The 52582-nt window shown below is 69.2% G+C and carries 41 protein-coding genes, 1 tRNA gene and 1 pseudogene (1 of these 43 running past the window's edge); 26 read left to right on the top strand and 17 right to left on the bottom strand.

Translation table 11 applies throughout. The features are described from left to right. Positions 1-392 precede the first annotated feature (392 nt). A tRNA-Ser gene (locus D473_RS0102540) sits at positions 393-479 on the bottom strand. A gap of 142 nt (positions 480-621) precedes the next feature. Beyond that, positions 622-1149, bottom strand: a complete 528-nt coding sequence (locus tag D473_RS0102535) for a SigE family RNA polymerase sigma factor (RefSeq protein ID WP_017607526.1) — start codon at positions 1147-1149, stop codon at positions 622-624. A gap of 241 nt (positions 1150-1390) precedes the next feature. Between D473_RS0102535 and D473_RS0102530 the strand changes: the two genes are divergently transcribed. Both D473_RS0102530 and D473_RS0102525 read left to right on the top strand, forming a co-directional pair. Then, on the top strand, positions 1391-2362 hold the full coding sequence (locus D473_RS0102530; RefSeq protein WP_033352410.1) for a hypothetical protein: 972 nt from the start codon (positions 1391-1393) through the stop codon (positions 2360-2362). Beyond that, positions 2359-3357, top strand: a complete 999-nt coding sequence (locus tag D473_RS0102525) for a MauE/DoxX family redox-associated membrane protein (RefSeq protein WP_017607524.1) — start codon at positions 2359-2361, stop codon at positions 3355-3357. The genes D473_RS0102530 and D473_RS0102525 overlap by 4 nt, the downstream gene beginning before the upstream one ends. Positions 3358-3488: 131 nt before the next feature. Here D473_RS0102525 and D473_RS0102520 read toward each other — a convergent pair whose 3' ends face one another. Then, positions 3489-4259, bottom strand: coding sequence for a hypothetical protein (locus D473_RS0102520; protein ID WP_017607523.1), 771 nt, complete (start codon positions 4257-4259; stop codon positions 3489-3491). Positions 4260-4363: 104 nt separating this feature from the next. On the opposite strand from D473_RS0102520, the gene hisC reads away from it, so the two are divergent. From hisC to D473_RS0102450, 13 genes are all read left to right on the top strand, one after another. Beyond that, complete coding sequence (gene hisC / locus D473_RS0102515) at positions 4364-5443, top strand: histidinol-phosphate transaminase (RefSeq protein ID WP_017607522.1); 1080 nt, start codon at positions 4364-4366, stop codon at positions 5441-5443. A gap of 384 nt (positions 5444-5827) precedes the next feature. Beyond that, positions 5828-8011 carry a TOMM precursor leader peptide-binding protein gene (locus D473_RS0102505; RefSeq protein WP_017607520.1) on the top strand — a complete coding sequence of 728 codons (2184 nt, stop codon included), beginning with the start codon at positions 5828-5830 and terminating at the stop codon, positions 8009-8011. Beyond that, entirely contained in the window at positions 8008-9990 is a 1983-nt protein-coding gene (locus D473_RS0102500; RefSeq protein ID WP_152436735.1) for a TOMM precursor leader peptide-binding protein, read from the top strand. Before D473_RS0102505 ends, D473_RS0102500 begins: the two co-directional genes overlap by 4 nt. A 46-nt stretch (positions 9991-10036) precedes the next feature. Further along, positions 10037-11605: a SagB family peptide dehydrogenase gene (locus D473_RS0102495; RefSeq protein WP_017607518.1), complete on the top strand. Its 1569-nt coding sequence runs from the start codon at positions 10037-10039 to the stop codon at positions 11603-11605. A gap of 22 nt (positions 11606-11627) precedes the next feature. Continuing rightward, complete coding sequence (locus D473_RS0102490; RefSeq protein ID WP_026126529.1) at positions 11628-14396, top strand: lantibiotic dehydratase; 2769 nt, start codon at positions 11628-11630, stop codon at positions 14394-14396. After that, positions 14393-15472, top strand: a complete 1080-nt coding sequence (locus tag D473_RS24040; protein WP_033352405.1) for a lantibiotic dehydratase C-terminal domain-containing protein — start codon at positions 14393-14395, stop codon at positions 15470-15472. The genes D473_RS0102490 and D473_RS24040 overlap by 4 nt, the downstream gene beginning before the upstream one ends. Continuing rightward, on the top strand, positions 15469-16719 hold the full coding sequence (locus tag D473_RS0102480) for a M50 family metallopeptidase (protein ID WP_017607515.1): 1251 nt from the start codon (positions 15469-15471) through the stop codon (positions 16717-16719). The genes D473_RS24040 and D473_RS0102480 overlap by 4 nt, the downstream gene beginning before the upstream one ends. Further along, the gene (locus tag D473_RS0102475; protein WP_033352403.1) at positions 16716-17636 is read left to right on the top strand and encodes an ABC transporter ATP-binding protein; all 921 of its coding nucleotides are present in this window, start codon (positions 16716-16718) and stop codon (positions 17634-17636) included. Before D473_RS0102480 ends, D473_RS0102475 begins: the two co-directional genes overlap by 4 nt. Next, positions 17633-18385 (top strand): ABC transporter permease, encoded by a 753-nt coding sequence (locus D473_RS0102470; protein ID WP_017607513.1) that lies wholly within the window; start codon positions 17633-17635, stop codon positions 18383-18385. The genes D473_RS0102475 and D473_RS0102470 overlap by 4 nt, the downstream gene beginning before the upstream one ends. A 145-nt stretch (positions 18386-18530) precedes the next feature. Further along, positions 18531-18725: a hypothetical protein gene (locus D473_RS0102465; RefSeq protein WP_017607512.1), complete on the top strand. Its 195-nt coding sequence runs from the start codon at positions 18531-18533 to the stop codon at positions 18723-18725. Positions 18726-18895: 170 nt separating this feature from the next. After that, complete coding sequence (locus tag D473_RS26240) at positions 18896-19066, top strand: thiazolylpeptide-type bacteriocin (RefSeq protein WP_026126528.1); 171 nt, start codon at positions 18896-18898, stop codon at positions 19064-19066. A 37-nt stretch (positions 19067-19103) separates the two neighbouring features. Then, positions 19104-19283 carry a thiazolylpeptide-type bacteriocin gene (locus tag D473_RS0102455; protein WP_017607510.1) on the top strand — a complete coding sequence of 60 codons (180 nt, stop codon included), beginning with the start codon at positions 19104-19106 and terminating at the stop codon, positions 19281-19283. 108 nt (positions 19284-19391) lie between these two features. After that, positions 19392-21323, top strand: a complete 1932-nt coding sequence (locus D473_RS0102450; RefSeq protein WP_152436734.1) for a TOMM precursor leader peptide-binding protein — start codon at positions 19392-19394, stop codon at positions 21321-21323. Between the two features lie 2 nt (positions 21324-21325). Here the strand turns inward: D473_RS0102450 and D473_RS0102445 are convergent, their stop codons facing one another. The 9 genes and pseudogenes from D473_RS0102445 to fbaA form a co-directional block, all read right to left on the bottom strand. Next, entirely contained in the window at positions 21326-21781 is a 456-nt protein-coding gene (locus D473_RS0102445; protein ID WP_051042920.1) for a DUF1707 SHOCT-like domain-containing protein, read from the bottom strand. After that, complete coding sequence (locus tag D473_RS0102440; protein WP_017607507.1) at positions 21778-23673, bottom strand: AfsR/SARP family transcriptional regulator; 1896 nt, start codon at positions 23671-23673, stop codon at positions 21778-21780. Before D473_RS0102440 ends, D473_RS0102445 begins: the two co-directional genes overlap by 4 nt. A 632-nt stretch (positions 23674-24305) precedes the next feature. Next, complete coding sequence (locus tag D473_RS0102435; RefSeq protein ID WP_026126527.1) at positions 24306-25571, bottom strand: hypothetical protein; 1266 nt, start codon at positions 25569-25571, stop codon at positions 24306-24308. 248 nt (positions 25572-25819) lie between these two features. Further along, positions 25820-27121, bottom strand: coding sequence for a UDP-N-acetylglucosamine 1-carboxyvinyltransferase (gene murA / locus D473_RS0102430; protein WP_017607505.1), 1302 nt, complete (start codon positions 27119-27121; stop codon positions 25820-25822). Positions 27122-27491: 370 nt separating this feature from the next. Beyond that, positions 27492-28397 (bottom strand): phosphoribosylaminoimidazolesuccinocarboxamide synthase, encoded by a 906-nt coding sequence (locus tag D473_RS0102425; protein WP_017607504.1) that lies wholly within the window; start codon positions 28395-28397, stop codon positions 27492-27494. Positions 28398-28408: 11 nt separating this feature from the next. Next, a pseudogene (purD, locus tag D473_RS25435) lies at positions 28409-29612 on the bottom strand (phosphoribosylamine--glycine ligase). A gap of 51 nt (positions 29613-29663) precedes the next feature. Next, positions 29664-30947 (bottom strand): adenylosuccinate synthase, encoded by a 1284-nt coding sequence (locus D473_RS0102415; protein WP_017607501.1) that lies wholly within the window; start codon positions 30945-30947, stop codon positions 29664-29666. 194 nt (positions 30948-31141) lie between these two features. Then, the gene (locus D473_RS0102410; protein WP_017607500.1) at positions 31142-31558 is read right to left on the bottom strand and encodes a DUF3151 domain-containing protein; all 417 of its coding nucleotides are present in this window, start codon (positions 31556-31558) and stop codon (positions 31142-31144) included. Between the two features lie 107 nt (positions 31559-31665). Then, complete coding sequence (gene fbaA / locus D473_RS0102405) at positions 31666-32688, bottom strand: class II fructose-bisphosphate aldolase (protein ID WP_017607499.1); 1023 nt, start codon at positions 32686-32688, stop codon at positions 31666-31668. Positions 32689-32979: 291 nt separating this feature from the next. On the opposite strand from fbaA, the gene D473_RS0102400 reads away from it, so the two are divergent. Then, positions 32980-33363 carry a RodZ domain-containing protein gene (locus tag D473_RS0102400; protein ID WP_017607498.1) on the top strand — a complete coding sequence of 128 codons (384 nt, stop codon included), beginning with the start codon at positions 32980-32982 and terminating at the stop codon, positions 33361-33363. 59 nt (positions 33364-33422) lie between these two features. Here D473_RS0102400 and pyrE read toward each other — a convergent pair whose 3' ends face one another. Beyond that, entirely contained in the window at positions 33423-33956 is a 534-nt protein-coding gene (pyrE, locus tag D473_RS0102395) for an orotate phosphoribosyltransferase (RefSeq protein WP_017607497.1), read from the bottom strand. Between the two features lie 136 nt (positions 33957-34092). Here pyrE and cutA point away from each other — a divergent pair, with 136 nt between their 5' ends. Together cutA and D473_RS0102385 are read left to right on the top strand one after the other, a co-directional pair. Next, positions 34093-34434, top strand: coding sequence for a divalent-cation tolerance protein CutA (gene cutA / locus D473_RS0102390; protein ID WP_017607496.1), 342 nt, complete (start codon positions 34093-34095; stop codon positions 34432-34434). Then, positions 34431-35015, top strand: coding sequence for a hypothetical protein (locus D473_RS0102385; protein WP_017607495.1), 585 nt, complete (start codon positions 34431-34433; stop codon positions 35013-35015). The genes cutA and D473_RS0102385 overlap by 4 nt, the downstream gene beginning before the upstream one ends. Positions 35016-35037: 22 nt before the next feature. Here the strand turns inward: D473_RS0102385 and D473_RS0102380 are convergent, their stop codons facing one another. The 3 genes from D473_RS0102380 to D473_RS0102370 form a co-directional block, all read right to left on the bottom strand. After that, on the bottom strand, positions 35038-35505 hold the full coding sequence (locus tag D473_RS0102380) for a hypothetical protein (protein WP_017607494.1): 468 nt from the start codon (positions 35503-35505) through the stop codon (positions 35038-35040). Between the two features lie 190 nt (positions 35506-35695). Next, the gene (locus D473_RS0102375; RefSeq protein ID WP_241474688.1) at positions 35696-35962 is read right to left on the bottom strand and encodes a hypothetical protein; all 267 of its coding nucleotides are present in this window, start codon (positions 35960-35962) and stop codon (positions 35696-35698) included. A gap of 355 nt (positions 35963-36317) precedes the next feature. Further along, a complete protein-coding gene (locus D473_RS0102370) occupies positions 36318-40316 on the bottom strand; it encodes a type VII secretion protein EccC (protein ID WP_017607492.1) in 3999 nt (1332 codons plus the stop codon). 455 nt (positions 40317-40771) lie between these two features. Between D473_RS0102370 and D473_RS0102365 the strand changes: the two genes are divergently transcribed. The 5 genes from D473_RS0102365 (at position 40772) to D473_RS0102345 (ending at position 44842) form a co-directional block, all read left to right on the top strand. Then, on the top strand, positions 40772-41101 hold the full coding sequence (locus D473_RS0102365; RefSeq protein ID WP_017607491.1) for a hypothetical protein: 330 nt from the start codon (positions 40772-40774) through the stop codon (positions 41099-41101). A 70-nt stretch (positions 41102-41171) separates the two neighbouring features. Then, positions 41172-41474 (top strand): pore-forming ESAT-6 family protein, encoded by a 303-nt coding sequence (locus tag D473_RS0102360; protein ID WP_017607490.1) that lies wholly within the window; start codon positions 41172-41174, stop codon positions 41472-41474. Between the two features lie 54 nt (positions 41475-41528). Continuing rightward, the gene (locus tag D473_RS0102355) at positions 41529-42506 is read left to right on the top strand and encodes a TNT domain-containing protein (protein WP_017607489.1); all 978 of its coding nucleotides are present in this window, start codon (positions 41529-41531) and stop codon (positions 42504-42506) included. A 70-nt stretch (positions 42507-42576) separates the two neighbouring features. Further along, positions 42577-43902 (top strand): type VII secretion integral membrane protein EccD, encoded by a 1326-nt coding sequence (eccD, locus tag D473_RS0102350; RefSeq protein ID WP_017607488.1) that lies wholly within the window; start codon positions 42577-42579, stop codon positions 43900-43902. A gap of 13 nt (positions 43903-43915) precedes the next feature. Further along, positions 43916-44842 (top strand): hypothetical protein, encoded by a 927-nt coding sequence (locus D473_RS0102345; protein WP_017607487.1) that lies wholly within the window; start codon positions 43916-43918, stop codon positions 44840-44842. A gap of 1723 nt (positions 44843-46565) precedes the next feature. Here D473_RS0102345 and D473_RS0102335 read toward each other — a convergent pair. After that, positions 46566-47291 (bottom strand): hypothetical protein, encoded by a 726-nt coding sequence (locus tag D473_RS0102335; protein WP_026126524.1) that lies wholly within the window; start codon positions 47289-47291, stop codon positions 46566-46568. 202 nt (positions 47292-47493) lie between these two features. On the opposite strand from D473_RS0102335, the gene D473_RS0102330 reads away from it, so the two are divergent. The 3 genes from D473_RS0102330 to D473_RS0102320 all read left to right on the top strand — a co-directional run. Beyond that, positions 47494-50493 carry a sigma-70 family RNA polymerase sigma factor gene (locus tag D473_RS0102330; protein WP_026126523.1) on the top strand — a complete coding sequence of 1000 codons (3000 nt, stop codon included), beginning with the start codon at positions 47494-47496 and terminating at the stop codon, positions 50491-50493. Between the two features lie 191 nt (positions 50494-50684). Then, entirely contained in the window at positions 50685-52544 is a 1860-nt protein-coding gene (locus D473_RS0102325) for an NYN domain-containing protein (protein WP_026126522.1), read from the top strand. 27 nt (positions 52545-52571) lie between these two features. Continuing rightward, positions 52572-52582, top strand: the 5' end (the start) of a protein-coding gene (locus D473_RS0102320) for a hypothetical protein (protein ID WP_017607485.1). The gene runs 538 nt beyond the window's last position; 11 of the gene's 549 nt are visible here — the first part of the coding sequence; its start codon is at positions 52572-52574; its stop codon lies off the right edge, out of view.

Here is a 52582-nt window from a genome sequence, read left to right as displayed (position 1 = left end):
GTACTACCCTGCCAGCCGGCCCCAGGCCAGCCACGAACAGACTTACAGGTCGGTATGCACCGGCGGCCGCGAGACGTAGGAGCGTGTCGCACAAGTAGGCGGGAGAGAGCGCGCAGGTGTCGAGATCGAGGTCATCAGTAGAACGCTGGGACACGCGAAGCCGAGCTTCACGAGTGATTACTGCGGGAGCGTGCTGCCGCCGATGGAGCGAGAAGCTGCTGAGGTGAGGGCGCGTTACCTCGACGCCGGTGCCGGAGCGCGGCGTGACAGGGCTCCGGAGTCCGTCGACACGAGTGGTGCCGGGGAGGCGTGAGTGCGTGCCCAGTGCGTGCTGAGCCGCCAAAAAAGAAACCTGGGACCTTCCGCAGTGCGGAAAGCCCCAGGTCATGGTGCGGAGGATGAGGGATTCGAACCCTCGAAGGGATTACTCCCTAACCGCATTAGCAGTGCGGCGCCCTAGGCCTCTAGGCGAATCCTCCTGGCTGCGTTCAGCCTACAGGCCACGGGAAGGGCGCGCAAAACGGAATGCCCAGGCAGGACTCGGGTCTGTGGCGCACGCCATGGGTCCGGGGCCTGCCCGGGGCGGGGCGGCGGTCCGGTGCCTTCCCGGTGCGGCGCTGGTCAGGTGGTCGTGCGCTCGATGATGAGGTCGGCGTCCTGGCGGAGCTTCTCCGTGGCCCGTGACAGGGTGCTCTTGACCGTTCCGAGCGTGACCCCGAGGCGTGCGGCGATCTGGACCTCGGTGAGGTCGTCGTAGTAGCGCAGCACCACGGTCGCGCGCTGGCGGTCGGGCAGGCGGTCGATGGCGCGGGCGACCACGTCGGCCAGGTCGCTGCGCCGAGTGGGGTCCTCCACCCGCTGCTCGGGGATCTCGTCGGTGGGGAAGACCTCCAGACGGCTGCGGCGCCACTCGGAGATCTGGGTGTTGACCATCGCCCGCCGCACGTATCCGTCCAGGGCCCGGGGGTTGGTGATGCGGTCCCAGGACAGGAAGGTCTTCACCAGGGCCGCCTGGAGCAGGTCCTCGGCGTCGGCATGGCTGTTGGTGAGGTTGCGGGCCATGCGGAGCAGTGCCGGTCCCCGCTCGGAGACGTATCTGCTGAAGTCGTCGAACTTGGGGCTCTGGGTGGTCCCCGCCACGGCGATCACCGACCCTCTCCGTGACGTGATGTTCCTTCTATCCCTTTTCTCCTTTTCACTGTCACACAGCACCTGCAAAGGCTCGGGAGTATGGACGCCACGTACTCGTAAACCGACATTTCTCCGGGCCACGTGCGCGGCACGCCATGGACACGAACCGGTGCGTACCGGCGTGTAACCGGAGTACGAGGGGCCACGTCGGCAGAATGGGCACAGAGGACGAGTCGGGTGACAAGGGGGCGCTAACGACATGTCAGTGACGACCGAGAGCGGGCGGGACCGGGCACGGTTCACGGCCGCGGTACTCGGACCCGACACGGCACCCGTGCCCACACCGATCGGGATCCGCGTGGCACGCGGTGTGGTGGTCGGCGTGACCTCCTACATGCTGTGCCTGGCCACCGCACGGGGTGAGGAACGGTTCTTGTTCGAACGGGTCACCACGTTCTGGCGAGGCGGCGAGGTCGGGTCCGAGGACCTGCGTGTGGGCGACGACGCGGTCGTCCGCTGTTCCCGCGACGGGCGCCTGGTCGCCGAACGGGTGTGGGTCCAGCTCGCCCGAGCCACGGGTGTGATCGTCGACCGGCAGGGCGATGCGGTCGTCATCGACCCCGGACACGGGCGGCAGCGCCGGTCCGTGGTCCTGCCCTACCGCACCTCCGGGCGGATCGCCGTGCGGCACCCGCGACTGGTTCCGGGGCACGTGTTCGACGCCGTCGGTGTGTGGCGCGACGGTGAGGTCTGGGCGGCCCGGCCCGCGACCACCCAACCGCCCTACCCGCTGCGGGCCGCACCGCACCGGCCACCGGTGCGCACGTACACGAACACACTCAACGGCATCGCGACCTGGTACGACCCGTCGTGGGGCCGGTCCACGCACCTCGACCCGCGGGCCCTGGCCACCGGCGCGGCCTACCCGGCCCTGGACCGGGAGAGCCACACGCCCGGCTGTGACGCCCGCACACCGTGTGTGCCGCTGCCCCAGCTGTCGGTGGGGGCACGGCTGAGCCTGCGCAACGACTGCACACGTGAGACCGGCGTGCTCGACGTTCTCGGCTGTGCCGCGTCCGACAGCTGGCTGTGCGACCTGTGCCCCACGTGCGGCGGTCAGGGCGCCGGACGCGTCGCCTGCCTCACCCTGGCCTCCTTCGTCGCCTTCGGCGGGAGCCCGGAGGAAGGGTGCTTCAACGCCACCGTGACCGTAGCGACCGGGGAGGGATGAGCATGCCCGCGGAGCTGATGCAGACCGTCGAGGCCGCCAGGGAGGTGCAGCTGCCGCTCCTGGCGGCGCTGCTGGCCCTGGGGGCCGTCGCCAAACTCACGCCGCGCAGCTCCGGGAGCGGCCTCGCCGTCCTGGTCCCCGAACGGCTCAGGATCCCGTCCACCGTCGCCGTCGGTCTCTTGGAAGCGGTCCTGGCGGGCGGACTCCTCGTGGCAAGCGGTCTCCTGGGGGAAGGTACCCGTGCCCTGGCCGCGGCGGTCTTCGCCGGGTCGACTGCCGTGCTCCTGCTCGTGCGGCGCCGCGCCCCCGAGGCCGGGTGCGGGTGTTTCGGCGGACTCAGCCGTGAACCCGTCGGGTGGCGCACCCTCACCCGCGCGGGCCTGCTGTCGGCGGCCGCACTGGCCACGCTCGGACTGGCCCCCACCGGGGGGAGCGTGCTCACCTCGTTCACCTGGACCCACGCAGCGGTGCTCGGGACGGAACTGCTCGTCCTGGCCGCGCTCAGCCCCGAGCTGCGCATCCTGGCCACCCGGATCCTGCGGCGGGAACCGTGTGAGCTGCGCCGGCACCCGGCCGGCCGGGCCCGGCGCCGACTGCACCGCAGCGAGGTGTGGCGTACCAACCGGCCCACACTGCTGTCCTCGGAGCCCGAGGACCAGTGGCGGCACGGTTGCTGGCGGTTCCTGCGCCACGACGGGCTTCGGCACGGGCGCAGGGTCGACGTCGTCTTCGCGGTCCGCTCCGGAGGCAACCGCAACACCGCGGTGCGGGCGGTCGTCCTCGACCGGGAGAGCCAGGACGTGCTGGCCTCCTACGGGGTCGTCTCGACCCGGCCTCTGCCCGGGCCGCCCCGCAAGCTACCGGCTCCGCGCCGGGCTGCACGCCAGGAGGCCGGGCTCCGGGCCGGGGCCGAGGCCGAGCGCACACTGCACGAGGCCGTGGAGAACCGTTCCGGCGACCCCTGGAAGGACCCGGAGGCCGGGCGTCCCGTCTGAGCGCGGGCAAGGGAGGTGCGGGCGACGCAACAGCAGACGGTGCCGGCCGGACGCGCAGAGGTGTGTCCGGCGGGCATCGTCCGCCGCGGTGGTCTCCGCCGAACGCGCAGGGCGTGCGCGCCGGGCACGCCCTAGTCCAGCGTCTGGTTCTGCCGGTCGATCGCGGCCTCGGTGAACCCGACCAGCATCTCCTCGTACTCGGCGGGGTCGCCGTCGCCGATGACGGAGGTCGTACCGAGTACGCCGTCGTTGCGGTAGAGGACGCTGATCATGCTGCTGAGCTCGCCGTCGGTCTCCACGTCGATGCTGTGGGCGCGTGACTCCTCACCCATCTCCTGAAGGTCCAGGTCGCCGACGCTGTAGTCGGAGCTGGTGCCGTCCTCGTAGGTGGCGGTGTATTCACTGCAGTCCTCCGGAGGGGTCTCGTGGAGCGCGTCGGAGGCCTCCTCGGGCGGCAGCTGCACCAGCAGGCTGGTGACCGCGCCCTCCTCCCACTCGTAGGTGGCCACGGAGGTGGGAGCGTCCTGGACCGTGTCGAGGTCGCCCCACCGGTTGGTGGCGTCGACGCACTCGGGTTTGTCCAGTTCGGTGCCGTCGCGGATCTCGGCGCTGTACTGGACGGTGGTCAGCTCCGAGTACGTGCCGGACTCACCGCCCTCGGAGACCTGGGTGACGTCCTGGAACTGCAGGAGCTGTGCTTCGTGCAGTCGGTCGGCGCCGCCCTGTACCTCGGCGTCCCCGCCGCTGCACGCGGTCGCGCCCAGCGCCAGGGCCGCGGCCGCCGCCAGGCGGAGCCCGTTCCGGACGGGGACGAGGTGGGAGGATGATGGGAGGCTCGAACGGTTTTCCTTGTGACCAGCGTCGACCCGGTGGGACTGTGGGGGACGATGGCATGAACGCATGGTGTTATCTCCTCGTTTGTGCAATATTGCCGCTGGGAGCGGTGACCGACCCCAGTTGCTCAGTGTGATTCGGGGTTAGCACAAAGTATTGAGGAAGGACGAAGGTGTCGGAGTCGAAACCGCCATATCTACGGTCCGTACTGGAGAGCATCCCGGCCTACAAGCCCGGAAAGAAGGTCGTCGGTCCCGACGGGCGCTCCATCAAACTGTCCTCCAACGAGAGCCCCTACGGGCCGCTCCCGTCGGTGCGTGATGCCATCGCACAGGCCTCCGCCGAGCTCAACCGCTACCCCGACCCCGGGGCCGCCGAGCTCACCGCGGCCCTGGCCGCGCGCTTGGAGGTGCCCGAGGGCCACCTCGCTCTCGGTGCCGGCTCGGTCGGTCTGCTCCAGCAGATCCTGGAGGCCGTCGGTGAACCCGGCGCGGAGCTCGTCCACGCGTGGCGCTCCTTCGAGGCCTACCCGCTTCTCGCCGAGCTGTCGGGTGTGACCTCGGTGCGTGTGCCCCTGCGCGAGGAGACCCACGACCTCGACGCCATGGCCGACGCCATCACCGATCGGACCCGCATGGTCCTGGTCTGCAACCCCAACAACCCCACGGGCACCGCCGTGCGCGAGGAGGAGCTCACCGCTTTCCTCGACCGCGTTCCCGACCACGTCCTGGTCGTACTGGACGAGGCCTACCGCGAGTACGTGCGCGACCGCGACGTGCCCGACGGCCTCTCCCTGTACCGCGACCGTCCCAACGTGGCCGTCCTGCGCACCTTCTCCAAGGCTTACGGCCTGGCCGCGGCCCGCCTGGGCTTCGTCGTCGGCCATCCGCACCTCGCCGGGGCCGTCCGCAAGACCCTCGTGCCGTTCGCGGTCAACCACCTGGCCCAGGCCGCCGGGGTCGCCTCCCTCGCGGCCGAGGAGGAACTCCTGGAGCGGGTGCAGGCCACCGTGGAGGAACGCGCACGCGTACGCGAGGCCCTCCTGGAGGCCGGCTGGACCGTGCCGCCGACCGAGGCCAACTTCGTGTGGCTCCGCCTGGAGGAGGACACCCTCGACCTCGCCGCCGCCTGCGCCGACGCCGGGGTCTCCGTGCGGCCCTTCGACGGCGAGGGTGCCCGCGTCAGCATCGGCACCCCGGAGGAGAACGACGTCTTCCTGTCGGTGGCCACGAAGTACCCCGGCCGCCGCTAGGTGTACTGCCCCGAGAGGCCAGTGACGGGGCCGCACTGATCCACCGGCTTCTCCGAGGGGCACCGGAGCAAGGTCCACAGGACCGGCTCCGGTGCCCCTCTTCTCGTGCGCTCGTGCCTCGCGCTCCGCCCCTGCCTGCCCAGCGCCCCGCCATGCATCGGCAAGCCGCTCCGTCCCGCCGGGCAAGCGGCCCACCAAGGGTGCCGTGCTCGCGCCCGAAGCCCCTGCCATCCAGAAGCAAGCAAAGTGCAAGAGGCCGTCCCGATGCTTGATCACGCGTTCCGCACCGGCGGAGGGACGCGAGACGGCAGTCTCCGTCTCCGCCGCGGCCGGTGCGGCGGCGTATCCGTAGAGACCGATCCTTGCGAGCAGGGGACCACTTCCATGCAGGCAGAGCCCAGGGACACGGAGACCGAGGACGAGCACCACGATGCCGTGTGGTCGGTTCGTCCACGTCTGCGACACGATGTCCTCTTCGCCGACACCGGGTCCGGTGTGCTGCTCAGGCACGCCGAGGCCAGCTTCGTCGTCAAGGGGCGCAGCGCCTACCGCTTCTTCTCGGCCCTGTCCCCTTTCCTCACCGGGCAAGCCACCGTGGAGGAGCTGGCAGAGGTGGTCCCGGAGCAGCAGCATCCGATGTTGCTGGGACTGGTCCGCACCCTGATCGACCGGGGTTTCGCCCGTGACCGGGACCCCGCCCCCGACGGCACTCTCGACGAGCGCGTCCGAAACCGCTTCCGGCGCCAGATCGACTACGTCGAACATTACGTCGACGGGGCCGGGGGCCGCTTCTCCCGATTCCGTGACCTGCGTGTCCTCGTGGCCGGTGAGGGAGAGGTCGCTGAGTGGGCGGTTCTGTCCCTGGTCCGGAACGGTGCGGCCGCCGTACACACCGCGGGCCCCGACCGGGTCGCGGACAGCGTGGCCGAAGAGGTCCGGGCCCTGGAGGAACAGGGATGCGTGGCTCAGGTACGCCTCACAGACCTCGTCCCCGCGGACATGCGCGCCAAGGACCTGACCGGATACGACGTGGTTCTGCTGGCCGACCCTCACACACCCGACCGGGTGTGGCGCCTGTGCGCAGACGAGGATGCCCCTCCCCTCCTGCCCGTCGTGGTACTGGGGGACCACGCGATGCTCGGCCCCTTCCATTCTCCCGAGGCCGACAGTTGCTGGACGTGCGCCCTCCTCAGGTACACCGACGCGGCTCCGGCCGAAGAGGCCGCGCGCGTATGGCGCGGCCTGGCGGTCGATGGGCGCTCCGCGGGGACCAGCAACCTGCCGGCTCCGCAGGCAGCGATGCTCGGCAACGCCTTCGCCTTCGAGGTGTTCCGATGGTCGACAGGCGTTCTGGGAGCCGAGACCGCGGGCGCCGCCCTCTTCCAAGACATCCGTACTCTCGATACTTTCGGTGAGTTCGTCCTCTCGCACCCCAGCTGCCCTCGTTGCCACGGTGGTACGAACACCGCGGACGCGTCCGTTCCCCGTCTGGACGAGGTGGCCCCCGAACCCTCTGACGACACCTCGGTGCAGCGCAGTTACGAGCAGGCCGAGCTCATGGTCGGAGCTCGGGCGGGGCTGGTGACCGAGCACCGCGACCTTGCCCTCCCCCAGTCTCCGCTGAAGGTGGGCAGGGTCGCTCTCGCCGGGCATGGGCGAAGCCCGTCCGAGGTCGCGCGCGCGGACATCCACACCACGTTGCGGGCGCGGCTGCGGACCTTGCGGGCCGCCGCCCTGAAACACGTCGGGCAGAACGCCGTGCTTCTTCCGGTGCCGGGTACCGGGACGCCGGTGCCGCTCGGTGTTTCCGGGATCAGTACCGCCACCGGGGCGTCCGAGACGCACAACGGGGAGGAACGAGCGCACGGGATCGGATTGGTCGACCGCAGCGTCTACGAGGTCCCGGCCGCGGCAGTCCATCCGTTCTCCGTGTTCAACGCGGCCGGAGCGTTCGAACGGACCCGCATGGGCGAGGGCGCCGGGAGCCGGCCGGAGCACGCGGTGCACGAAGCGCTCCTCAGCGCGGGTGCCTTCGATGCCCTGCGGACGGTGCTCGCCGGACACCCCGCCCAGAGGGTGGAAACGGGTACGCCCCCTGAAGGCAGTGAACTGGGCTTCTTGTCGAGTGTTGCCGAAACCATGGGGTTGAGCACGGAGATCTTGCGCCTGCCCGGGCCCGGGGCCGCTGTACTGGTCCGGGACACCGAATCGACGGTATGGGACATCGGTTACGGCACCACACCGGTGGAGGCGGTGACGGCTGCTCTGCGTGACGTGATCGCCCGTGTCCAGTACTCCGAGGCCGGTGTCGGGGCCGACGGAGTGGCCCCCGAGAGGATGGCGGCCCTGGATCCGCGAGCTCTTCCGGTGGGCGAGCCGGCCCCGCAGTGGTGGAAGGAGAACCTTCCTGTCACCGCGGAGCAGATCTGTGCCGGTTTCGCGCGCCAGGGCCGCGAAGCGATCGTGGTTCCCACCGCTACGCCCGATCTGGCCGCCTGCGGTGTGCACACGGTCAAGGTGTTGCTCACAGCAGCACTCGACACCACGAAGGACTCTGCGGCGCGATGAGGCAGACAGTGCAGCACGGAGCACACGCCGCGCAGGTGTGGGAGGAAAGCCCGCTGGAGCGGTTGCGGGCGAACCTGGAAGAGGCCCTGCGGACCGGGCCCGGTCCGGACGGCGCACGGGTCTGGGTCGGGCTCCTGGGCGAGCGTGACCTGTTGTGGGAACCGGATGAGCGCTGGTGGGAGGAGTTCGACAGCGGCCGCCCCACTCTGCCCGTCCTCCTGTACGACAGGTTCGTGCTCGTGGGGCCGGTCCGGGAAGGCGGAGACGGCCCCGCCTCGGGGTGCGGCGTGTGTCTTGCACGCCGATGGCAACAGTTGAGGCCGGATGAGGACCGCGACGCGCTGGAACACGGGAGCCGGATACGGGCCCACCGTGAACCGCCCTTCCTCACCGGGTTCGCTCTCGACACGGTCAAGGGCGTGGTCGCGTCCTTGGCCTCCGCCCCCCAGCGCGAGGCAACCGATGTACAGGGCAACAGATATGTCCATCGCGTGGACCTGGCAGACCTCAACGTGCGCCGCTGGCCCTTGATCGCGGACGCCTACTGCCCGGCCTGTGGCGACATCCCCCCGGATGCTGCGGAGAACACGGCTCCCGCGCTCGTCGCACGTCCCAAGAGGGCGCCCGGCCACGACAGGACACACTCGGTATCGGAGTACCCGGTCTCCGAGGAAGCCCTGACCAACCCGGTGTGCGGGGTTCTGGCCGCGCGGGGCATACCGCGCTTGGAGAACACGACCACCGCACCGACGGTGGGGTATGTGTCCGTACGCGGTTCCGGTTATCTGCACCCCTCCTTCTGGGGCGGGCACGCAGACACCTACGGCGGCAGTTTGCGCCTGGGGCTGCTCGAAGGGTTGGAGCGCCTCTCGGGCTTGGCGCCCAGGAACCGGCGCCCGACCGTCGAGAGCAGCTACCGGGACCTTGCACACGAGGCCCTCGATCCCAGGGAACTGGGAACCTACGACGACCTCTTCTACGACTACAACCCCGACTACCAGCGTTTTCGCGAGGACGCTCCGTTGAGCTGGGTCTGGGGGCACTCCTTGGTCCGGTACCGGCCCGTGCTGGTCCCCGAAGTCTCGGTGTATTACCACGGGAACGGTAGCGACCGAAAGATCGCGCAGGAATGCTCCAACGGATGTGCCACGGGCGGCAGCTACGAGGAAGCGGCTCTGCACGGGTTGTTGGAGCGTGTCGAGCGCGACGCCTTTCTGCTGGCCTGGTACGGGCGTCTCCCGGTGACGGAGATCGACGCGGACAGCTGGCACTCGCCCTCCTTGCGGTGGATGATTCGGCGGATGGCTCTGTACGGCTACCGCGCGCGGTTCTTCGATGCCCGTCCGGCGTTCGACATCCCGGTGGTGGTGGCGGTGGCCGAGCGCGAGGACGGGGGCCCGGGAACGCTCTGTTTCGGCGCGGGCGCGAGTCTGGACCCGGAGTCGGCTGCCGAGACCGCGCTTCGGGAGACGGCCTTCGAAGTACCCCATGCCGCGAGGTATGCCACGCGTGACCGAGCACAGTTGTCGGCCATGGCGTCCGATTTCACGCGTGTCAGGGAGTTGCCCGACCATCCGCGCCTGTACGGCCTGCCGGAGATGCGCTCCTACGCGGACCATCTCCTGGGTCCTCGGGGGACCGTCCCGCACACCGTCCCTGCGCATCGCGTCTACGAGCAGTGGTACCGAGAGCGGCCGAACACAGAGGACCTCACCGATGACCTGCTGTACTGCCGGGACGAGGTCGCCAGGGCCGGCTTCGACTGCCTGGTGGTCGACCAGACCTCCCCTGAACAGCGGCACAGCGGCGTGTGCACGGTGTGCGTTCTGACCCCTGGTCTCCTACCGATCGACTTCGGCTGGGACCGGCAACGGGCACTGCTCATGCCGAGGATCGGGCGAGTCGCCCGGGCCCACGGGTGGACCCGGGAGCGTACCCGTGAGGCTCTCTCGGCCGCCTCCCCGCACCCGTTTCCGTGAACCGCATGTGCGCAGCGGGCGTCCCCACCAGCCGAAGGAGCCAGCCATGTCAGTCGTGGACAGCTATGCCGAGGCCATCGTGCGGCGGGCCAGAGAACCGATGGAGCCGCAGGGGTTCGAACCCGATTGGGCCGACCAGCCCCGCAGACACAAGTACTATCCCGGGGCCGAGCACTACTCCCTCCCTTCGGCCACCCCGCTTCCCGGAACCCTGGACGAGGGCCTGGCCCCCGGTAGAAGCGCGGAGGCAACAGGCCGGTGGTCGGCCGAGGCACTGTCCGCGCTGCTCCTGGACTCCTACGGCCTCACGGGCCGTCGTCTGGCTGTGCACGGGAACCCGGATCTGAGAGGGATGCCGTGGTACCCGTCGGCGACATGGTCGAGAGGCACCGCCTCGGGGGGAGGCCTCTATCCCCTGGAGATCTACTTGGTCACCGGCCCCGGGGGACCTCTCACGCCGGGCGTTTACAACTACAGTTCTCCCCACCACTCCATGCAACGGCTCCTGACCGGAGACGTCACCGCGCACGTGCATCGTGCGCTCCCGGACGGAACGCCCCACACCGGCCAGTACCTGCTGGTTTCCGCCAAGTTCTGGAAGAACTCCTTCAAGTACAACAGCTTCTGCTATCACGCCGTCACCATGGACCTCGGTACGCTCCTGGGTACATGGCGGACGAGCGCCCGGGCAGCGGGTCTGGCCCTGCGTCCGTATCTGTGGTTCGACGAACCGGCTCTGGACCGGTTGCTGGGGCTGGACCACCTGGACGAGAGCGTCATGGCCGTGGTCCCGCTGCCGTGGGAAGGCAGCCGACCCGGGATCCCTTCTCTGCCGCCCCGTGTTCCCTCGGTCGGACTCGAAGAACGGGAGCGTTCGCGGGAAACAGTGGGTTTTTCCTGGGTGACCGAGGTCCATGAGCAGGCTCTGAACGCTCCTGCGGTCGAACCCGCCCCGGAACAGCTCGAAGAGGCCCGAGGCGTGCCGGTGCCCTCCTCCGGAGAAACCGACCACCAACTCTCCGAGCCACGGCTGCTCGAGGTTCCCGTCGCCTCCGCGTTGCGTGAACGGCGCAGCAGTTTCGGCCGGTTCAGCTCCTCACCGCCGATGTCGGAGGAGGACCTCTCGACGGTGCTGAGGGCCGCGGACCGAGCCGCCACCCTTCTGGGAGAGGTGGGCACGAGTCGGCTCTCGGTCTTTGCCAACCATGTTGCCGATCTGGCCCCAGGTGCCTACGACCACCTGCCCGAAGGGGCCCTGCGTCCGGTGCGTGAAGGCTCTGAAGCTGAATTCCTGCAGCGCAACTACTTCCTCAACAACTACAACCTGGAGCAGTGCGCCGCCGTCATCACGGTGATGGGGAGTCCTACCGCGATGACCTCGGCGGTCGGCCCACGCGGTTACCGGCTCGTCAACGCCGAGGTCGGTGCGGTTGCCCAGAGCGTGTACCTGGCGTGCGCCGCTCTCGGTGTCGGCTGCGGGGCGGCCCTCGGCTTCGACAACGTTTCCTACCGGGACGAGCTACGTATCGAGGACCGACAGGAATGGCCGCTGCTGATCCTCATGGTCGGCCACGAACGCGCAGGCCAACCGGAATTCGTGTACCGAAATGTCTGACGTCAATGACGCTGGAGCCACGATGACAGAGAACCCCGCGCCAGAGCGGCCACGTTCCCGGACCGCTGGGCGGTGGACCGGAACGGACGTGTTCATGCTCAGGGTGGGCGGCTTGCCGTGGTCGGCGGTCGAGGCACTCGCCTGCAAAGCGACAGCCGACTGGGCTGCCTCGATCCTGCGGGCCGAGGACCAGCTGAGCGATCGGGCGCACGAGGTGAGTGACATGATCGCTCCTCTGGTGACAGAGCACGAACACGCAACGCGTCGTACCTTGATCAACCTTCGCCGGGACGTGTTCAACCTTCGTCTTCCCCGGGACAGGGAACGAACGGCAGAGGCGCTGGCCCTTCTGCCGGACGGTGTCGCCGAGGCGGTGTCCGAATGGATTTCCCGCAGAGAGGCCCTCGAGGCGGAGAAGGCCCGGGGGGAGGACCTGCTCGCTGAGGAGATCGGACACCAACGTGAGCACCTCAGGGAACTCGCACAGGACCCCAGGCTCCGGGACGGCCTTCTGCTCGCCTCGCCCTCGTTGGAACGCCACCTGTCCACCTACCTCGATGCCGGATCCGGCCCCTTGCCCAAGCGTGCCCGGAAGATCGAACGCTCCCTGGTCGAGTACGTCATCCGGACCGCGTGCAAGACGAGCCCGTTCAGTACCTTGACCACGGTCGCGGCGGGCTCCTTCACCCCGGGTGTGGGACAGGCGTTCAGCTCCGATCCGCAAGGCATGGAAGGCCGAAGCCACGTACGTATCAACGTCGCGACGCTGGGCCGCATCGCCGATGCGGTGGCCGAGGACTGGGAGCGGCTGAGCGACCTGCCCGTGATCCTGTCCTCGGGGCACAGCCTCGACCACGAGAGGATCCGCTACGTTCGCCGGACCAAGGTCGGCAGCGGGAGCGACGCTCCCGGCGCCTTCGACTCACTGCGCGAAGAGCTCTTCTACCTTTCGCACAGCACTCTGCTCGACGAAGTCATGGACATATTGGAGAAGGAACCCCACCTTCTGCTCGGCGATCTCGTGGAACGTCTGGCCGTCCCTGAGGATCGCGACCCCGGCGAAGTGCGCGATTACGTCGAGACACTGCTCCGGCTGAGCCTGCTACGGCTACCGACCCTGGACGTGGACATCCACAGCGAGGACCCGCTCCGTACCTTCCGTGACGGTCTGGCCGCACGGCAACGTCCGTGGGCAGATCTGATCGTCGAGCAGCTCGACCACATCGCCGGCTCGGTCGATGCCTACGCAGGAGCGCGCACCCATGAACGCCGAAGGCTGCGGGACGGTGTCAGGGACTCGCTCGACCGGTTGATGGAATCGCTGGTGGCCGAACCAGCGGCGATGCCCCCGGGGATCCTCTACGAGGACGTCTCTCTCCCCGATCTCGACCTGCGTGCCGACAAGGAACTGTGGGACAAGACCCTCCTGGCCGATCTGCGTGCGCTGACGGGGATCCTGCCACTGTTCGACATGCTGCTGCCACACAGGCTCGTCCTCCTGGGGTTCTTCCGGGCCCGTTACGGTGAGGACGGGACCTGCGACGATGTGCTCACCTTCATCCACGAGTTCCACCGGGACATCTACGATCAGTACCTTCAGTCCAGCGCCGGCCGGCAGGACTTCGATGAGGACGGCGAGTACGTGCCTCTGGAGAACTGGCTGCGTATGCCGGAGATCGACGCACTGGACGAGGCCCGCAGAGAGCTGGTCGGCCGGATGCGCCGGGCCTACGCCGACCTTCCGGACAACGACACGGAGCTCGTCCTCGGCGACGACTTCATGGAAGCCGTGGCGGACAAGCTCCCCGACCCCGTTCACGAGCTCGACTCCCGTAGTTTCTTCGTCCAGACCGCCGAACGGGACGGGCAGTTCACGAGCGTGCTCAACCGCTCCTACAGCGGACTGACCCTGCTCTACTCACGGTTCCTCCACTGCTTCGAGCAGACGCGCGACCCGGCGCTCGTGGACGAACTGAGAGACACGCTCAAGGACGTCTGCCCCGAGGGAACGGTCTTCGCCGAGCTCACCGGTGGTCACGACACCACCAACCTCAATCTGCATCCTCCGGTCACCGAGTACGAGATCGTGTGTCCCGGTGAGTCCAGCTCACGCCCTCCCGAGGTATGCGTCCGCGTCGAGGAACTGCAGATCAGGCACACCTCCGAACGGGGGATCCACCTGTACTGCCCGCGGATCGACCGTGTGGTGGTCCCGGTCTATCTGGGTTTCCTGCTCCCGCTCGCACTGCCGGAGGTGCAACGGGCCCTGCTCCTGTTCTCACCGACCGCGATGGCGCCTCTGGACCTGTGGCAGGGCACCGACCAGCCTCTCGGTGACGCCGCGATCGGGGGCCACCCCCGTGTGCGCTACCGCGATCTGGTCCTGACCCGCCACACGTGGAAGACCGCCCCGGGACGTCTGCCCCGCAGGAATTCGTCCCAGAGCGACACCGAATGGTTCTTGGCCTGGCAGCGCTGGCGCTCCGAGCATCGGATTCCACGCCGGGTCTTCGCCACGGTGGACACCGCCGAAGCGGGGGACGACACCGACCAGGGCCCGACACACCCGTCCAAACCGCAGTACGTGGACTTCGACAATTTCTTCTCCCTCCAATTGCTGGACCACAAGATCGCCGGGTCGACGCGGCGCGTGGTCATGACCGAGATGCTTCCCGGCCCCGATGAGTTGTGGTTGCGGGGCGAAGAAGGGGGCCGTGTGAGTGAACAGACTGTCGAGATCACCCGGACCCCTGGTGCCGGGGCCGACGACGACCGCAGGAGCCAAAGATGACGCGAGCCGACGGTGCCGGCGCATGGATTGCGATGCACATCTTCTACGCAGCTGACGCCCGTCCCGTGCTGACCGAATGTCTGCGCCCCTTGGTCCGGGACCTGAGGGAACGGGGACTGCTGGATCGTTTCTTCTTCATCAACTACTGGCTGGAGGGCCAGCACGTACGGTTCCGTGTGAAGCCCAGGAGCCCGGAGTTGGAACAAGAAGTACGTGAGCGGATGGAGAGCGCCGTTTCGGCGTACCTGAAGAGGCGTCCTGCGCTCTATGACTACGACTCCGAATTCCTGCTCAGCATGTACGAGGACATGTTCCGGTTGGAGTACTCGGAGCAGGAGCGGATCGAGCGCTACGGCCAGGACGGGCCTATGCCTCTGCGGGAGAACAACACGTTCGCGTTCCTGCCCTACGAACCCGAGTACGCCAAGTACGGAGGACCGAAGGGCATCGAACTCGCTGAATGGCACTTCGAACGCTCCAGCGACCTGGTCCTGGACCTCCTGAACCGGACGAACACACATCTGCGCACCGCCCTGCTCGGTCTCTGCTCTCAGCTGATGATGGTCATGGGAACGACCTTCCTGCCGGACAGGAAGGATCTCGGTGCTTTCCTGTCCAATTACCACGAGTACTGGCAGCACGCATTCCAGATCGCCGGCCTGGCCACTGTCGAAAAGTACGAGGAGAACTTCGCCCAGATGTCCGAGCGCCTCTCCCAGCGCTTCCACGACATCGAGGCGGGCGTGCACGGGACGGACGGGAGCAACCTGAGCTCCTTCGTGCGCGACTGGGCCGAACACTGCGCCGAACTACGCGACCGCGTGGTCGACCTCAGCGCCAAGGGTGACCTGCTCTTCCCCTCGTGGGACCCCGAGCGGATGCGCCTTTCCGGCAAGGTCGGGGAGTTCCGGCCCGTGACCGACCCCGACGCCGCGTTGAAGGTCCTTCTGTCGCCCTACATGCACATGACCAACAACAGGCTGGGGGCGACCATCGTCGACGAGGCCTACCTGGCGTACCTGCTTGCGCGTGTGACGGGTGGCCGGCCGGCTCGTCCCACGGAACCGGCCTCATGACGCAGGACGCCGATCCGGCCGCGGCCCGCCCACGGGTCCGCGGGGACCTCGCCATCGGTCCTGCCCTGGTGCGCGGTGGCTCGATGATCCACCTGATCAAGGACCCGGTCTCGGGGAAGATGATGACGGTCGGGGCGAAGGAACACTTCATCATTGCCCGTCTCGACGGGCACAGCACTCTCGCCGACATCACGGACGAGTACGGTGCCGAGTTCGGTCGACGCCTCGACGACCGGGCCTGGGGCGGGATCATGGCGACGCTGGCCGGACGGTCACTTCTGGAAGGGAGCCCACCGCCGGAACCTGCCGAACCGGCCTCTGACAGGCAGAGACCGACGTTCTTCCACGCGAGGCTCCCCCTGGCGCGCCCCGGTCCATGGTTGGAGCGCGTCGCCAGGCGGATGGGCTGGGCCTTCTCCCCGGCCTTCGTGCTCCCGGCGCTCGCCGCTGCGCTACTGGCCTGCGCCACGGTCGCTCTGAACCTGGGCCCCCTGCTCGAGGCAGCGGCCCGGTTCAGGGACACCCCCTGGACCGGGATCATCGCCATCGCTCTCCTCTGGGGCGTGCTCGCCCTGCACGAACTCGGCCATGGTCTGGCCGCCGTACGGTTCGGTGCGCGTGTGGGCGACATCGGCATCGGGTGGCGGCTCCCCTTGCTCACCCCTTACTGCGCGGTCGAGGAAGTTCAGCTTCTACCGACCAGGCACCGGGTGTACATCGCTTTTTCCGGGGTCTTCGTCAGCCTTCTCGTCCTGCCCCCGGCCCTGGTCTTCTGGCTCCTGGCCCCGGAGGAGAGCAGCGCGCACGTGTTTGCGTCAGTGCTCCTGCTCTTCGGCACGGTCGCCGCACTGTCCAATTTCGTGCCGTTCTTCCGGTTGGACGGTTACTCCATGCTCAACCACGCCTTGGGGACGGAGAACCTCGCTCGGGATTCCACCGGTCACGTGCTCAGCGGCCTGCGTGAACGAGTGAGGGGCGTTGACCGGGTGGGGCCCCGGCCTCCGCGAACGATCCGGATCGCCTATGTGGCGTACGCGGTCTCGGCGGCTCTCTTCTACACGGCCCTCGTCCTGGTTTTCGCAGCCTGGTGGCTCGCCCTGTTGGCGCACTTCCTCGACTTGTGGGCGGCTGCGGGACTCCTGGTTGCGACAGCCCTCGCAATCACCGTCGGCTACCGGATCAACGTGGTCCGCAAGCGTGACCGGGACGGTACACAACGCCTGCCGAGAGACAAGGAAGGGATATGAATAAAGAAGATGGCGGCGTGAACGCCGTGGCCGTGGAGGCCTTGACCAAGGTCTACGGAGGCAAACCCGTGGTGGACGGGGTCTCTTTCACTGTGCGTGAGGGCGAGTTCTTCGGGATCCTCGGCCCCAACGGTGCGGGGAAGACCACGACACTCGAGATGATGGAGGGGCTGCGCAAGGCCGACGGCGGTTCGGTCTCCCTCCTCGGGGCCTCTCCCCACCCCCGAAACACCTCCCTGTTGCCGAGGATCGGCGTCCAGCTCCAGTCCTCGGCCTTCTTCGAACGCCTCACCGCGAAGGAACAGTTGGTCACGTTCGGTGCTCTCTACGGGGTGGAGGCGGACCGTGTGGACGACGTACTGGCGCTGGTGGGGCTCACCGAGGAGGCCCATACCCGGGAGGACAAGCTCTCCGGTGGCCAGCGCCAGCGGCTGTCGATCGCCTGTGCCCTGGTCCATGATCCCGAGCTCCTCTTCCTGGACGAGCCGACCGCCTCCCTGGACCCGCAAGCGCGCCGCAACCTCTGGGACGTCCTGCGCGGCATCAAGGACCGTGGCAAGACCATCGTCTACACCACCCACTACATCGAGGAGGCCGAGCGCCTGTGTGACCGGATCGCCATCCTCGACCACGGGCAGGTCATCGCGATGGACACCCCCGACGCGCTGGTCAGAGATCTGGACACCCGGGTCAGCATGGACCTTCCCCAAGGTGTGCTCAGCCTCGACGAGGTCCGCTCCCTTCCGGACGTGCAAGACGTCCGGGAAGAGGGGAGCAAGATCTGCTTCACCGCCACGGACACCAACGCCGTGATGCACGTACTCTCCGAGCGCGGAGATGCAGGCCACCTTCAGACCAGAACGGCTTCTCTGGAAGACGTGTTTCTCGAACTCACAGGAAGGGAGTACCGGTCGTGACCGCCTTCCAACAGATCTCCGTCGCGGTCGGCAAGGGTTTCGTCAGGGACAAGGCATCACTGTTCTTCACGTTCTTGCTGCCCCTGTTCTTCCTGGTCCTCTTCGGGATCCTCTTCGGGGCCATGGAAGGTTCGGAGAGCACTCTTGAACCCATCCAGTACATCGCGCCCGGGATCCTCTCCTTCGGTATCGCGATGTCAGCGGTGTTCGCCTCGGCCCTGACACTGGTCAGCTGGCGCGAGAACGGTCTGCTGCGCAAGCTCCAACTTGCTCCGGTCAGTCCGTTCACCATCCTCACCTCGCGTTTTTCCGTGACAGTGATCGTGGCTGTACTCCAAGCGGCCCTGTTCTTCGCCGTGGCCTTCTTGCCGTTCTTCGGCCTCCGTCTCGAGAGCACCTGGTGGATGGCGGTCCCCCTCTTCCTCCTCGGTGTCCTCTCGTTCTTCTCGCTCGGCATCCTCATCGGTTCTGTTTTCAAGACGGACCAGTCGGCCTCGGCAGCATCCAACCTGATCGTTCTTCCGTTGGGTTTTCTTTCGGGGACCTTCTTTCCCCTGGACTTCGCCCCGTCCTGGATGGACACGGTCTCCTTGGCCAGTCCTCTGCGGCACATGAACGACGGGATGCTGGCGCTCTTGGTGCGAGGGGAGGGGCCGGAGGCTCTGCTGGTGCCGTGCGGTGCTCTTCTCCTCTTCGCTCTGATCACCACAGGCCTGGCCGGATACTTCCTCACGAGGGGAGACCAGTGACACGGGGAGCCTCAGCCCGAACAAGAAGGTTGCAATGAGCCTGCAAGCCTTCGTTGGAATGATCGTGGATCGGGTGAGCGGCATCTGTCTCCTCGGAGGCATGGTCGTTCCCCGGGACACGAATCCCCCAACATAGGGAACGCTGATGACGAAAAAAACTGGCTCGGACCACCTGTCCGGTCTCAGAGGAGAGCTCGAGCTCTTGGAATCGGAGACCTTCGAGGTTCTCGACCTGGTCGAGGCCCGTGAGGAAATGCTCGGTAGCACCACTTCGACCACGAGCTGTACCTCCAGCTGTTCCAGCAGCAGTTGCTCCAGCACCAGTTGCTCGGGCGGCTGAGACCCTGCTGTCCCCCGACCACCACACCCGCACCGTGTGGCACGAGGCAGAACAGCTCGAGCGGGAGTTCTCGCGGTGAGGGACGGTCCGCTCCCCGGCCTTGTTTCCCTCGGTGACACTATCGGTACTCGGTGTCGTGGTTCTCAATGACGAGTGAAAGAAGATTGCATATGAGCCACTCCCTGTCCGGGCTGCGTCATGAGCTCGAGCAGCTCGAGTCGGAGACCTTCGAGGTGGTGGATTTCGCGGAGGCCTCGGAGGAGATGCTCGCGGGTACCACCTCCACCAGCAGCACCAGCTGCACCTCCAGCTGCTGCAGCTGCACCAGCTGCGCATCCTGATCTGTTCGCCCCCGCAATGAGTGAAAGAAGATTGCATATGAGCCACTCCCTGTCCGGGCTGCGTCATGAGCTCGAGCAGCTCGAGTCGGAGACCTTCGAGGTGATGGATTTCGCGGAGGCCCCGGAGGAGATGCTCGGTAACACCACCTCCACCAGCAGCACAAGCTGCTGTTCCAGCTGCACCAGCTGCACCAGCACGGCCAGCAGCTGTGCCTGACTGATGCAGCCGCTCGGGCCTGTGCCCCGGGAGCAAGGACTTTCGGGTATGGGCAGCCGACGGGTCTGACCGCCGCCGTGCCGGGGCCTTCCTCGGTACGGCGGTATCTTGCCGCGTGAAGGAGAGCAGGTACAGGTGCACGAGATGGGGACCGCCGAGGGCGGTCTGGCGTTCCTGACAGAGGGGTTGGACCGGCGCTGGTCACGTTCCGGACTTCCCGAGGACCTTCGTCCACGGGTCCATGAACTGGGGGTGGGCGAGGCGACGTCGAGTGTCGGCGGAAGCGGGCGCTCGGCGGTCTTCCTCACACCCCGTTCGGTCCTGATCGGTCCGGTCGGCGGGTCGGCGGGGAAGCCGTGCACACGCTGCTTGGCCGGCCGCTGGCAGCGGCTCCTCCCAGAGGCCGAACGCAGGGTCGTGGAATCCGGCATGAGCTTCGAGGCCCGGGCCGTCACCCCTCACCTCACCGATTTCACCGTCGAAGCCATCCATCTCTTGTACACGGAAGTGGCCCTCGAACCCCGCAATGACGCGTGGAGCGAGGAGACCGCCGACGTGTTCGAATTGTCGCTGACCTCGCGCACAGTGCGGACCTTTCCGCTGTTGGCCGACTCCGGATGTCCCCACTGCTCCGCTCCGGTGCCAGTGGTGCCCGAAGAGGCCCTGCCCGAGCTCCGGTCCAGGCCAAAGCTCCATCCTGACAACTATCGGCTCCGGGACCACACGGACTTCGACACCAGGACGGCCGTTTTCGTCAACCCTGTGTGCGGTGTCCTGGGGAGTACCGTCCACATCGAGTTGGCGTCACCGACCATGGCGCCCGCAGTCGGCAACATGCGGATCACGTCCGCTGGAATGCTGTTGGACGTGGGTTGGTCCGGACAGACCGACTCCTACGACTCGAGTCGCCTCGTCGGGATCTTCGAGGGGCTCGAACGCCATGCCGGTACCCAGCAGCGGCGCCACCACGACCTGATCACGGCGAGCTTTCGCGAGCTCGTGGAACAGGGGTCGCGTGTGTTGGACCCTCGGGAGTGCGGACTCTACGACGAGGCCTTCTACACCGAAGAACCCGGCCGGTTGAGCCCTTTCACCCCAGATCTACGGACCCGCTGGGTGTGGGGAAGTTCGTTGCGTGAGGACGAACCGATCCTGGTGCCCGAACAGCTCGTGTACTACGTGCGGGACGGTGAGCCCGGGGCCTTCGTGGACGAGTGCTCCAATGGGTGCGCGGTCGGGAGCACGCCGGAGGAAGCCCTCCTGTACGGGTTGCTGGAACTGGTGGAGCGCGATGCCTTCGTGCTCGCCTGGTACGCGGGGCTGGCCCTGCCGGAGATCGACATCGCTTCTCTGTCGTCCCCGGAGACCAGGCACATGATCGACCGCATCCGTTTGCACGGCTACGACGTGCGCCTCTTCGACAACCGTGTCGACCTGCCCTTCCCCGTGGTCAACGCCGTGGGTGTGCGCAGAGACGGAGGGCTCGGGAACCTGTGCTTCGCCGCGGGCTCGGGACTGGATCCCGCATCCGCCGTCCATTCGGCCGTCTCCGAGATCGCCACGTACATCCCGTCACTGGCATCGCGCACCGAGAAGAGGCGCTCAGAGGTCGAGGCCATGGTGGAGGACCACGACCTCGTGCGGGAACTGAAGGACCATCCGCTGCTGTTCGCTCTTGCCGACATGGCGCCGAGTACGGACTTCCTGTTGAGCGAGCGCGGCACACACTCTCTCAGTGAGCTGTACCGGGACTGGGAATCCAGGCGTCCCCGCAGCGGGGACCTGCTGGCGGATCTGCGCTCGTGCGTTTCGTTCCTGACCGAACGCGGTTTCGATGTCATCGGGGTGGACCAGACCTCGCCCGAGCAGGCTGCCGTCGGATTGTCCAACGTGGCCGTGATCGTGCCGGGCCTGACGCCCATCGACTTCGGTTGGCGCAAGCAGCGTGTGTTCACTCTGCCGCGCTTCCGGGAACTGGTGGAGCGGACCGCTGGAGCAGGGGCAGGGGTACCGAACCCGGTCCCCCACCCCTTCCCCTAGGTTCAGGAGCGGCGTCGGCGCACGAGTGTCACGATCAGCGGGGGGATACCCCAGAAACCACAGAAGAGCGCCCAGCCGAGCACACCCATCGGGTAGCCCATGACGAGGGCCGGGACCGCCCAGACGAAGAACGCGACCGCGGTGAAGATCCCCCAGCCGGCGAGAGGGCTCAGCCGGGACCCGCCGTCCTCCTCGGGCTCGTCCGCTTCCTCGGGACCCGGCCGCGGCTGGTGGGACCGGTCCGGGTGATTCCTACCGGTCGCGGCGAGGTCGGTCGTGAGGGTGGCGAGTTCACCGCGGGTCCGTGCCCCGAGAGCTGCGTCGACACGCTCGGCGTGCTCGTCCTGCGCCAGCCGTCCCTCCTCGAAAGCGGTCCGCAACATCGTGGTGGCGGCATCGCGATCGGCGTCGGAGACACGTTGCAGATCATCGCTGCGGTCGTCCTGCACGGTAGTCATCCTCCAGTTTCTTCGGCCAGCACGAGCGGGGCACGGGCCGTGATCACGACTTCTCGGAGCAGTCGGTAGACGCCGATGCGGTCGGTACCGCAATGGTGGATCAGTGAGGCGTCGTACAGCTCTCCCAGGGCTTGGTCGAATTCGGTCGTTGTTCCGGGGAAACCGGCGTAGAGCTCTCGCGCGGCCACCCCCTGTTGCTCGTCGGCGGCCAGATCGAGAAAGAGACGTTGGGCCGACCGGCTCACCTTGTCGAAGCAGTACAGGATCTCTTCCCGCAGCGAGAACTCCGATTCCGAAGCGGCCGAGAGCTGCTCGAGGGGTGAGGCCTCGAGCAGTGTGGCGAACTGGTCCAGTGTGAGGTGCGGGGTGGAGACGAATTTCGCCCCCGCCAAGCGGACCGCTCCGGGAAGACCGCCGCACGCGTCGGCGATGCGCTGCAGAACCGCGGGCTCCTGATCCTCGGCCTCCTCCCCGATGATGTGGCTCAGGAGCCGGACCGCGTGGGTGCGGTGCAGGGGAGCGAGACTGTGGGTCCGTGCCCCGTGGAAGGCGATCAGTCGGGGGAGCGCGTTGCGGCTGGTGATGATCACCCGGGACTCCGAGGACGGGGGGAGCAGGGGGACGGATTCCACGGAGTGGCGGACGCCGTCGATGACGACGAGGCAGGGGCGGTCGGCCACCACCGACTGCCAGGCGTTGAGCAGCGGGGCCTCGTGTGTGGTCCGGCCGGCCTCCGGGCCCAGATCCACACCTGCCTGCCGTAACAGGTCGCACAGGATCGCGGACCGGTCCCGGCGGCTCCCGTCGGGGCGGTCGAAACGCGCGAGGTAGACACCTCCGCTGAACCTGCCCTCGCAGCGCTTCGCGGTGCGCAACGCCATTTCCGTCTTGCCGACGGAGGGAGGACCGGTCACGACCACGACCGGGGTGTCGGTGTCGACGACCTCCTCGACCAGTGACTCGACCGTCTCGCACCGGCCGAAGAAATCGGGAGCGAGGGGCAGATGGTTGGGGCCGGAACGCCTCGGGACCGGGACCTTGCCGGACGGAGGAACGGGCGCCCTGCCGTCGGAGGGCCGTGGTCCCCGTGGGGCCAGGGTCGCGGTCTCGCCCGTGCCGTTCGGCGGGGACATGAGATCGGCCTGGCGCAGAACCTGGAGGTGGATCTCCTGCAGGCTCTGGCGGGGCTCGATGCCCAACTCGCTCGTGAGGTACTCGTGGACCTTGCGGTACTCGTTCAGGGCCTCCGTCGTCCGGCCGGAGCGATAGAGCGCTTCGATGAGCTGTTCCCAGTAGCGTTCGCGTTCAGGACGGTGAGTGATGGCTTGGCGGACCTGGGGAGCCAGGCCCTCGAAGTCTCCCAGGGTCAGATCGATGGTGAACCGGCGTTCGAGCACGTCGAACCATTGATCGTTGAGGGAGGGGGTCTCCTCACGGTGCAGGGTCTCCGAGGGGATGTTGGACAGCGCCGGCCCTTTCCACAGCTTTTCCGCCCGCACGAGCGCCGAGCGTTCGTTCTCCATCTCTCCCGAGGAGCGGTAGGAGGCGCCCTTCTCCGCGAGACGGCGAAAGACGAGCAGGTCGAGGGAGTCGCTGTTGGCGGGCAGGTTGATGGAGTACCCGCGAGGCATGGTGGTGATCGGGTCGGCGTCGCGGTCGTATTTCCGGAGCAGCCGTCGGAGCCGGAGTATGTAGGTCGGCAAGGTGACATCGGCGTTGGCTGGCGCCTCCTCACCCCACAGTGCGTACTTCAGGTAGTCGAGGGAGACGAAAGAGTTGCACTTGAGGAGCAAACTCGCGAGTATCGCGCTCGGTTTCGTGGAGGGTAGGACGACGTCCTCGCCGTCCGAGACGACGGTGGCTGGCCCGAGGATCTCGAATCTGTAGTTCATCGTTTCGTTGCCGTGCTTCGTCTGTCGGGGGAGGGTCCTCCGGCGCCCGTCCTCTCGGAGCCGCTCCTCTTGCGCGGGCCCGAGCCGAACCGGCGCGGTCGTGTTACGGGACGCGGCGTCCTCGGCGGGTCGGAAGAGCTCGATGGGCTGTCTCACGGGGCCGCCTCGGTAATGTGTTCCGATTTTCCGGCCGAGGTGAGCTGTCCCCCTTCCTCCCGACCGCCTTTCCCGCTTTTCCCACATGATGACCATGTTCCAAAATTTTGTGCTCGAAGAGCTGGGGCGATTCCCTCCGGCCAAGGGGATCGCTTCTTCGTATCGGGGCGGACGTCACCATCTGCAAGTGTGCTGTGACCGGCGAGGTCACGTTCGGTTCCGGCATACCTTCGTCCTGTTACGAGGTGCCGGTCTTCGTGGCTGCTGTCCTTTCTACCTCTTTGTGACGCTTTTCCCATAGGGGTAGTTGCTTCTGAGGGGAAGAATTCGTCCGCCATTAGGGGACTTGGCCCCAAAAGAGATGTCGACCGCTCCGCCCGGTCGCCGTCGACCTCGGGTCCCGTGCAGGCCGGACACGACAGAGGGGGTGTCTCCCGCGGGAGACACCCCCTCGTACACGAACGGGACGCTACGGCCTACTTGCCGGCCGCGTCCTTGTCGAGTTTCTCCACGATCAGCCGGTAGAGCTGGCGCGGACGGCCGGGCTGCAGAGTGCGGTTGGGCGGCAGGGGCCAGGCCAGGCCCTCCTCCACCAGGGTGCGCAACAGACGCCGCGCGGTCCGGGAAGTGACCCCGAGCATGCGGCCGGCGTTCTCCGCGTCCACGACGAGCGGACCGTCCTCCTCGGCGATCTTCTCCGACAACCGCATCAGGGTCTCGCGTCCCTTGGTGCGCAGCGGCTCCGAGGACTGTCGTGCGGGCGCGCGCTGGGCCGGGACCAGGGAGCGGCCCTCACGGTCCACCGCGAAGCTCTGTCGCGAGGCCTGGGCGCGGTTCAGGGCGGCCCGTGCGTGGGTCTCGGCGTCCTGGGTGGTGCGGCCCATGCCGATGCCGACCTCGATGGCGATGCCCAGCTCGGCCTTGATGCGTTCCACGAACGGCGGCTGGCGGAAACCCTCCGTCGCCGTCACCAACGACCCGCGGGTCGCCGTGATCATGAACGAGTGGTCGTCCAGCCGGTGCGCGGTCGCGTTGATCCGGTGCGCTTCCTGCAACAGCAGGCGGTGCAGGGACAGGCGCAGCTCCTCACGCCAGTAGCGCGGGGTCGAACGCCGCGAGGAGTCGCGCAGCGTGGGCACGTCCACGACGACCACACCGAGCTGTGCCTCCTCCAGACGGTGGTGGGCACCCAACAGCCCGGCGGTCTGTAGAGCGCTGCGCACACCGGCGTTGGTCGGACGCAGTCGGATCACCGGCACACCGATGGCCTCCAGGCGCTCGGCGACCCCGCGCACGCACGTGATCGCCATCTTGGTGGCCTTGCGGCGCCACAGCCCCTCGTGGAAGGACGTGAGCTGAGCGGTGTTGGTGAGCTCCTCGTGCACGTGGATGCCGTCGACGGGCAGGTCGACCTCGGAGTAGGCCTCGACCACGTCCGCGCGGCCGAGCACGTCCAAGCTGGCTCTGGTCGGATCGAAGCGATCGTCCAGGGTCGCTCGGAGCAGTGCTTCGTGCAGGCTCGCGCCCCCGAGTGGCACGAAGGTGGCGGGCATCGTCAGCACGCCGGCCTTCCGCGCGAACTCGTAAGGGACAGGGCTGGCGAACAGGTACGCGTCGATCGCCGAACCTAGCCTGACGACCTTGTCCGTCGCCTCTTGCTCATCTCGGTACGCGGCGGCGATGAGTCTGGCGTTGAGGGGTCCCGTGGACCCCGGACCCATGAGCATGACGCGCTCGACCACCTCATGGGGTCCGATGACGCCGATCGTCAAATCGCCAGTACGCTGGGCACTCACCTCGGGCTGCTCCCCGCTACCATTCCACGCTCTTCACTATGTGCGCCCACTGGTTTCCCGACCTGGTCTCTGTCACGGCATGATTGCCGCGATCGTACCCATTGTGCGGGGCCAAGGAAGATCGTTTTCCATATCAACGCCGAAAGCCCGGGTGGGAGAGGCCCTCCCACCCCGGGTTGAACTGCGTTTTCGGCCTAGGAGAAGTTCACGCGCTCCACGTCCGCTCCCAGAGCGGCGAGGCGTGTCGCGAACTGGGCATGGCCGCGGTCCACAAGATAACCGGGCGCCACGATCGTGTCGCCTTCGGCGACCAGTCCCGCGAGGACCAGCGCCGCACCGGTGCGGAGGTCGTGTGCGATGACCTCGGCCCCGCGGAGCTCGGTCTGGCCGTGCACGATGGCGCGCGTGCCCTCGACCTCGATCTTGGCGCCCATCTTGTTGAGCTCGTCGGCCAGGGCGAAACGGCCGTCGTAGATGGCCTCGTGGATGTAGCTCTCACCATCGGCCAGTGTGGCCAGTGCCATCAGCGGCGACTGCAGGTCCGTGGCGAAGCCCGGGAACGGCGACGTGACCGCGTTGATCGGGCGCAGCGGCACGGAAGGATCGCGCTGGACGTGCAGGACGGCGCCCTCCTGGGAGAAACCCACGCCCATCTGCTCGAGTTTCCAACGGGCCACACCCAGGTGGTCCAGGTGCGCGCCGACCAGGCTGACATCGCCACCGGTGGCGGCCACGGTCATGGCGAACACACCGGCGTCGATGCGGTCGGACATGATCGTGTGCTCGACCGCGGTGAGCTCATCGACACCCTCGACGGTGATGAGGCCGGTGCCGCCGCCGCTGATCTTGGCGCCCATGGCGCTCAGGAAGTCGATGACGTCGAGGACCTCGGGCTCCAGGGCCGCGTGCTCGATGACCGTGGTTCCGGGCGCGAGCACGGCAGCCATGAGCAGGTTCTCGGTCCCCGTGTGCGACGGGGTGTCCAGGTAGAGGCGGCCACCGCGCAGGTTGGAGGCCTCGACGTTGATGTGGTTGCGTTCGGCGTCCTCGGTCACCTCGGCACCCAGGCGGGCGAAACCGCGGTAGTGGAAGTCGAGGTTGCGGCTGCCGAGATTGCAGCCACCCACACCCTCGATCCGAGCCGAACCGGTGCGGTGCATCAGCGCGGGGACGAAGAGGACTGAGCCGCGGAACTTGGCCGCGATGTCCGCCGGAAGGACGGCGCGCTCGGGGTCGTTCAACTGCGACGCGTCGATGACGACGGTGCGCTCTTCCTCGTGGAAGGCGACCTTGGCGCCCACGTGCTCAGCGAGTTCCAGTGCGCGGTAGACGTCCTCGATGACGGGGACGTTCCGCAGCACTGTGCGGCCCTTGGCCGCGAGGAGCGCGGCCCCGATCATCGGCAGGACGGCGTTCTTCGCGCCTTGGATGAACGCTGTTCCGCTGAGGGGGCGCCCGCCGCGGACGCGGTAACGAACCTCCTGGCCCATGCTCATGTGCTCCTTCGTCAGGCAGATGTGGTGAAGGGTCCACCCTCGTCGGGTTTCGCCTGTGTGCGTTGAGACGCGGGTTCACCCTGGAACGTTGCGACCATCTTGCGCCCGACCTGCGTGGCCGGTGGGTCGGTGGCACACGGCGACCCGGTGGCAACGGACCGCGCGTGACAGACCCAGAACGTGGTATACCCGCAGATCACGGATAGAGTCCCGGCAAACGGTCAAAGTGGTGTTCGTCCGACGGGAAAGACCAGGGATGCCGAACGCGTGGGTGCCCCGCCAAGCGGCGGCGCGCACGACGTACACCACCATACGTGGTCTCGAAAGTGAAACGGCGCTCCCGTGTGCTGAATCACTGCTCCGCCGAAGGTCAGAGAGAGGGCTCGCTGCCGGTCAACCGCAGGTGGATCTCGGCGTAACGGCTCAGAGTGTGCTCCACCACGTTGTCGGGCAACGCGGGCGGCGGGGCCCCGGAAGCACGGTCCCACCCGGAGGCCTCCGAGGTGAGCCAGTCGCGCAGGACCTGCTTGTCGAAGGAGGGCTGCGGCTTGCCCGGCGCCCACTCGTCGGCCGGCCAGTACCGGGAGGAGTCGGGGGTCAGCACCTCGTCACCGAGCACGAGCGTGCCGTCCCGGTCGCGGCCGAACTCGAACTTGGTGTCGGCCAGGATCACCCCGCGCTCGGCCGCGATCTCGCGTCCGCGCTCGTACAGGCGCAGGGTCCTCTCGCGCAGTTCGGCGGCGAGGGCCTCCCCGTGCCGGTCCGCCACTGCGGCGTAGGAGACGTTCTCGTCGTGCTCGCCCACCTCGGCCTTGACCGCCGGGGTGAAGACCGGTTCCGGCAGCAGCGACCCGTCGGTGAGCCCGCCGGGGAGCTGGACCCCGCACACCGTGCCGTCGGCGCGGTACTCGGCCAGCCCCGAACCCGCGAGATGGCCGCGGGCCACGCACTCGACCGGCACCATGTCCAAGGGCTTGCACACCAGGGTGCGGCCCGCCCAGTCGGCGGGTGCACCCTCCGGTGGAACGTCCGAGACCACGTGGTCGGACGCCAGGTCGCCCAAACGCTCGAACCACCACAGCGACAGCTGCGTGAGGACGCGGCCCTTGCCGGGGATCTCGGTGGGCAGGACCCAGTCGTAGGCCGAGACGCGGTCACTGGCCACCATGACCAGGTGTCCGTCGGCCGTGGAGTAGAGGTCGCGCACCTTGCCGGTGTGCAGATGTGTGAGGCCCTCGACCCGGGTGGGCTCCGGGCGCACGACAAAACCGCTCATGGTGCCGCTCCTCAGTCCTGCATCTGTGCGACGGCGCGCTCGGCGATGTCGGTGCGGTGGAAGGACCCGCGCAGCTCGATGTACGAGACCGCCTCATAGGCGCGGTCACGGGCCTGGCGCAGGTCCGCGCCGGTGCCCACCACGTTCAGCACCCGGCCACCGTTGGCCTTGACCCCGCCGTCGGGCGCCCACGCCGTGCCGGCGTGCAGCACGTAGGCACCCTCCAGGGCGTTGGCGGTGCCCAGGCCGTGCACGAGGTCGCCCCTGACCGGGTCACCGGGGTAGTTCTCGGCGGCGACCACCACGGTCACGGCTGCGCCCGTCTTCCAGTTCAGCGACCCGATCGCGCCCAACCCGGCCGTGTCGGTGGCCTGCAGGACCGCACCGACCGGCGTGGAGAGGCGGTCCAGGATCACCTGTGTCTCCGGGTCACCGAAGCGTGCGTTGAACTCGACCACACGCGGACCCTGTGAGGTCAGGGACAGGCCGACGTACAGCAGCCCCTGGTAGCGGGCGCCGCGCCGGTTCATCTCCACGAGAGTGGGACGCACGACCGACCCCATGACCTCGTCGGACAGGCCGGCCGGGGCCCACGGAACAGGGGCGTAGGAGCCCATACCGCCGGTGTTGGGGCCCAGGTCGCCGTCGTGGGCGCGCTTGAAGTCCTGGGCCGGCAGCAGCGGGAGCGCGTGCTTGCCGTCGCTGAGCACGAACAGCGACACCTCGGGGCCGTCGAGGAACTCCTCGACGACCACACGGCCGCACTCGCGTGCGTGGCGTTCGGCGACCGCGCGGTCCTCGGTGACCACGACACCCTTGCCCGCTGCCAGGCCGTCGTTCTTGACCACGTAGGGCGGGCCGAAGGTGTCGAGGGCCTCGGTGACCTGGCTCGCGGTGCGGCACGCCCGCGCCTTGGCGGTGGGCACACCCGCGGCCTCCATGACCTCCTTGGCGAAGGCCTTGGAACCCTCCAGCCGTGCGGNCCCCCGCCACCAGGGGTGCCTCGGGGCCGATGACGACGAGCTCGGCGCGGATGCGCGCGGCCAGTTCCGTCACCGCCAGGCCGTCGGTCACGTTGATGACGTGGTTCTCGGCCAGTTCGGAGATGCCCGGGTTGCCGGGGGCACTGTGCAGGTCGGTGATGCCCGGGTCCAGGGACAGGGCTCGGACGAGTGCGTGCTCGCGGCCTCCGCCGCCGAGAACGAGGGCTTTCACTGGAGGGCCTCTTCGTGCTGGAAGGACTGGTGCGTGCTGTGACGGCCCGGGCTAGACGAGCGGACGCAGCTGGAGCGTCTCGTCGCGGCCCGGTCCGACGCCGATGGCGGAGATCGGCGCCCCCGCCATCTCCTCCAGAGTACGCACGTACCCCTGCGCGTTCTTGGGGAGTTCGGCGAATTCCCGGGCGCCCGTGATGTCCTCGGTCCACCCGTCGAGGTACTCGTACACGGGTGTCGCGTGGTGGAACTCGGTCTGCGTCATGGGGATCTCGTCGTGGTGGACCCCGCCGACGTCGTAGCCGACGCACACCGGGATGCGGTCCAGGCCGGTGAGCACGTCCAACTTGGTGAGGAAGAAGTCGGTGACGCCGTTGACGCGGGTGGCGTAGCGGGCGATCGGGGCGTCGAACCAGCCGCAGCGGCGGTCGCGGCCCGTGGTGACGCCGTACTCACCGCCCTGGGTGCGCAGCCACTCGCCCTCTTCGTTCAGCAGCTCGGTGGGGAAGGGGCCGGACCCGACACGGGTGGTGTAGGCCTTGATGATGCCCACGACCTTGCTGATGCGGGTGGGGCCGATGCCCGAACCGGAGGTGGCGCCGCCCGAGGTCGGGGAGGAAGAGGTCACGAACGGGTACGTGCCGTGGTCGATGTCGAGCAGCGTGCCCTGCGAGCCCTCCAGGTAGACCGTTTTGCCCTCGTCCAACGCCTTGTTGAGGACCAGCGAGGTGTCGGCGACGTAGGAACGCAGTTCCTCGGCGTAGCCCAGGTACTCCTCGATGATGGTCTCGGCGTCCAGGCCGCGGCGATTGTAGACCTTGCTGAGCAGCTGGTTCTTGTCGTTGAGGGCCAGTTCGATCTTCTTGCGCAGGATCTTCGGGTCGAACATGTCCTGCACGCGTACGCCCTGGCGCGAGATCTTGTCGGCGTAGGTGGGGCCGATGCCGCGGCCGGTCGTGCCGATGCGGCCCTTGCCGAGGAAGCGCTCGCTGACCTTGTCCAGGGCCCGGTGGTAGGGCATGATCAGGTGCGCGTTCGCGGAGATGAGCAGGTGAGAGGTGTCGACCCCGCGTTCCTTGAGGCCGTTGAGCTCCTCCAGCAGCACGCCCGGGTCGATGACCACGCCGTTGGCGATGACCGGTACGACGTTCGGGGACAGGATGCCCGACGGCAGCAGGTGCAGAGCGTACTTCTGGTCGCCGATGACCACCGTGTGGCCGGCGTTGTTGCCGCCCTGGTAGCGGACCACGTAGTCGACCTGCTCGCCCACCAGGTCGGTCGCCTTGCCCTTGCCCTCGTCGCCCCACTGGGCACCCACGAGCGTGATCGCCGGCATTGGTTCTACCTCTTAGTTCGACACCGGAGCCGGGGTGCAACAGGCCCCGAACATGGATGAACCCCTGGCGCAAGGCAGCGACAGGGGCCGTTGCGTATTGAGCGTACACGACCTGCGGTTCCCGGTTAAGGGGAGATCTGTCCCCTGCGGGCAGTGGGAAATGTGGGTCGCAGCACGCTCATGGGGGCACGGTCTCAGCTGTTGAGGGCCTTGTCGGCCTCGTCGCTGGACTCGCGCAGGAGCGTCGAGCAGCGGTCGGCCTCCTCGGCGTCACCGATCTGCTCGGAGGCCCGGGCGAGGGCGTTCAGGGCGCGCAGGAAACCGCGGTTGGGCTCGTGGTCCCACGGGATCGGGCCGTGGCCCTTCCACCCGGAGCGGCGGAGCTGGTCCAGACCGCGGTGGTAACCGGTGCGCGCGTAGGCGTAGGCGGCCACCGGCTGCCCGTCGTCCAGGGCGCGCTCGGCCAGGCGGGCCCAGGCGGCGGAGAAGGAGGGGAAACGGCCGGCGACCGGGGTGGGGTCATCGGTGCTCTCGAGGGCCTCACGCGCCTCCGGGTTGTCGGGCAAGTGCGTCTCGGGCGGCTCGTTCAGCAGGTTCTGGTGCAGGTTCATACCCCCATCCTGCCACCGGGAAGGAGGGGAAGTACGAACGCCCGGCGGCCGGATGGCGGCCGCCGGGCGTGAGGAGGGCCTGGTCCTCCCGTTCGGGGAGGGCCCCCTTATCGCATCTTGTTGCCCGCGGACTTCAGGTTCTGGGCGGCCTCGACGACACGGGTGGCCATGCCGGCCTCGGCGACCTTGCCGTAGGCGCGCGGGTCGTAGGCCTTCTTGCTGCCGATCTCTCCGTCGATCTTCAGCACGCCGTCGTAGTTCTTCATGATGTGGTCGACGACCGGACGCGTGTAGGCGTACTGGGTGTCGGTGTCGACGTTCATCTTCACGACGCCGTAGTCGATGGCCTCGTGGATCTCCTCCAGGGTGGAACCGGAGCCACCGTGGAAGACGAAGTCGAACGGCTTGTCCTTGCCGTGCTTCTCGGAGACGGCGGTCTGGGCGTTCTTGAGCACCTCGGGGCGCAGCTTCACGAAGCCGGGCTTGTAGGAGCCGTGCACGTTGCCGAAGGTCAGGGCGGTCATGTAGTAGCCCTTCTCGCCCAGGCCGAGGACCTCGGCGGTACGCAGGGCGTCCTGCGGCGTGGTGTAGAGCTTCTCGTTGATCTCGCCGACGATGCCGTCCTCCTCGCCGCCGACGACGCCGACCTCGATCTCCAGGATCGTGTTGGCGGCCTTGGACGAGAGCAGCAGCTCCTCGGCGATGCGCAGGTTGTCCTCGAGCTCCACGGCCGAGCCGTCCCACATGTGTGACTGGAACAGCGGCTCCTGGCCCTTGGCGGCACGCTCCTTGGAGATCTCCAGCAGCGGGCGCACGAAGCTGTCGAGTTTGTTCTCGGGGCAGTGGTCGGTGTGCAGAGCGATGTTGACCGAGTACTTCTCGGCGACCACACGGGCGAACTCGGCGAAGGCGACCGAGCCGGTCACCATGTCCTTGACGGAGGCGCCGGACAGGAACTCCGCGCCACCGGTGGAGATCTGGATGATGCCGTCACTCTCGGCCTCCGCGAAGCCGCGCAGGGCGGCGTGCAGCGTCTGGCTGGAGGTCACGTTGATCGCCGGGTAGGCGAAACCCTCGGTCTTGGCGCGCTGAAGCATCTCGGCGTAGACGTCGGGGCTGGCGATGGGCATGACTTGCCTCCCTGGGTTCGGCGGTGTCGGTCCAAGTATCGCGAACCCGGGGAGCCGTTGAAAAGGTCTAGACCAAAGTGCCCGGCCTTGTCGGGTTCACGTGGAGCGCGGGATGTCCGTTCCCTGCGCTTCTCCCGGGGAGCGTAGGGGACGGGATGATCTGTGAAGAAGTGGCCGAATTGTGTGATCAGTGCGGCTACTGGACGAGTGCTGTCGCTTTTTGCCGTGATACACGCTACATTCGACGCCGTGGGAAGGCATAGGAACGATCCTCGTGGCGTTGGTCAGGTGATGGCCATCGTTCTGGCCGTCGTGCTCTTGGTGGGCATGGTCGGCTTGGGCGTGTTTTTCTTCTACCGGTCCCTGCCATCGACCGACACCAGCGTGAACGCGAACGCCTCCGAGGCATCCGTCGAAGAAGAACGTCCCGAGAACTTGGGTGCTCTGTACATCCAGGTCGTCGGGGAGTCCAGTAACGTCCACGTCCGGGAACCCGGCGGCGACGTGCTCCTCGACTACGAGCTCAGACAGGGGCAATCGGTGAACTACACCAGTGCAGAGGGCGGTCTCGAGGTCACCCTCGAGGACCCCGCCGCCGTGGAGGTCTTCGTCCACGGCGAGGAGCGCGACCTGTCCGACCGCGACCCGGAGTTCAGCTTCAACATCGACGGCTGATCCCCGAGCCCCGATCTCCTGCCTTTCCCCGAACTCCCGTGGCCCGGACCGAGGAGCTCTCAGACGTCCAGGTCGCTGACGCCGAAGACCGACCGGTACTCCAACCCCTGCGCGGTGACCGCCCCCCGGGCGCCGCGGTCGAGGATCAGAGCCACGGCGACGACCTCGGCACCCTCCTCGCGCAGCGCTTCCACGGCGGTCATCACCGAACCGCCCGTCGTCGAGGTGTCCTCCAGGGCCAGCACCCGGCGGCCCCGCACGTCCGGGCCCTCGATCCGACGCTGCAGCCCGTGCGCCTTGCCGGACTTGCGCACGACGAAGGAGTCCAGCCTCCGGCCCCGCCGGTGTGCCGCGTGCATCATCGCCGCCGCCACCGGGTCCGCGCCCAGCGTCAGACCGCCGACCGCGTCGAAGTCCAGGTCGGCGACGTTGTCCAACATCACCGATCCCACCAGCGGCGCCGACTCGCCGTCCAGGGTCACCCGGCGCAGGTCCACGTAGTAGTCCGCCTCCTGCCCCGAGGACAGGGTCACCTTCCCGCGCACGACCGCCTTATCGTTGATCTGGCGCAGGAGTTCATCACGTTCGCTCATGACCAGTGAGCCTAGCGCCGCATCAGCCGGGGTTCGCCCCGGCGCGACACTCCTTGACGGGCAGCCCCCGAATGACACAGCACTGGAACACCGAGGTCCCGGAACGACGCCGGGACCCCAGGCCGGAAGGGTGACCATGACGCAGTCCGACGACACCGTGCGGGTCGAGACCACCGTCGACACCAAGGACGGGGCCGAACGTGTGGCACGGGCGGTGATCGAACACCAGGTCGCCGCGTGCGCCCAGGTCAGCGGCCCCATCACCAGTTTCTTCCGCTGGGAGGGCCAGGTACAGAACGACGAGGAGTGGATGGTGGTGATCAAGACCACCGCCGATCGTCTCGACGCCCTCACCGCCCGCGTCCTCGAGGCCCACCCCTACGACGTGCCCGAGGTCGTCGCGGTCCCCGTCGTCGGCGGCAACCCCGCCTACCTCGACTGGGTGCGGGAGGAGACCCGGGCAGGCGGCACGGCGTGATCGCCGTCTGCCTTCCCCCGCCCCTGGGCGCCCCCAGGCGGCTGCGCACGCTCGCGCCCCACCTGGCCGAGCGCGGCCTGTCCCCGGTCCTGCCCGAGATCCCCGACGACGACAGGCCCCCTCACGCCGCGCGCTACGTCGCCCGCGCCAGTCTGGAGACCGCTCGGGGCCTGCCCGCCGAGGACCCGCGCGCCCCGCTCGCCCTCGTCGCCGAGGGCGGTGCCGGACCCCTGCTCGGCGCCGTCGGGGCGGCCCAGCGCGCCGCGCACCGTCCCGTCCACGCCTACGTCTTCGTCGACGCGTGGCTGCCCCAACCCGGCAGCCCCACCCGCGCCGACATCGCCGCCCGCCAGAGCCCCGAGGACGCCGCGCCCGTCCTGCCCGAGGCGCCGGAGGGCTTCCTCACCGAACCCCTGCCCACCGTCGCCGACTGGCCCGACGCACCCTGCGGGTACTTGTGCGTGGACCCGGCGTTCGCGCACGTGGCCAAACTCGCGGGGATGCGCGGATGGACGGTGCGGGAGGCGCATCCGCAGGACGCCGGCACCGCGCTCGCCGAGCTGATCCACGCCCTGCGCTGACAGTGCGGCGGGGTGCTGCGGTTCAGTCCCGCAGCGGCCCGCCGCCCTGGGCTCGTGCGAGAACCCGTCCGAGCCACTCGGGGGTGTGCTCCTCGGACCGGGGGAAACGCTCCAGGTCCTGCGCGAAGGCAGCCGGAGGGACCGGTGCGGCGAACCCGGGCTCGCCGTCGTATCCGAAGTCGACCCCGTAGGACCCGGGCGGGGTGATCGTGTAGCGCATCGAGAACCAGGTCCCCGTGTCCTGCTTGTACATGCCGTTACGCAGGCGGCGGGCCTCCTCGAGCGCCCCCTCGGGGACCTCCACCGAGCTGCTGCTGCCGTCGGAGGCGCGTCGGAGCAGCTCGGCGGACTCGTGGTCGGCGACCGCCGCGTACTGGAGCACGACCTCGCTCCAATCGGGGCCGATGACCGACAGGCACGCCTTCCCGAGCTCGACGAGGGCCTGGCTCTCGTCGATGGGTGTCATGCCGCCGACCGGTTCCTGCGTCATGGTGGGGCTCCTCATTTCGTACGGAGGTTGTTTCGCCGTCGGGCGGAAGCGGTGCCGCCCGCGGCCGTGCGGGGAGACTACTGGGGCTGTGGACACGTGTGATGCGTGAGCCAGGTGCCGGATTCAGTTGTCGGCAGATCTGTGGCGCGGGGCCAAGTGGTCGAGGAGGGTGCGATGGGATTTCAGGAGATCAGGTGTTGTTGGCTTCGTTGATTTTTTGTCGGAGCCAGTGGGGGATGTGTTCGGGGTCTCGGGGGAAGTATTCGAGGTCGTCGAGGTAGTCGTGGGGTATGGGAAGGATGAGGAAGTCGGGTGGGTCGTCGTAGTTGAAGGTGGCGTCGTATCGGGTGGGCGGGGTGATGGTGTAGTGCATGGAGAACCAGGTGCCGCGGCCCTGCTTGTACATGCCGGCGCGAAGGCGCTGGATTTCGTTGATTACTGTGGGGGAAGGGATCATCTCCGGTCCCCCGTTCAAGGGATACAGGTAGAGTCCGTTGGTGGAATATCCTTTTAGGCCATCCCATTCATAGGAAATTTTTGCCCGTTCTTTGGATGCCCCCTGGAGGAGGGTCTTTCCAATTTTAATGAGAAGGTCTTCTTCTTCCTGTGGGGAGATGCCACCGGCCTCAGGTGGTCTCATTTTTCGCTTCCTCGGGGTCTGGCCGAGGTGTTCTCCTGGTCCGGCAAACGCGGAGGGCCATAGACGGGACCCCTCGGTCGGGGGTCACACGGGTGAAGGTTCGGTCACCGTGTGTGGAGGGACCAGAGTGCCCGAAGGTTCGGACATTCCGCGCTTCCGGTGGTCCGGGTGGTCAGGGACGGCGGTGCTCCTGGGTGTCGATCAGGGCGGTCTGCACCAGCTGTGTCGATCCGGTGCGCGAGACCCACAGACCGCGCCCAGCCGGCTGCGGCGAGGCGTGCACCCGCGGCAGGACCTGGCCCTCGGTGCGGTCACCGGACATCACCAGCGCGCTCGTGCCGATCTCCCGCATGGCCTGGACCAGGGGTTCGAACTGGCCGCGGCTCGCACCCGCGACGCGGCGTGCCACCACGAAGTGCAGGCCGATGTCGCGTCCGCTGGAGACGAAGGGCACGAACGGGGCGAGCGGTTTCTGCCCGGCGGTCGTGAGCACGTCGTAGTCGTCGGCGACGACGACGATGCGCGGGCCCGAGAAGGACGGCACGTCCATCGAGTCGGGGTCGCCCTCGTCGGGCAGGCGCTCCTCCAGCTCCTTGGCGACACCGGTGGCCAGGCTCCCGCACACACGCGGGCTGCTCGCGTACCCGCCCACGTACTCGTTGGGTACGAGGTTGCGCAGCGAACGCCGCGGGTCCATGACCGCGAACACGACGTCCTCGGGTGTGTACCGGTCCACGAGGCCTTCGGCGAGCAGGCGCAGGAAGTTGGTCTTGCCGCTCTCGCCGTCGCCGAACAGGAGCATGTTCTGGTCCCGCTCGAACAGGTCGAGCGCGACCGGGGACAGGGAACGTTCGTCCACACCCACCGGCACGGTCTTGGACTCGTTCTCCCACGTGGGCAGTGAACGTACCGACAACGACGTCGGCAACACCCGTACCTCGGGTGCGCGCTTGCCCGCCCAGGCGTGGTCGATCGCGCGCACCGTCGATTCCACGACCGTGCCGAGTTCCTCGTCGGAGGCCTCGCCGTCGAAGCGGGGCAGCGCCGTCTGGGCGAACAGCTTTCCGGAGGTCAGGGCCCGGCCGCCCACACCTTCGGGCAGGGTCTCGGCGAGCTTGCGGTCGATCGTCGACTCCGTCGGGTCGTTGAGGTGCAGCTCGACCTTCTGCCCGAAGTTGGACTGGGTGGCGATGCGTACGTCGTTCCAGCGCAGCATGCCCGCCACGACGTGGATGCCGTAACCGCCGCCCCGTTGGAGGAGATCGGTGACGATGCCTTCGATCTCGGAGAAGTCCTGGCGCAGCGCGCCGTAGCCGTCGATGCACAGGACGACGTCGGCGCTGGCGAGCTCGGGAACCTCGCCGCGTGCGTGCATGCGTCGCAGCTGGGCCACGGAGTCGATGCCCCGGTCCCGGAAGACCTCCTGGCGGTGCTCGAGCATCCCGCGCATCTCCTCGGCGGTGCGGCGTACACGCTCGGAGTCGGTGCGTAGCGCCACGCCGCCCACGTGCGGCAGGTTCTTGAGTGCCTGGAGCCCGCCGCCGACCAGGTCCAGGCCGTAGACGACGGCCTGTTCCGCGGTGTGCGTGAGCGCGAGCGAGGTCACGAGGGTCCGCAGCAGGGTCGTCTTGCCGCTCTGGGGGCCGCCGATGACCGCCACGTGCCCACCGGAGGCGGTCAGGTCGAGCTCCCACACGTCCTGCCACTGGCGCGAGGGGTCGTCGAGGGTGCCGATGGGCAGCCGCATGGCTGCACGTTCCCCCGGCAGAAGCAGCCCGTACTCGCTGTTCTCGGGTGCCCCGGTGGCCTGGTCCAGGGTGAGGGCGGGGGGCAGGGGCGGCAGCCAGATGGCGCGGGTACGGTCCCCGTGCTGGTTGAACTGGCCGACCATGACGTCGAGCAGGGTGGGACCGGTGGTGCGCGAGGGCATGGAGGGGCCGCTCTCCGCCGTCTTCTCCTCGTGCTGTTCGTCCTCGGGGTCCGGGTTGAACGCGGTGTAGCGGCGCACCCCGGGCCTCTGGTCCCCGCTCTCCTCCTCGGCCACGGGACCGCGGTAGGGGCCGGAGACGTAGCCCGCCTTGAACTGCTGGTACACCGTGGTGTCGACCTTGAGGTAGCCGAAACCCGGCAGGGCGGGCAGGTGGAAGGCGTCGGGGGTGTTGAGGACCGTGCGGCTCTCCTCCTCGGAGAAGGTGCGCAGACCCAGCCGGTAGGACAGGTAGGTGTCGAGCCCGCGGAGCTTGCCGCCCTCGATGCGCTGGCTGGAGAGCAGCAGGTGCACCCCGATGCTGCGTCCGATCCGTCCGATCGACAGGAACAACTGGATGAAGTCGGGACGTGCGGTGAGCAGCTCGCCGAACTCGTCGATGATCACCAGCAGATGCGGCAGCGGGGGCAGGCTCGGGTCCTGTTCGCGCTTGTACTGGTAGTCGCCGATGTTGGACACGTTGCCGGCGTCCCGGAGCACCTGCTGGCGGCGCTGGACCTCACCGGAGAGGCTGGCGTGGACGCGCTCGATGAGGGCGGCGTCGTCCTCCAGGTTCGTGATGACGCCGGCCACGTGCGGCATGTCCTCGAAGGGGGCGAAGGTCGCACCGCCCTTGTAGTCCACGAGCACCATGCTCACCCGGTCGGGCGGGTGGGAACCGGCTAGGGCGAGGACGAGTGTGCGCAACATTTCGCTCTTGCCGGAGCCCGTGGCGCCCACACACAGGCCGTGCGGGCCCATACCGAGCTGTGCCGACTCCTTCAGGTCCAGCACCACGGGGTTGCCCATGTCGTCCACGCCGATGGGCACACGCAGGAACGCCCGTTCGCTCCGGGGCGCCCACATGCGCGGAACGTCCATGTCGCCCGGATCGTGCACGCCGAGCATGGACGGGAAGTCGATGCTGCCGCCCTCCTGGGCCGATTCCTCCACGGATTCGGGGGACAGGCGCAGCGGCGCGAGCATGCGTGCGAGGCCGGTGAGGGTCGCGGGGGTGACGTGGTCCAGGGTGCCGGTGGAGACCACGGGATCGGTCCCACGCAGGTCCTCGATGGCGACCTCGTCGCCGTCGACGGTCACCCGGATGTTGACGTCGCCGGGCTCGTCGACCTGGCGGGCGACCAGGTGCAGGACGGTCAGGCCGAGGTCGGCGGGGTCGATGGCGTGGTCGGGGCGCACGAGTTCGGTGGCGACCTCGCCGTGGGTGTCGTGCACGACGACGAGGCGCCGCAGCATCCGGTAGGCCTCGCGGCGGCCCATGCCGCGGCGGACCTCGGAGGCGAAGTCGGTGCGTGCACGCAGTTCGTCGGCGAGCAGGGAGCCCAGCTCGCGCGGGTCCGGGGCGATGAGGCGGGTGGCGACGCCGTTGTCCCGGCGCTGCGGGTCGAGCGCCTGGGGCAGCCACGGCAGCCAGGACCAGGCCTCGGCGCGCTCCTCCGGGTGGGCGACGGCCAGACCGGCGTCCTCGGGGGCGTGGAAGGCGCCGAACTGGGCGGCGAGGGCGCGCACGAAGCGCATGAGGTCCTCGTGGTCGCCGACGACGCTGATGTTGCCGACCATGTCCAGGGGCAGCCGGAGCGGCATGTCGGGGATGGCTCCGAAGCGGTCGATGAGGGCGCGGGCCTCGGACTGCATGAAGGGGTCGGTGGGGGTGAGCGCGGTGCCCTGTTCGGCGAGTTGCAGTGGGCGTCCGGAGGTCATGCCGGCGCCGACCCGCACGTCGAGGAAGTCGCGGTCGCGTCGGCGGCGTTCCCAGAGACGGGTGGGGTCGCGGATGATGTCGTACAGCGATTCGGGAGGGGGATCGAGGAGGCGGGCGTGGGAGCGGGTGCCGTTCTCCCATCCGCTGAGCTCCTCGCGCAGCTCCTCCAGGTACTCCAGGTACAGGTCGCGTTGGTTGCGGCGCTGCCGGGTGACCTGCCCCCGCCGGGAGAAGAGCATGACGACGGCGCCGAGGAGGGCCACACACATCAGGACGGCACCGACGGCCATGAAGGCCGGATTGCGCATGACCATCATGATCGACAGGGACGCCATCATCCCGACCATGGGCAGCATGCTCATCAGCGGGTTGGGCTGTGACTTGCCGTCGGGAAGGGTCGGTGGTGCCTCCACCTCGCGCGGCTGCTGTGCTGGGGCCGGGTAGACGATACGTGTCGGCCGGTGCACGACCCTCAGCGTCATCGGCGTTCCTCTCGGGGTCGGGGGAGGCGGGCCGGGCAGGCGCGCAGGAAGCCTACCGAAACGGGGCTCGGGGGTCGTCGTGGGAGGGACGGGGATGTATCGGCCCCACAGGGGTGGGACGGCCTCGGGCCGTGTGCGGTTCGTGAAGGTGGGCGCCGAGTTCTTCACTGTTCTTGGCGCTTTGTGTCATTTTGATTAAATTTTCGAGTGGCCCCTCCGTGGGCCGCGAACCGAGAAACTGCCGGTGAGGGCCCGTGCCCGGCCCTATCGGCACAGGTGAACCCGGGTTCCCGAGAGGCTCACGTGCGCGGAGGGTGAGGCCGAGGCACCCGCACGACTGTCGGAGGCGCCTGACATGATTTGTGGTCGGTGATCAGGTGCAGCGGTTCGCGAGCCGCTTCCGCGCGCCGTCACCGGAGACCGCTTTTGCAGCCCCCTAACTGAGCAGGTGAACCATGTCTCGGTGGAGCTTCAACGAAGAGACCATGCCGGTCCTCCAGAAGAACACCAGCTCATCCGGCGAGGAGCTGGAGAGCCTTCTCAAGGACCTCATCGCCGCGGCCGAACCCCTCGAGGGCAAGTTCGACGGTGAGGGCAAGGCCGCCTTCGCCGCGTTCAAGAACAACTCCGAGACCATCACGGCCGATCTCAAACAGGGCCTGGGCCGCATCAACCAGGGCCAGCAGGAGATGGACACGGCCTTCCGGACCGGTGACGAGACCATGGCCGACGACGCCAACAGCGACATGGGCAAGGCCAACTTCGACGCCGCGAAGTTCAAGTGACCCCGGCCGCGTGCGTTCCTTCCCGCGGCCCCGAACAGCACCCCGTACCCCTGCGAACTGAGGAGAGACGATGAGCTCGGGACAGAAGGCCTACGACGACTCCGCCTCCGCCGAGGTGCAGAGCAACATCGAACGGATCGCCTCCCGGCTGGAGGAGCTCCTCGGCGAACGTGACGTGGACGTCAACAGCGCCATGTCCGACTTCGAGGCCGACGGGGTCGACGAGTCCTACCGCGAGGTCGAGCAGAAGTGGGGCACGTGCGGCAACGAGGTCCGCTCGATCATCCGCCTGCTGCGCGAGACCATGGAGAAGAACGACTCCACGGCCCAGGACACCCTCAGCCGGGCCGGTAACGCTGTCAGCAGCATCTGACGGGCTTCACCGAGGACGACCACACACCGACCGAGACCAAGACGAGGAGCGCCGGTGGGCCGCGACTACGACAACCAGTTGTTGGAGTCCGTCGCGGTCCGGCGCCAGCGTCTGCGTGAGGCGGTGCTCTTCGGCAGCGGACGCACCCGGCGCCGCCTCGACGAGAACATCGGCAAGGTCGTCGTCAGCGCCTGCCTCGCTGCCGCCGCGTGCGCGGGCAGCGTCGGCTGGTCCTTCATCACCACCACCCTCAGCGACCAGGAACTCGAACGCGAGCAGGCCGGATCCGCCCCTGCGGAGAACGCGGTCCCACCCGTGCCCGGCGACTGGGTCGGCGAGCAGGTCACCCTGGACATGCTCCGAGACGAACTCGAAGCGGCCGGGGTCGAGGAACACCTCTACGTCCTGCCCGGCGACCCGCGGCCCGAGCCCAGCACCGTCTCCAGCTACTACTTCCTCACCCCGGGCGCAGAGGGCAACCTCGAGGCTTCCGTCATGGACTTCGACCAGGGCCGCACCAACGAGGAGTTCGGCACCGAGGACGAAGCCGCCCGCTGGCTCTACCAGGAGCTCGCCACCACCGAGTCCGAGCCGGCCGTGCTCTCCCCGACCGAGGAGGAAGAGGCCCGGGAGGAGACCGAGGAGCTCGTCGAAGCGGTCCAGGAAGGACTCGAGCAGCGCAGCGGCGATTCCTACCTGCACGAGCTCGAACCCGGTGACCACGTCGACGCCTTCGGCCCCGAGGCCGGACGCCACCTCCATCCCGACGGCACCCCCTACGCCGAACGGGGCCTGCCCGACCACGTGCGCACCGGAGCCGACGGTGACGAGCTCTACCACCGTTACCGGGTCGTGCACCCCTTCCAGGTGACCGCCGCCATCGCCCCGGACGAGGGCGGCAACCCCGGTGGGGGAGCGCGCTTCACACTGGACACCGCCGGGTTCCCGGACGTGCCGCCCGCACCCACGCTCCGCTGGCTCGTGGCCAACGGCTACGTCGAGCGTGTCGCGGTCAACGACGTCCCCCAGTGACCCGCAGCCCCGCCGGGAGCCCGGCGGGGCCCGCACGACCACGACACAGCAACAGCAGGAGCAATCGACCATGACCGCTTGGAGCCGGGTGACGCTCGTCGGTGAGGAACGCAGGGTCGACGCCGTCCTGCCCGCCGACGAGCCCGTCGGCGCTCTCATGCCAGAGGTGCTCGAGCTCCTCGGCGACCGGCCTGCGGACCCGGCCAGGCTCCGGCACCTGGTCACCGCTTCCGGAACCGTCCTCGACGGCGAGGTGTCCCTGGAGGACCGCCAGATCACCGACGGTGCCGTGCTCCGCCTGGTCCGTGCCGAGGAACCGGTCCCGGCCCCCGTCGTGCACGAAGTGCCCGAGGCCGTCTCCCGCGCCCTGGACGAACACTGGGCCCGGTGGACCCCGCTGGCCGCGCGCTGGACCGCCACGGTCTCCCTCGTCGCGCTGTTCCTGGTCGTCGGACACCTCGCCCAGGGGCGCCTCGGCGGTACCTCCGCCCTGCTGTGGCCCGCAGCCCTCGCAGTCTTCCTCGTGGCTGCCGGCGCCGCCGTCGGAGTGCTCTGGCGGGAGGCCCTCGGCACTGCCCTCGCGATGAGCGGCACCGCTGTGGGGTCCCTGACCCTGTGGTTGGCCTGCGACCACTTCGGATGGCCCGAGTGGGTGCGTTGGGGGTCCTTGGCCGCCTTCGCCTCCGGGCTCGTGCTCCTCCTCGGCCTGACCTCCGGGCTCGGCCGCGGAGGACTCACCGGAGGCGGGGTCGGTGCGGCCCTCACCGCCGTCTGGATGATCGGCTCCACCTTCGGGCTCACCCAGGGCCAGGTCGCGGTCGTCATGGCGGTGGCCTGCGTGATTCTGCTCAGCGTCCTGCTGCGCCTGGCGCTGGTCTTCTCCGGCCTGTCCGTTCTCGACGACGAGCGCACCGAAGGGGAGGAGGTGGCCCGCACCGATGTACTCGACTCCGTCGCCGGCGCCCACCGCAGCCTCGTCATCGCCACCCTCGCCGTCGCGGTGGCCACCTGTGTCTCCGGCGTCGTCCTGGCCGCGGACTTCAGCCTGTGGACCGCGGGGGTCTCCGCGGTGCTCGCCGTGGTCGTCGCCGGACGCTCACGCCTCTTCCCCCTCATCGCCCAGAAGGCCGCCCTGACCGCGGCCGGCCTCGTCGTGCTCGCGAGTTTCCTGTTCTCCTGGGCCGGCGCCGAGACCTGGGGGGTCTGGCCCGCACTCGGGATCGCCGTCGCCGTCGCCGCGATCCCCTTCGTCGTGCTCTCGGCCGAACCCCCCGAGCACGTGCGTGCCCGCCTCCGCAACATCGCCGGACGTATCGAGGTCGTGGCCGTCATCGTGCTGGTCCCCTTGGCCGTGGGCGCCTTCGACACCTACCAGCGACTGATCGAAACCTTCTGACCGGGGAGCGACGATGACCGCGACACCCACGTCGACGCCGGCCGGGCCCCGACCCGTCTCCGGGGACAGCTGGGGGCGCAGGGCGGGGCGTGCCCTGCTCAGGCCCTTCCGCCCGGTCGACGAGGTCTCCGAGGCCATCACGGTGGCGCGCGGGCTCCAGCGGTCCTCCGCCACAGGGCGCCGCCTCGTCGTCGAACACCTCCACGGCGCCGAGAGCGCAGCCGTGACCGCGCTCATGGCCCGCGCTCTGGCCCACTACCGGTGGGACCGGGTCCTGGCCGTGGGCGCCTCACCGGCCGAACCGTCCCTGGCCCAGCGCTTGGGAACGGACGCCCCCGGGACCCTCGGCTCCGGGCTGGACACCGCCTCCTTCGAGGCCGCCGAGAAGAGCATCGGACGGGCCGGCAACCGCCTGTGGACCGTGAACACCGACCCCGACGACGGCGAAGCCCACCTGCGCGGGCTCCTGCCGCTGTCCCGGTTCTTCGGCGTGACGCTCGTGGAAGGGCCGCGCGAGAGCACCTTCGTGACCGCCGCACGCGCGCAGGCCCATGCGCGTGTACTCGTCGCCCGCTCCACACGAGAGGGCGCCCGAGCCGTGGGGCGGGTCCTGGACGAGGCCGACGGCTCCGGGGCGTCCGGTACCGGGGGGCGCGACGAGGAACTGGCCCGGACGGTCGTCCTGCTCTGCGAGGAGGAACGGGCCGAGGACCCGGGCTTCGACGCCGACCGGACCGCACGCATCATCGCCGGGAGCGGGGCCGGGGTCCTACGGCTGGCGCACGATCGCCACGTGGCCCAGGGCATCTCCGTGCGTACCCGGCGGATCCGGGAGGCCACACAGAGCACGGTCCTGGAGACGGCGGCCCAGGCCCTGGCATGCGCGATCGACGGACGAGCCCGCCAGGACGGTGAAGGGAGGCAGGAACATGCCCTCTGAGGAGGAGGACAAGGCGCCCCGTCGGCGTGGACCGGCCGGGTTGTGGCACGGGCACACCGACGGGGCCGGCGGTGAGGACCGCCGTCCTCCGGCTGCGCGGAAGGAGACCGCGGACCGGGGGGAGGGCCCGAGCACACCCCCGCAGGAAACGGCGCCACCCGTGCGCCCGGAGGCGGGCGCCGAGGGGGCGGACTCGGAGGAGACCGTCCACGTGGACCGTGCCTCCGTGCCCGGACTGAGCGCGCCCGAACCCGAGCCGGAGGGTCCTCGTACGGCACGGGACGGCACGCACGGAGCGCCCGGGGCACCTGCTCCGGACGGCGAAGGCACGAGGCCGCAGGCCCCGGGGGCACCCGGCCCGAATGCTCCCGCGCCGGGGTGGGTACGCGGCTCGGGTGGCCACGCTCCGCCCACCGCCCCGAACCCTGGTGGGCAACGGCCTCCTGAGAACCCGGGCATGCACCACCGAGGGCCACAGGGCCAGGGGCCGGGGCAGGGCCAGGCCGGCCCGTCCCCGCACCGGCCACCGAACCCCGGGGCCCGGCCACCCCATCCCGGCCATCCCGGGCAGCAGCGTCCGTCGATGGGGCCCTCGGGCGCGCCGCAGGGGCCGCCGTCGGGTCCGCAGAGCCCCTACAGTGCTCCGTCGGGTCCGCAGCAGCGTCCGCAGGGGCCGCCGTCGGGTCCGCATTACCCCCAGGGCGGGCCGCACGCGCAGGGGCAGGGCACACCGACGTCCGCGCCGAGAGGCCCGGCGCCCGCCACGTCTGCCCAGGACGCGGTCGTCGAGGCCTTTCTCTCCGGGACCCCACGTGCTGCCGGACCGCGTTCCGGGCCACCGGCCGGACCACCCCAGGGGCCTCCCAGGGCACCCGTGCCCCCTTGGCCGATGCAGGCGCCCCCGCCGCCTGCCGTGCCACCGGCTCCTCCCGTGCCTCCGGCACCACCCCACGCGGCACAGACGCCGCCGGCGCACGCGCAGCCTTCCCACCTGACCGGTGCCTGGACCAACGAGGAGGACGGTCGTCACCCGGAGCCTTCGCAGGGCTCCTCCGCAGGCGGTGTCCTTCCCGTGGGCGACCACGAACGCCGCACAGGGGAGAACGCCGCCGGGACGCAGAACACCGATCGACCGGGGAAGACGCACGGCCCGCAGGCGCATGCCGGCCCCGCCGCTGCGCCGGCCGCCCCCGAAACCGTGCCGCAGCCCCCGGAGGACGCCGCCCCCGTGGCCTTTTCCGAGCCACCGGCGGGCCCGGGGGCGGCCCCGTACCTCCCTGACCGGACCGGCACCCTCGCGCCGGAGGAGCCCGGAGGGACGGAGCCGGGGCCGACCGCTGAGGAGCTCCACACGCCCGCCCCCGGAGGCCTGGAGGAACGCATCGTCGCCGTGCGGCCCGTCCCGGGCACGCCGTGGAAACGGGCGCTCTTCCGGGCCACGCGTGGACGAGTCAACCTCGAGACCTCCTGATCCCACCCGCCGTACGAAAAGAGGGGACGCGCCGGCCTCCCCTTTGCCGACGCGTCCCCGGGCGCCCCGGGGCGCCCCTCTCCGGAGGGTTCACGGGCCGCCCCGTCAGGGGCCAGAGGGCCCGGAACCGCGCTCCGGTGGGGCCGGCCGCTGTTCCTCTCCCCTCTTGGGAACAGCGGCCGGCTGGACCGTCCGACACAGGGCCTCGCTCCCCTCGATGCGGGCCGCGCCGTGCCGGACGGCGTCAGTGGGTCATCTGCCTCCCAGGATGTCGAGCAGGGTCACGGCCTCCCGGTGGGTCGGAGGCAGCGCCACCTCGCACACCGAAGCGCCCGTGTCGCTGCACAGCCCCGAACGCAGCGCCGACACCTCCGCGGCCAGGGTCGGGGAGGTGGGCACCAGCGCGGCCACACGGCCGCGTGAGAGCACACACACCGACTCGCCGCGAGTGAAGAACCGGCCGAGTTCGTGCCCGAGCACGATCAGGCGGGCGGTGCGCCGCCACGGATCCAGCCCGGCAGCGAGCGAGACCAGGAGCAGCCTGTGGTGGGCGGCGGCCGGTTCGCTCTCCTCCGGGCAGCGGTAGAGCTCGGCCAGGCGGGTGCGCAGGTAGGCGTCGTTGGCCAGCCCGGTGAGCGGGTCCTGACAGGTGTCGGCGCCGCGTCCCGCGTCCGCCCACCCCTCGGCCAGGGCACGGAGGAGCTCCAGGGGCGGGGCGTCCCACCCGGCGACGTCGGTGAAGGCGGCCAGGTCGATCAGGCTCTGTCCGACCCCGATGCCGCCACGGGCGCGGGCCGACCCGAGACGTGCGCAGGGGCCGGTCAGGTCGCTGCCGTCGAGGTGTGCCGCGCACACCGCGTCCACGGCCGGGGTCCACCAGTCCTCCGGCGGGGCCCAGCCCCTCGCCCGGCTGCGGCGTCCCCACGGAGCGCGCAGACCAAGGGCCCGGATCCCGGTGTCCACGTCTGTCTCGCCCACGGCTGTCCCCCAGGTCGTTCGCTCACCTCGACGGCTCCGTCGAGGCCTCCTTCGCCCGACTTACGGAGATCGGTGGCGGCCATGACGCGGATACGGGATATTTTTTCGAGAAGGTTCGAGAAGATTGAGTGTCGGCCCCCTCACCTGGCGCCGAACCCCCCTCTCCCGGTCTGTGAAGGCTCCCCCGAAGAAAGGACGTTGGGTGACCGACGCCCGAGGAAATGACGCAGAGATTCTGGTCGGTGACACCGAGCTGATCGCTCGGGTGCGCGACGGCGACACCGGCGCCTACGCCGTTCTGTACGAACGGCACGCGGTTGCCGGCCGCGGGCTCGCCCGCCAACTCCTGCGCGGTGACGCCGAGGCCGACGACGCCGTCGCCGAGGCCTTCACACGTGTGCTCAGCGTGATCCAGCGCGGAGGCGGCCCCACCGACGCCTTCCGCCCCTACCTGCTCACCGCCGTACGCAACGCCGCGCACGACCGGGGCCGCGGCGACAAGCGGCAGGTGGTCACCGAGGACATGGAGAGTGTCGCCCCGGGGCAGCCGTTCGTGGATCCGGCGCTGGAGGGCCTGGAGCGCTCGCTCATCGCCCGCGCGTTCCTGTCCCTGCCCGAACGGTGGCAGGCCGTGCTGTGGCACACCGAGATCGAGGGGGCCAGGCCGGCGGAGGTCGGTCCCCTGCTCGGTATGAAGGCCAACGGCGTCGCGGCGCTCGCCTACCGGGCCCGTGAAGGGCTGCGCCAGGCCTACCTGCAGATGCACCTGGCCGGCGGCGCCGCACCCCAGGCGTGCCGTCCCATCATCGACCTGCTGGGCGCCTACGTGCGCGGGGGACTGGCCAAACGCGAGACCGGCCGGGTCGACACCCACCTGGACGGTTGCGGACACTGCCGTGAGGTCTTCGCCGAGTTGATGGACGTCAACGTCGGACTGCGCGGGATCGTGCTGCCGATCTTCGCCGGAGCCGGTGCCGCCGGGTACCTCGCTGCCGGTCCGGGCGCGGTCACGGGCGTGGGGTGGAACCGTCTGTCCCGCGGCAGGCAGCAGGCCTCTGCCGCGGGTGCGGCCGCCGCCGCCGTGGCCGCCTCGGTCGCCCTGGCCCTGGTCAGCGCCGAGGACCCCGTCCCGCAGGATCCGCCGTCCGCTTCCGCGCCGCAGGACTCGGCCCCCCGGGAGGACCCGCCGGCCCCTGCCGAGCCCGATGGTCCGGACGACCCGGAGGCGCCGGACAGCCCCGACACGCCACCACAGGAGGACGAGGGACCCGAGACCTCGGCCCCCGAGGAGCAGGAGCCCCCGGCCCCGGACGCCCCCGAGACGCCTGAGGCCCCCGAGACGCCTGAGGCCCCCGAGACGCCCGAGGACCCCGAGGAGGAACCGGGACCGCCCCAGGAACCGGTACTTCCGGCCGACGTCCCGGAGGAGGACGTCCCCGTCGACGACGAGCTCCCGGTCTTCGCCGCGGGTGTCGACCCCGTGGGCTCCCTGCTCCCGGGCTCCGAAGGGATCATGGCCCTGGACGTACGCAACGTCGGCCAGGGCACGCAGGGGGACGTGACCGCCGACTTCACCCTCCCGCCCGGTGTGAGCCTCGTCGAGACCGGCGGCGCGGGCAGCGCCCTGCCGACCCTGTCGGGCACGGGCGACTGGAGCTGTTCCTCCGGGGCCGGCGAGGGCACGTGTGTACTGCCCGGTCTCGGAGAAGGGGAGAACGCCACCCAGTTCCTGGACGTACGTGTGGCCCCGGACGCGCAGCTCGACTCCCCGGGGTCGGTCACCGTCACCTCGGGGGAGAGGACCGTGACCGTCGACGGGGAACGCGGGGTGGGGAGCGAGGGCGTGGCCGCGCGGTACGCCGCCGCAGGCCAGGTCAGTTCCCAGGCCGTGGGCAACAGCCTCATGACGTGTGTGGAACCGGAGGCCCCCGAGGGCTGGTGGCCGTGGCCGCTGCAGGAATGGCCCCGCCCCGGCGCCCTGCCCGAGGGCGAACTCCCCGAAGGCCCGGTCCCCGAGGACGTGCCGGTGCCCGAGGCTCCCGATACGCAAGCCCCTGACCCCGGTCCGGAGGCCCCCGGAGACACCGGGGACCTGAGCCGTGCCCCCGCCGAACCCGACGCGACCGGGCCCGACGGCGGGGGAGAGGACGGCACCGCCCCGGAGGAGGGGAGCGGACCCGGCCTGCCCGGGTCCCCGGGTGCGCCCGGGGACCCGGGTGCGCCCGAGTCCCCCGAACCGCCGGAGCTGCCCGATCCCGGCGAGGGCAACGTATCCGAGGAGCCCGAGCCCGGGGACGGCCAGGGGTCCCCTGCTCCCGAGGACGACCTCGCCCCCGCCCCGGGGGAGGAGCCACCCGCCGAGGGGCCGGACGAGGAGGACGGAGACGGCCCCGGTCCCTGTGCCGAGGCCCGCGAACGCGGCGGGGACCACCGTGACAACGACCACTGGGACATGGTTGCCCTGGACCGCGACGCGGACCCCGCCACCTCGGCCTCCAGCTCCGCGCAATGGCAGATGCCCGGGGGCGGATCCGTTCTCTGGGCCGGGTTGTACTTCTCCGGTTCCGGAGAACCGTCCGAGCCCACCGCACGGGTCAAGGGGCCCGGCATGGGGTCCTACGAGACGGTGGCGGCGAGCGAGCATTCGACCGTCCAGCTCCCGGGGTACGGCGCTTATCAGGCCTTCGCCGATGTCACCCCGCTGGTGGCCGAGCACGGTCCCGGCGAGTGGTGGGTGGCAGATACGCCGTACTCGGAAGGCAGAGGGGTCTACGCGGGATGGAGTCTGGTCGTGGTGCTCGAGGACCCCTCGGTGGACGTGTACAGCCAGACGATGGTTCTGGACGACACGGTGACGGTCTTCGAGGGGGCCTCGGAGGCGCACTTCCCCGTCTCGGGCCTGCTGCCTTCGTCGGTGCAGGGGGACATGGACGTCGTGGCCTGGGAGGGCGACGCCGATCTGGGCGGTGACCAGGTCACCGTGGACGGCGGCCCCGTCGCCCCGGTGGGCGGCCACCACGGGGCGGCCGACAACGCCTTCGTCTCCTCATCGCGCGGCGCGGTCGGGGACCCCTTCACGTTCGGGACGGACGTGGCCCGATTCGCCCCTGTGGTCGGTCGGGATACGGACATCCGAATCCGGTCGGATCAGGACGCGGTCGTGGTGGGGGCAGTGGCTCTCGACGCGCCGATGCGTCGCTGAGTCCGATTCCGAGGCCGGGGTACGTCCCGGTCCTGGGGGGCTCCGGTTCGGCACACCTCGAAAAGCAATCCCAGGGTAGTCATCCAATAACTGTATGTATTTACAAGTGGCAGGCAAAAGCAAACAGAGTTGGTTAGGCTGAGCTCCGGTCATGGAGATGACCCTCAGACGAAAGGGAAGGGGGCGGTGTCGTGGACCGCTGCGCGTTGTTCGTCGACGCGGGATACCTTCTCGCGGACGGCGCGATGGCCGTGCACGGAACCCGGAATCGGGACTCCGTCTCCTGGGACTATGCCGGACTCGTCCAGTTCCTCAACGAGGTGGCCCGCGACCGCACTGGTCTGCCGCTGCTGCGTTGCTACTGGTACGAGGCGGTCGCCGATGAGCGGCGCTCCCAGGAACAGGACGGCATCGCGGACATCCCCGGCATCAAGTTCCGGGGTGTCAGGATCAGACCCGGGCGTCGTGAGGGCGTGGAGAGTTACGTCCAGCGTGACCTGACCACACTGGCCCGCACCGGTGTCCTGTGTGACGCCGTACTGGTCAGCGGGGACGAGGACATGTCCTCCGTGGTCGCCGACGTACAGGACCTGGGAGTGCGCGTCACCGTCGTGCACATCTCCGTGGAGGGGAATTGGACCATCTCCCGGGCCCTGCGCCGGGAGTGCGACGACCTCATCGAGATCGGCGCGGGACACCTCCGGCCGCACGTCAACCTCCTGAGCGGCGGGGCCGCAGCCCAGGAGGAGGCGGCCAAGACCACCGCGCCCTTCGCCAACGGCCAGGCCCGCTCGGCCCCCGACGCCCCGCGGCACCCGGTCGCCGCCCGGACCGGCGGTGAGCAGGTCGAAGTGGCGGCCCCCTCCACCGGCGGGCTCGAGGCCATGTTCGCCGGCACCGGCGGGAGCCCGTCACACCAGGGCAGCGCGATGGACCAGCTGCGTGCCATGCGCCGCTCCATAGCCGAGCAGCGCGGCGGCGACCATCTCGCGGGTCCGGCCGAGGGGCAGCCCTCGGGCGGGATCGACGCCAACGGTTTCCCCTCCGGCCAGCAGGCCCCGGCCAGTGGGACCGGTGCCTACCCCGGCGCTTCGTACCCCGGCGCGGGCCACCCGCAACAGCCCCAGCCGCCGCAAACGCAGCAACAGCACCAAGCGCCCCAGCACCCCCAAGCGCCTCAGCACCCCCAAGCGCCTCAGCATCAGCAAGCGCCCCAGCAGCACCAAGCGCCCCAGCATCAGCAAGCGCCCCAGCAGCACCAACGGCAGAACGCGTACCCACAGCACCAGGTCCAGCGGGGCCACCCCGCGCCGCCGGGTCCGGCTCCGGCCGGTGCCCAACCCGGGTACGCCTCCACCGGCGGTCAGCCGTCGATGCAGGGAACCGACCCCAACATCTACGGTGTGCCCGGCCGGCCGCCCCAGGGTCACCCGATGACCGGGCCGCAACAGGCCTATCAACAGGGCACGGGGCCACAACCCTCGTTCGCGCCCGGGACCGGTCCGCAGCCCTCCTTCGCCGGCGAGTCACAGGCGGGCCACGCGCCACCGCCCAGAGACGCGCCCCCTCCGCCGCAGGATCCGCGGTTCGGAACCGGCGAGAACCCTGGTTACGGGGGTGCGGGCGACACAAACCCTACCTATGGGACCAGTACGGCAACTGAGGCCGCCCACGGCGGCGGGCCCACCCCCGCGAGCGGGGTGCGGTCACCTGCTGGTCCCGACCACGACGCCGGTTTCGGTCGGCCCGGTTACCAGGAATCCGGGTCCGCTCCCGGATATCCGCAACACGGGGCGGCCGCCGCGCATACCGTTGAGGAAGCGGTGCACGTCGCGCACGGGGAAGGAAGCGGCTTCGCGGAGTCGATCGCGCGCGAGGCGCCCGCCCTGTGGGTCGAGGCCGTCCTCGCCCGCAGGCCCCGGATGCCCTCCGACCTGGAGGCGCGTCTGCTCCAGGGGTCCGCACTGCCTGTCGACCACCTGTTGCGCGACGAGGTCCGGGAAGGACTGCGTCAGGGGTTCTGGCAGGCACTGGAGCGTGCCAGGCCCTGACCCCGGTGTGTGGAGTGCGAGGAGGGCATGGGGGCGAT

The organism is Nocardiopsis xinjiangensis YIM 90004 (assembly GCF_000341145.1).
GTDB lineage: Bacteria > Actinomycetota > Actinomycetes > Streptosporangiales > Streptosporangiaceae > Nocardiopsis > Nocardiopsis xinjiangensis.
This window is presented reverse-complemented; position numbering and strand designations above follow the sequence as displayed.

Coding starts and splice junctions, on each gene's coding strand:
- D473_RS0102345 (WP_017607487.1), top strand. CDS start 43,916: ATGACCGCGACACCCACGTCGACGCCGGCCGGGCCCCGACCCGTCTCC.
- D473_RS0102455 (WP_017607510.1), top strand. CDS start 19,104: ATGAGCCACTCCCTGTCCGGGCTGCGTCATGAGCTCGAGCAGCTCGAG.
- D473_RS0102380 (WP_017607494.1), bottom strand. CDS start 35,505: ATGACGCAGGAACCGGTCGGCGGCATGACACCCATCGACGAGAGCCAG.
- D473_RS24040 (WP_033352405.1), top strand. CDS start 14,393: ATGACGCGAGCCGACGGTGCCGGCGCATGGATTGCGATGCACATCTTC.
- D473_RS0102370 (WP_017607492.1), bottom strand. CDS start 40,316: ATGACGCTGAGGGTCGTGCACCGGCCGACACGTATCGTCTACCCGGCC.
- D473_RS0102525 (WP_017607524.1), top strand. CDS start 2,359: ATGAGCATGCCCGCGGAGCTGATGCAGACCGTCGAGGCCGCCAGGGAG.
- D473_RS0102365 (WP_017607491.1), top strand. CDS start 40,772: ATGTCTCGGTGGAGCTTCAACGAAGAGACCATGCCGGTCCTCCAGAAG.
- fbaA (WP_017607499.1), bottom strand. CDS start 32,688: ATGCCCATCGCCAGCCCCGACGTCTACGCCGAGATGCTTCAGCGCGCC.
- eccD (WP_017607488.1), top strand. CDS start 42,577: ATGACCGCTTGGAGCCGGGTGACGCTCGTCGGTGAGGAACGCAGGGTC.
- D473_RS0102445 (WP_051042920.1), bottom strand. CDS start 21,781: ATGACTACCGTGCAGGACGACCGCAGCGATGATCTGCAACGTGTCTCC.
- D473_RS0102480 (WP_017607515.1), top strand. CDS start 15,469: ATGACGCAGGACGCCGATCCGGCCGCGGCCCGCCCACGGGTCCGCGGG.
- D473_RS0102505 (WP_017607520.1), top strand. CDS start 5,828: ATGCAGGCAGAGCCCAGGGACACGGAGACCGAGGACGAGCACCACGAT.
- D473_RS0102360 (WP_017607490.1), top strand. CDS start 41,172: ATGAGCTCGGGACAGAAGGCCTACGACGACTCCGCCTCCGCCGAGGTG.
- D473_RS0102410 (WP_017607500.1), bottom strand. CDS start 31,558: ATGAACCTGCACCAGAACCTGCTGAACGAGCCGCCCGAGACGCACTTG.
- D473_RS0102415 (WP_017607501.1), bottom strand. CDS start 30,947: ATGCCGGCGATCACGCTCGTGGGTGCCCAGTGGGGCGACGAGGGCAAG.
- cutA (WP_017607496.1), top strand. CDS start 34,093: ATGACGCAGTCCGACGACACCGTGCGGGTCGAGACCACCGTCGACACC.
- D473_RS0102490 (WP_026126529.1), top strand. CDS start 11,628: ATGACAGAGAACCCCGCGCCAGAGCGGCCACGTTCCCGGACCGCTGGG.
- D473_RS0102500 (WP_152436735.1), top strand. CDS start 8,008: ATGAGGCAGACAGTGCAGCACGGAGCACACGCCGCGCAGGTGTGGGAG.
- D473_RS0102495 (WP_017607518.1), top strand. CDS start 10,037: ATGTCAGTCGTGGACAGCTATGCCGAGGCCATCGTGCGGCGGGCCAGA.
- D473_RS0102440 (WP_017607507.1), bottom strand. CDS start 23,673: ATGAACTACAGATTCGAGATCCTCGGGCCAGCCACCGTCGTCTCGGAC.
- D473_RS0102400 (WP_017607498.1), top strand. CDS start 32,980: ATGGCCATCGTTCTGGCCGTCGTGCTCTTGGTGGGCATGGTCGGCTTG.
- D473_RS0102520 (WP_017607523.1), bottom strand. CDS start 4,259: ATGCGTTCATGCCATCGTCCCCCACAGTCCCACCGGGTCGACGCTGGT.
- murA (WP_017607505.1), bottom strand. CDS start 27,121: ATGAGCATGGGCCAGGAGGTTCGTTACCGCGTCCGCGGCGGGCGCCCC.
- D473_RS0102475 (WP_033352403.1), top strand. CDS start 16,716: ATGAATAAAGAAGATGGCGGCGTGAACGCCGTGGCCGTGGAGGCCTTG.
- D473_RS26240 (WP_026126528.1), top strand. CDS start 18,896: ATGAGCCACTCCCTGTCCGGGCTGCGTCATGAGCTCGAGCAGCTCGAG.
- D473_RS0102530 (WP_033352410.1), top strand. CDS start 1,391: ATGTCAGTGACGACCGAGAGCGGGCGGGACCGGGCACGGTTCACGGCC.
- D473_RS0102375 (WP_241474688.1), bottom strand. CDS start 35,962: ATGATCCCTTCCCCCACAGTAATCAACGAAATCCAGCGCCTTCGCGCC.
- pyrE (WP_017607497.1), bottom strand. CDS start 33,956: ATGAGCGAACGTGATGAACTCCTGCGCCAGATCAACGATAAGGCGGTC.
- D473_RS0102465 (WP_017607512.1), top strand. CDS start 18,531: ATGACGAAAAAAACTGGCTCGGACCACCTGTCCGGTCTCAGAGGAGAG.
- D473_RS0102425 (WP_017607504.1), bottom strand. CDS start 28,397: ATGAGCGGTTTTGTCGTGCGCCCGGAGCCCACCCGGGTCGAGGGCCTC.